Source organism: Polyangium sp. y55x31 (genome assembly GCF_029946505.1).
Classification (GTDB): Bacteria; Myxococcota_A; Polyangia; order Polyangiales; family Polyangiaceae; genus Polyangium.
Genome location: NZ_JARZHG010000057.1, coordinates 1 through 55,336, shown reverse-complemented (window position 1 = coordinate 55,336; position 55,336 = coordinate 1). Strand labels below are relative to the sequence as shown.

Sequence of the window (55,336 nt, the reverse complement as noted above, 5' to 3'; positions counted from 1 at the left end):
GACGAACCGCTTCGCCGGCACGAGCTTGAACGTGAGGCGCGACAGCACGCCGAGCGTGCCGTACGAGCCGTGGATCATGTCGAAGAGCAGCGGCTCCTTGTCGGCCGAGCAGGTGACGATCTCGCCGTCGCCGGAGATGACTTCGTATTCGAGGCAGCCATCGTGGAAGCCTCCGTGACGATAGGAGCTCGACTCGATCGAGCAGCCCGCGACGGCGCCGCCGAGCGTGATGTCTTCGAGCTCGGGGACGACCGCGGGCACGAGGCCGTGTTCGAGCGTGCGCGGGACAAGCTCGGCGAACGTGACGCCGGGCTCGGCGACGCAGATGCGGCGCTCCGGATCGATGGTGAGCACGCGCCGCAGGCGCGAGGCGTCGATCGGCGTGGCGCGCTCCCGGGGATCGCCCGGGACGGGCACGAAATGGGAGACGCCGCCTTTGTCGATACGGACGGGCCCGCCCCGGCTGGCTTGTACACGAATGGTGCTGGCGACGCGCGTGACCTCGCGGTCGTGGGAAGAGAGATCCATTGGTTGCCCCCCGTACCCGGAGGCGTGGCATCCGAGCAAAGAATGGTCAAGCCGGCGAATCGCGAATTCGCGGCGCCGTGCGGGCCGGAACGAGGGAGCGGCCGGGGCGGATACGGCGGAGGTTTGGCGGGGACGATGCGAGGGCCGTTCAGCTCGCCATGAGGAGAGCCTTCAATTGCGAAGGCTGAATGCCGTATTCTTTGCGGCAATAATCGCAGGTGATCTCGAGGACCTTGTTGTCGCGGAGGAGATCCTCGATGTCCGAGCGCGGGAGCGTCGCGAGGCTCGACAGGACGCGGAGCTCGCTGCAATGGCACGCATACCGCAGGTCCGACTCCGCGAGCAGCGTGTACGGCATGCCATAAAGGAGCTCCTCGATCAGCACATTCGGCGTGAGATCTCCTTTGCGGAGCAGGTCGTCGAGCTTCGGGAAGTCTTCGAGCCTCTGCGTCATGATCATGAGCGGCCCGCGCTCGACCTCCGGCAAGAGCTCGACGATGTAGCCGCCAGCCGCCACGACCTCGTCCCCTTCGAGCAACGTGGACACGGCGATCGTGGAGACGATCTGCTCGGAGTGCTGCATGTACGCCATGAGCGCCCCCGAAATCCCGCCGTCCGGCCCGTCGAACGAGACCTCCACGATGCCCTGATGCAGGGCGCCGTTCGGCAGCGTCCGCATCATCTTGAGCAGCGCGCCCTTGCCGCCCACCATGTCGTCGCCCGTCTCGCCGCTGAAGCCCACGAGGCCGCGGTTCGTGCCGTCCGGGTGCGCGTCGGCCACGATGCTGCCCTTGCCGCCCGCGCCCTTCAGGATGCTCTGGACGCGCAGGTTCGGGCTCATCGCCTCGCGGATCAGCGCCGCCCCCGTGACGAGCTCGCCGAAGCGGCTCGCCACCGCGCCCTTCGCTCCTTGCGAGGCGATCGCGCCGCGCACCGTCTCGGTGGTGAGCGCGGAGATGACCCGGAACGCGCCGTCGTTCGTCATGGCGCGGATGACCTTGTCGGACTGCTTCTTCGTGACGTTCTTTTCGCTCATCAAACGGCCACCGCCGTCCCGGACGCGATGAGGCCGTCGCGTTCGAGCAGCGCCTCCAGGGTTGGTTCGCGCCCCATGAAGCGCCGGTAAAGGACCATCGGATCCTCGCTGTCGCCTCGCGCGAGGATCTCGGATCGGAAGGCCTCGCCGACCTCCCGGCTGAACAGCCCCTCGCGCTTGAACCGCGAGAATGCGTCGGCATCGAGCACCTCGGCCCACTTGTACGAGTAATACCCCGCGGCATACCCGACCGGGCTCGAGAAGAGGTGCGAGAACGAGGCGATCATCGCGTGATCGCCGGGCAGCCTCGCGGGCGAGTGGCGCGAGAGGATCTCGCGGCCGTACGTGGTGGGATCGCCGTCGCGCGCCGGATCCCAGTCCACGTGCAGCGCGAGATCGACCTCGGCGAAGCCGAGCTGCCGCATCATCGCGTTCGCCGCGCGGAACGTGCGCGCCGCCCGCATGCGCTCGAGCAGCGGCGCCGGGATCGGCTCGTTCGTCTCGTGGTGCCGCGCGAAGAGGTCGAGCGCCTCTTTCTCCCAGCACCAGTTCTCCATGATCTGCGAGGGCAGCTCGACGAAGTCCCACGCCACGTTCGTCCCGGCCAGCGTGCGCACCTCCACGCAGCTCGACGCGTGGTGCATGAGGTGGCCGAACTCGTGGAAGAGCGTCTCGACCTCGCGGTGGTTGAGGAGCGCGGGACGATCGCCGATCGGCGGCGTCAGGTTGCCCGCGAGGACCTCCACGTGCGAGGCCGGCGCCTGGGCCTCTGCGACGCCCGTCACGAGGCCCTGCATCCACGCGCCGTCGCGCTTCGACTCGCGCGGCCAGAGATCCACGTAAAACACCGAGCTCGCGTGTCCCTTCGGCTCCACGATGCGGTACGTCGAGACGGTCTCGTGCCAGGCCTTCGTCTCGGGCGAAGGCTCGATGCGCACGCCGTAGAGCGCCGAGGCGATCGCGAAGACGCCTTCGAGCGCCCTCTCCGCGGAGAAGTAGGGACGGAGCGACTCCTCGTCGAAGTCGTACCGCGCGCGACGGAGCTTCTCGGCGTAATACGCGACGTCCCAAGGCTCGATCGGCGGCGCGTCGGGTCCTTCGAGCTCCTTGCGGAACGCTTCGAGCTCGGTGTTCTCGCGATCGAAGTACACCTGCGTCTTGTCGCGGAGCGTCTGCACGAACGTGCGCGCGGCGTGACCCGACTTCGCCATGCGATCTTCGAGCACGAGGTCGGCGAAGCTCTCGAAGCCGAGCAGGCGCGCCTTCTCGCGCCGGAGCACGAGGATCCGCTGCACGAGCGGCCGGTTGTCCCAGGGCTCCTCCGTCGCGCGCGTGGCGTACGCGCGGTACATGCGCTCGCGGATCGAGCGATCGTCGAGGTACGTCATCACGGGCAGGTAGCTCGGCGCCTGCATCGTGAAGCGGTACCCCGAAAGACCCTTCGCCTCCGCGCTCGCCTTCGCCGCGAGCACCGCGCCTTCCGGCAGGCCCGCGAGCTTCTCGGGCTCGCCGAGCACGAGCTCGAACGCGTTCGTCGAATCGAGCACGTTCTGCCCGTAACGAAGCGTGAGCTGCGCGAGCTCCACGTCGATCTCCGCGAGCCGCTTCTTCCCCTCGGGATCGAGGTCCGCGCCGCTGCGCTTGAAATCGGCGATCGTCTTGTCGAGCAGCCGCTTGCGTGTCCCCGTGAGCGCCTTCGCCTCGTCCGTCGCGGCGAAGGCCTTGAGCGCGTTCCACACGGGCTCCGAGAGCGCGATGCCGCTGAAGAACTCGCTCACCTCGGGCTGCACCGCGGAGTACGCGGCGCGGAGCTCGGGCGTCGTCGCCACGGATTCCAGGTGTCCGACCACGCCCATCACGAAATCGAGCTGCTCCGTCACCCGTTCGAGCGCGGTGATGGTGTTCTCGTACGTGCGGGGGCCCGGCTCCGCCGCGAGGGCATCGAGTCGCGCCTTCGCGTCGGCGAGGAGCGCTTTGACGGCGGGCTCGACGTGCTCGCCGCGGATGCGATCGAAGGGGATTTCGTAGCCGAGGCCGAGCAGCGGATTTTCGTGAGATTCAGGCATGTTCGGTGCTCTCGCGGCGCGCGCGCCTCCTCTGGGGACTTCTTCGTCCTTGCTACCTACGATCCCCTCTCGGCTCGCGCAACGCTCGGCGCGCGACATCCGGACGAGTTCGCCACGAAACACGCACCTGTGGGCCCGGAGGCGCGAGAGAACGAGCCCTCGGAGGACGAGAAGCGAGACTCCAGCGCTTTCCGTGGTGTCCGGCCCTCGGCCCTTCGGCTCGTTCGCCGGTTTCGAGGGCCTTTTGATTCCGCTACGCTCGCGCCGTGAACGTCGCCCTCTTCCTGATCGGGCTCGGCAAGATTTTCTTCGGCATCCTCGTCGGCGCCCTCGGCGTGTGGCTCGGCTCGCGCGTGCTCGGGCGGCTCTTGCGCCTCGGGGAGATCGACGAGGAGCTCGCGAAGGGCAACGCGGGCGTCGCCATCATCTCGGCCGCGGGCCTGCTCTCGCTCGGGCTCCTCGCGCAGCACGCGGTGTCGGCGACGTTCGCCGCGATGGACCTCATGTACCGCGGCCAGAAGCTCGCGCCCGTGATGCTCGGCAAGTTCGCGTTTTACGGCCTCGCGCACGTCGCGCTCTCGCTCGCGGTGGGCGCGGCCGCGCTCGCGGTGGGCACGTTCCTCTTCGTCCGGCTCACGCGCGGCGTGGACGAGCTTGCCGAGATCCGCAAGGGCAACCTCGCGCCCGCGCTCGTGCTCGGCGCGGTGATGGTGGTGATCGCGCTCGTGGCCGCGCCGGGCCTCGAGACCGCCCTCGACGGCCTGTTGCCGTTGCCCGAGCTCGCGCGCGACGAGGTGATGGCGCCGTCATGAACGGTCGAACGATCCTCGCGCTCGGAGCGACCGCGTGCCTGTTCGTCGCGGGCTGCTGCTGCAACCTCGGCGACCTCGCCGAGCTGCTCTCGCAAAGCGGAGACGAAGAGCCGTCCGAGGACACGCCGGGCGTCGATCTCGGCGTCGCGGTGTATCCCGAAAAGACGCCCGCGTCCGGCGCGACGAAGTATGCGTGGCGGGATCGTCGGCTCGAACCGCCCGTTTATCGCGCCGGTTACGCGCTCGGCGCGGACGAGCAGCGCGACGTCGATGCGGCGCACCGCGAGCTCGCGGTGCGCCTCAAATACCAGGACGCGGGCGACGGCGCGTTCAAGTGGGTGCCGCCGCCGGGCTGCGACGCGAGCATGCAGTGCATCTTCGAGTCGCTCGCGGAGCGCAGCAAACCCGACGTCGATCCGCTCGCCGCGCGTTTCAAGGCGCGCATCCAGGAGGCGAAGCTCGGCACGCTCGACGCCGTCGAGCTCATGGCCTCGTTCGTCCAGACGATCCCTTACGAGATCCCCAAGGATCGCCCGTTCGGCCTCATGCCGCCGGCGCTCGTGGCTTCGGCGAAGAAAGGCGACTGCGATTCGAAGGCGCTCCTTTTGCACATGCTGCTCGACGCGATCGGCGTCGACAGCGTGCTCCTGAACTCGAATGCCCACAGGCACGCGATGCTCGGCGTCGCCGTGCCCGCGCAGGGCGAGAAGATCCGCTACCAGGGCCGCGAGTACGCGTTCGTCGAGACGACCGCGAAGAACGCGCCCGTCGGATGGATCTCGAAGGAGCTCTTGAAGCCGAACGACTGGGTCGTCGTGCCCGTGCGAATCCGTTCCCCGGAGAAGGCGCCGAAGAACGAAGCAAGGGCGGGCAAAGCGGTGGACCCGCCGAAGCCGAAGTCCACGAAGAAGCGTTGATCGGGCTTACGAGCCGAGCGCGTCCGAGAGGGTGTGCACGGCGGCGATCATGCCCTCCGTCGGGTTTTCCCGGTGTGCACGGGCGTGCTCGATCACGAGGTCGACGAGCGTCACGAGGTACGCCGAGGCGTTCGCCTCGTGGAGCGCTTGTTCGAGCGCGCCGAACCTTTTGCGCGTCTCGTCGGTCGCATCGAGCGCCGACAGCGCCGCGAGCATCGCAGCCGCGCGCGCCTCGTCTTTTTCTTTGATCGCGTCCCGCCCGGCGTCGATGAGCACGTGGCCGAATGTCGCGACCCGCGCTTCGGTATGCTCCGGGGAGCTCCCTGCGGCTTGCGCCACGAGCTCCTGCAGCTCCGGGAAAGCGCGCCTTTGGACGAGCGCCAGAAAGAGGGCGTGTCCGTTCGTCTCCCAGTCCGCTTTCGAGCCGAGCCGCTTGCTGATCCACGCGACCACGGGCGAGGCCACGGGCCCCTGATGCAGCGAGGCGAGCGCGGCGCTCATCAGCCGCTCGGCAGAGGCGCCTTGCGCCGCGAGCCAATCGAGCAGCATCGCGCGCTCGTCGCCGTTCGTCCCGGTCTTCACCTTCTCGAACGCGTCTTCGACGGTGAGCCCCGCGAACGGATCGGCGAAGAGCGGATCACCCTCGTCGCCGCCGAGATCGAGCCCGAGCTCATCACCGAGCGAGTCGCCGCCGAAGAAGGCGCCGTCACTTTGTTTCGAGGCCGAAGCATCCGGCGCGGTCGCGTCGTCGAGGTCGAACATCGACGCGAGATCGACGGGTTCGTCCGAGGGCGCGAACAGGGCGACCGCGGGCGCGGGTGCTTTCGTTTCCCTGCGCTCGATACGCGCTTGCAACGCGGGCGGGACCTTTCCGCGGACGAGGTCGGCGAGCGTCTCCCATTCCCGATCCTCGAAGGAGAACCCGGGCGCGTTCAGCACCTCGTGCTCGAACTCGGCGGGTTTGTCCTCGCAGAGCTTCGCGAGCGCGACGAGGATGGGCGTGCGCTCGACGTGCGAGGAGCGCGCGCGCCAGCGAAGGAGATCCGCGGACGTGAGCTCGTGCGCGTGCTCGGCGAGGAAGCCGTGATCGTCCGGCGTGAGCGACGCTTGCCGGAGGACGTGCAAGAAGGCCACGGCGCGGGCGCTTCCGCGATGAGCATGCACGAGGGCATCGATTTCAGCCTTTTTCATGGGAGCCCCCACCTTACCAGGGACCGGCCTTCGCGCGCGACGCTCGTATCGTGCTTCGACGTGTAGGAGCTGCGCTCCGGAATGACCACCCTCGGCACCACGGCGACGCGGGGCGAGACGCATTACACGCTAACGAATGCTGCTGCGTCGCGCGAAGGACCGAAGACGTCCGAGGGGCGCTCCGCCCGGGGCGATAACGCGAACGGGAGTGATGGGCCAAAAGAATTGCATTGGTCGAAATCGAGTTGACGAGACGAGCGGGGCGGGCTTCCATGACATCGATCGCGATTTTTCCCGCTCGGCGATCCGGCCCCGCGGCTCATGGGGAGCCCGGGGCTGTATGTTTTTCAGGGCCGATCATTTTCGTCGCGCGTGGCGACGGAGCGAGAGGCCGGTCCGCGCGCGCATCGGCCCGCGTGGCGAGGAGGTCTCGGCCGTGGACCGCCGAGCGCGTGGCGCCTCCGTCGGCGTGATTCGCGGCCCCCGTGCCACCCTGAGCCGCTCTCCGACACCGCTGCCGTGCTTTCGGCGCGCGCGCCGCGAAAGGGCGGAAAATGCCTTGCGGCATGCCGATTGCTCTGATGCGCCGGCATGAGAACACTACCTGTCCTTTCCCTGCTTCTCTCCCTCTCCGCTCTCGCTTGCAGCTCGTCGGCGCCGCCCGAGCCGCCGGGGGCCAACAATACCGGCGATTGCCACGACCCGAACACCCCCGGCTGCGTCGTGACCTCCGGCGCGCAGCGCATCACGAGCCCGAACGTCCCCAGCGCCGACCTCGACGCGCTCGTCGACGGCAACACGGCGTTCGCCGCCGACATGTACAAGGCGCTCCGCAGCGAGCCCGGAAACCTCTTCTATTCCCCGCACTCGATCTCGAGCGCGCTCGCGATGACCTGGGCCGGCGCCCGCGGACAAACCGAGACGGACATGGCGAAGGCCCTGCACTTCACCCTGCCGCAGGCGCAGCTTCATCCGGCGTTCAACGCGCTCGACCTCGCGCTCGCGAGCCGCGGCAAGGACGCGAAGGGCTCGGACGGCCAGGGCTTCCGGCTCAACGTCGCGAACGCGGTCTGGGGTCAGGTGAAGTATCCCTTCGAGGCGTCGTTCCTCGACGTGCTCGCCCTCAATTACGGCGCCGGCATGAACATCGTCGATTTCGTCGAGGCGCAGGATCAGGCCCTCTCGCTGATCAACGGCTGGGTCGAGAAGAAGACCGAGGGCAAGATCAAGGACATCCTCGCGCCCGACTCCATCGACGCGAGCACGCGGCTCGTCCTGACGAACGCCGTGTACTTCAATGCGGCCTGGCGGACGCCGTTCGAGGAGGAGAACACGCAAAACGCCTCGTTCACGACGGACGACGGCGCCACGGTCACCGTGCCCATGATGCAGGGCTACATCGAGGCGCCGTATGGCAAGGGCGCGGATTACGCGGCCGTGGAGCTGCCGTACGACGGCGACGAGCTCTCGATGGTGCTCGTCCTGCCGGACGATCTCGACGCGTTCGAGAGCAGCCTCGACGCGGCCCGTTTGAGCGAGGTCGTGGGCGCGCTCTCGGAGCACAGCGTCGACACGCGTTTGCCCAAGTTCAAGTTCGAGTCGAAGTTCAGCCTGGTCAAGCCGCTCGACGCCCTCGGCATGGGCATCGCATTCACGGGCGGCGCGGATTTCTCGGGCATCAATGGGACGGGCGGGCTCGCGATCTCGGACGTGATTCACCAGTCGTTCGTCTCGGTGAACGAGGCCGGGACCGAGGCGGCGGCCGCGACCGCGGTGATCGTGGGCGAGACGAGCGCGCCCGAGCCCGCGGCGATCACGTTCGACAAGCCCTTCCTGTTCTTCATCCGCGACATCGCGACGAAGTCCGTGCTCTTCGTCGGCCGCGTGGCCGATCCGAGCTGAGCCGACCACGCTCGGCGGACGGGCGTATCTTGCCGCGCGGAGCCTTCCGCACCAAGATACGCCCATGTTCTTCAAGGTCGACCCTCGCAAGCTGCAGATGCCCACGAAGGAGCAGGCCCTCCCTGGGCGGAGCGCTCGGATGCGCGTGCCCGAGCGCCACTTCGTGAACGGCGCGCGGATCGTGCCCCCGTTCCCCGAGGGCACCGAGCAGGCGATGTTCGGGCTCGGGTGCTTCTGGGGCGCGGAGCGCAAGTTCTGGCAAACGAAGGGCGTCTACTCCACGGCCGTCGGATACGCCGCCGGGATCACGCCGAACCCCACCTACGAAGAGGTCTGCACCGGCCTCACCGGCCACAACGAGGTCGTGCTCGTCGTCTTCGAGCCCGCGAAAGTCTCGTACGAGGCGCTGCTCGCGGTCTTTTGGGAGAACCACGACCCGACCCAGGGCATGCGCCAGGGCAACGACGTCGGCACGCAGTATCGCTCGGGCATTTATTGCTTCGGCCTCCTGCAAAAAATGGCCGCCGAGCGCTCGCGCGTCGCCTACCAGAGGGCGCTCAAGGCCGCGGGGCACGGGGACATCACGACCGAGATCCTCGAAGCGCCCGAGTTCTATTACGCCGAAGAGTATCACCAGCAGTACCTCGCCAAGAACCCCGACGGTTACTGCGGCATCGGCGGCACCGGCGTGAGCTGCCCGATCGGGCTCGTTTCGGCGACTTGAGCACGGCCTCCGCGTTTGCTCTGGCGTGACACGGCCCGCGAAGCGCGGATAGCATCCCATCCATGACGAAGACACGACACGCGGGCCGGATCGGGCGTTTTGCGCTCGTCCTTTCGATCATGGGCCTCCTCGGCGCGACGACCGCGTGCGGGGAGAGCGGCACGGGCGCCACGGGCGGCCTTGGAGGGTCGGGCGCAGGCGGGAGCGGAAGCGGCGCTTCGGGGCAAGGCGGCCAGGGCGGCATGGGCCAGGGCGGCATGGGCGGCGAAGGCGGCGACCTTTTCCCCTCGGGCGTCGGCGGCGCGGGCGGAGGCGCGGGCGGCGGCGGGCCGAACTGCAATCCCATCCTCAAGGCCACCGTGCGCGATTTCCAGGTCGCGCACCCGGATTTCGAGGATTTCCTCGGAGACGATAAGGGCATCGTCACGAACGAGCTGGGCGCGGACGGAAAACCCGTTTATGCGGGCAACCCCACGACGCCGACGACGACGGGCAAGGCGAATTTCGACCAGTGGTACAACGACGTCGAGGGCGTGAACATCGCGATCCCGGTCGAGATCCCGCTCATGGCCATGGGCGGCGGGACCTACACGTACAACAACTCGGCGTTTTTCCCCATTGACGGCCAGGGCTTCGGCAACGAGTTCAACACCCACAATTACCATTTCACCCTCGAGCTGCGGACGCAGTTCATCTACGAGGGCGGCGAGATCTTCACGTTCACGGGCGACGACGACCTCTTCACGTTCATCAACGGCAAGAAGGTCATCGACCTCGGCGGCGTGCACGGGGCGCAGACCGCCACGGTGGACCTCGACGCGCGCGCGGCCGAGCTCGGCATCGAGAAGGGCAAGACGTATCCGCTCGATTTCTTCTTCGCCGAGCGGCACACGAGCGAATCGAACTTCCGGATCGACACGACGATCGGCTGCTTCTCGGAGCCGCCGATCCCCGAATAGTCAGTCGAACGGCCGGACCGTCACCGCGTGATTCAGGGGGCCGTGCCCATGCCCGAGCCCCGGCGCCTGCGCAATCGCGAGCCGCAGGTACCGCCGCGCCCGCGTGATGGCCGCGGTCACGTCGAGCCCCTGCGCGATCCCCGCGGCGATCGCCGAGGCCAGCGTGCATCCCGTCCCGTGCGTCGAGGTGGTCTCGATGCGATCGTCCTCGAAGATCCGCTCTCCCTCCGCCGTCACGAGCACGTCCGTGACCTTCGGCCCTTCGAGGTGCCCGCCCTTCAAGAGCACCGCCTTCGGCCCGAACGCGAGCAGCGCCTCGGCCACGCGCCGCATCGCCGCGACCGAGTCGATCGTTTGACCTGAAAGAACCTCGGCCTCCGGCAGGTTCGGCGTGATCAGCGCCGCGCGCGGCAAAAGCCGGCCGACGAGCGCTTCGCGCGCCTCCGGGAGCAGGAGCGGCGCGCCGCCCTTCGCCACCATCACCGGATCGACGACGAGCGGCACGTCCTTCGCGAGGCGCGCGTGCACGTCGGCGACGACGCCGATGACCTCGGCCGAATGGAGCATGCCGGTCTTGATCGCGTCCGCGCCGATGTCCTCCAGGACGAGGCTCATCTGCTGCGCGAGGAAGTCGGGCGGGACCGGAAAAACCCCGAAGACGCCGCGCGTGTTCTGCGCGGTGAGCGCCGTGATCGCGGTCGCTCCGAAGGCGCCGAGCGCCGTCACGGCCTTCAGATCCGCCTGGATTCCCGCCCCGCCGCCCGAGTCCGAGCCAGCCACGATGAGCACACGCCCTTGCATCGAAGGCCCCGCGTACCAGCGCGGAACCCGACGCGCAAGGTGCTCGGCGTTCACTTCGACATGGCGAGCGTCGCCCGCACCCGGCGCTGTTCGAGCGGCGTGAACGAGCGATCGAGCAGCGCTTGCTCGGCCGCCTTGAACGCGGGCTCGTCCTCGGTCTTCGCCGCGAGCGCGTCGCGCTCCTTGCGGAACGCCTCGATGCGCGCCTTCCACGCCGCGCGCTCTGCGTCGAGCTCGGCCAGCCTGTCGGCCGCCTCCACGCCGAGCGTCTCGACGCGCTTCGTGTACACGTCCTCGTCCGTCGCGCCTTCCGCGCGCATCGCGTCCACCTCGGCGCGCGCGCGGAGCGGCAGCGTCGCGGCTTGCCGCGCCTCGCGTGCTCCTTTCGGCAAGCTCGCTTCGAGCTCGGCGATCTTTTGCTCGCGCTGCTCGGCCGTCAGCGCCTCGTCCTGACGAATCCGACTCGCCTCCGCGGCCACCTCGCCTTCGCGCTCCTCGTCGCCGAAGAGCGCGTCCGCCGTCTCCTCGCCGAAATGCTTGCGCCTGAGCTTTTTCAGCGCGTCGAGCCGCGCCGCCTCCTCGGCCTCCTCGGCCTTCGGCAGCACGAGCCCATCCTTGTCTTTGCGATACGCGAGGTATTGATCGAGCAGCGCCGCGGCCTGAAGAGCCGCCGGGCCGTCGACGCGCTCGCGAATGGCGGCGAGGATCCGCGCGCGGATCGTCTCGTCGCCCTCCTCGCCCTCGGTGGTGAAGTAGTAATCGAAGAGGCGCAGGATCTCCGGCCCGAGGAGGAGGGATCCATCGGGCCCGACACGCAACGCGCCGTCCTCGTCCGTGCCGCGGAGCGAGCGGGCCTTTTCCTGGAATGGGCTCTTCTCGCGGGTATCGACGTTCGTCGCGGCGCCTCGATCCGACTTCGCCGAAGCGTTTCGGTTGGTCGCGCTCTTCGGGCCGCCGCCGCGCGTCTCCGCCGTCGTCTCCGCCGCGCGCGAGGGTTCGTCCCCGCCGCGCCTCCACACGCCGATTCCGACGGCGGCGATGAGCGTGACGAGGGCGAACCCCGTGGCGATGCGGCGGCGGTTCACGCGCATCTTCGCCATCCGATGTTCGTCAGAGGCCGGCGTTCTTCAGGCGGTTCGCGTGGGCGCGGAAGACCGACTTCGGGCTCGTCTGGAACGGCGCCGTGATGCCGAAGAGCTGGTTCACCTCGTCGAGGTGGTTCATCTTGTAATCGTCGCGGATGACGTCGCCGAGGTGCGAGCTGCAGCGCCCGACGAGCCCGTCGTTCGCGTCGTCGTAGATGATGCCCGTGAGGCCCATCGGATAATCGGAGACGTCGAGCACGTTCGTCACCTTCGAGGTGCCGGACCACGAGAAATACTTGATCCCGTTCACCTCGTGCGCGCCCTCGCCGCACCACGCGGCCGGCAGGCCCGCGCCGTAGGTCGCGTTGTACGTCGCGGCGCCGTCGGACGAGAGCGACTCCAGCGCGGCCACGGAGTCCTGCGGGCTCGTCTGGCCGGAGAGCAGGCCGAGGATCGTCCCGAGCGAGTTCGCGAAGAGCGAAAGCACGGCCTCGGAGAAGCCCCCCTCGGTCATGTTGTCGCGGAGGAAATCGGCGAGGTCGGCGCCGTGGTGCGGCGAGCCCACGCTCGTCACGCTGGCGACGAGGTCGGGCCGCACGGTGGCGACGTACCGGATGTCGAGGCCGCCGTGGCTATGGCCGATGAGGTTCACCTTCTTCGAGCCCGTGGCCGCGACGATCTCCTCGACCTGCTGGAGCAGCTCCTCGCCACGCGCCTCGGTGGACGAGAAGGCGGGCACCTGCGTCACGAAGACACGCGCGCCGCCCGACGCGAGCGACGACTCGATGCCGTGGAAATAGTCCAGGACGCCGAACAGCTCGTCGAAGCCCGCCATGCCGTGGCAAAGCACGATGGGGTATTTCGTCTGCGTGTACGTGTCGGTGTAACCATTGGCCGAGGACGTCGACGTCTCCTCGGCCGCCGCGAGCTGGTTCGGCGACTCGCCGCCGCAGCCCATGAAGGAGGCTGACGCGAACATCGCCGCGCCGAACGCCGCCGCCCGACCGAACCGAACCCCCAAGCCAATGTTCCAGCGCATGTTCAGGCCCTCATCCTATCCGAATGGCATCGTTCATGCCAGAGGGTCGAATGACGCGTTGCGCCTGGAACAAGCCATTGAGGCTGCAACAGCCTCGCGTGATGGTGATCTGGATTGGGTCAGGTGCGATCCAGGGTGGATCCTCCGTGCATCAGTCAAAACGATCCAACACGCGTCACTGCAGCTTGAATTTGAACGTGAGAATGTAACGTACGCTGACGGGCCGGCCGCCGTACGTCACCGGGCTGTAGCGCTGCTGCGCGAGCGTCGCGTTCACCGCGGGGTCGAGGAACGGGTGCCCTTTGAGGATGCGGCAATCCCGCAGCCGGCCTTCCGTGGTGATGACGCATTGCGCGATGACGTTCCCTTCGACCCGCTGGCGCATCGCGTCGCTCGGGTAGGGTGGTTGCGCCGGGCCCGCGACGAGGACCGGGCGGCCCATGTCGGAGGTCCAGCTCAGCGTGGTGTTCGTCGGCGGCGGCTCCGGGGGCGGCGGCGTGGTCCCCGTGCCGTTCGGATCGCCGCCGAGCACGCCGTCGGGCTTGCCATTCGAATCCCCGCCATTGCCCGTGCCGTCCGGCGCCGTCGCCCCATCCCCGGCCGCGGCGGCGGGCGGCTCGTCCGTCGGTTCGGGCTCGGTCGGCTCGGGCTTCGGCGGCTCGTTCGTCAGGATCGGCACCTGCGGTCGTTTGGGCCGGGGCGTCTTCGGCGGGGCCGCCTGAGGTTTGGGCGCCGCGGGGCCCGGCGAGCCCAGCAAAGCCGCGGGCTTGGGCGGGACCTGAAACACCACGACCGGCGCGTCCTCGTTCGACGCGGCCTTCTTGCCGGGAATCGCGAACACGATGACCGCCGCCAGCGCGTGCGCGGCAATGGAGAGAATGGCTCCGGTGCCGAGGTGCGGACGAGCGCCCTCGTACCGGCCCATGGCCGATTCGAACACGAATGCCTCCTTTCCAGGACGAACGGGTCTCGTCCGGGAGAAACCTATTTCAGGACCGATTCACTTCGGCAGAACGAGATTGACCTTCGAGACGTACCGCACGGAGATGGGCTGTCCGCCCTGCGTCGCCGGCGAGAATCGCCACGTGCGCGCGGCCGCGAGCAGCTCGCCGTCCATGTGCGGCAAAGACTTGAGGAGCCGACAATCCTTCGTCGCGCCCTCCGCCGTGATCTCGCATTGCAGGAGGGCCGTGCCTTCCACGCGCGCTTCGAGCGCTTCGCGGGTGTACACGGGGTCACGTCCGCCAATGCGCTTCGGCTGGGACATCGTCCCGTACTCGAACGGACGCACGATCGTGCTCGTGGCCTCGGGTTTGGCGGGGAGCACCTCGGGCGAGCCCACGCTCTCCACCATTGCGACCGCGGGAGGCGTGGCCTCGGGCACGCGTGGCGCCTCGGCGGCCGGCGGTTCGGCTTCTGCCGCCACCTTCGGCGGCGCCGGCACGGCATTCGGACCTGGCCGCGGCGCGGGTGCGGGCGCCGCGGCACGAACGGGCTCTTCGTCGTGGCTCTTCGCCTCCGCGCGCGGCGCGGGCGCGGCGATCCCAGGGCCGAGCTGCAGCACGGGGTATTGCTGCGGTTCGTCCGCGGGCCCCTTCGAGGCCTTGGGCTGCTGCATGGGCTGCGCGAGCACGATTCCGAGCACCGCCACCTGCACCGCCGCCACGAGCGCCGCGCCGAGCCGGCCTTTCTGGAAAAACCCGACCGGTTTTCCGGTGGGTCCGAGGACGCTCTGGAAGAGCATGTGCGGCGTCGTCTGCGCCGATTTCCTCACGCCTCCCATTCCCGTCCGCGCCGGCCGAGGCTCGGGCCTCTGGGGTCGGAGCGTCGCCGGGATCCGAGGCACGGCGATGTCTCGCGCGGGTATCTCCTGCGCTTTCGCCGCCTGCGACGGCTCGATTCCGAGCGCGGCGAGCGCCCGCGCCTTGGACGCCGCCGGCGCGCGATCGGCCCGCGCCGCGAGCAGCAGCGAAGTCGCCGCGTCGTCCCCATTCTCTTCGAGCAGCCTGCGCATCTCGCTCACGGCCGCCCCCTTCCTTGCGTTCCGACGGCCCGCGCCGAGATCCTCGCAAAAAGCTCCCGCGCGCGCCGGAGCCTCGACGCCACCGTACCCATCGGCAGATCGAGCGCCCCGCTGATCTCCTGCATCGTGAGCTCTTCGAGCTCGAACAAGACGAGAACCGTCCTGAGATCCTCCGGCATGGCCGCGAGCACCTGGTCGAGCAGGGCCCGCAGGCGTCGTTGCTCCACGATCTCGTCCGGCCGAGGCCCGGCGTCGGCGCGCTCGTCCGCCACCTCGTCCCCCTCGGGGACCTCGCGCCGCCTTCGCTGCGAGCGCTTGGCGTGCGAGGCGACGTGCACGGCCGTACCCATCAAAAAAGCCTTTTCACGCCCCGGCTGAATGACCCCGAGCTTCCCCGAGGCGACGACGAACACCTGCTGCGCGCAATCATCGAGCTCCGCCGCGGGCACCCCGAGCCGCCGGAGCGCCACGTACACGGCGTCGAAATGCGCGTCGACCATCTCCCGGAGCCGCGCCTTCTCCGCGCCGGCGTCGCCGCCCCTGGGCCACGCCTCCTCGACCGCGCGAGGCTCGTCCGTGTCGCAAACCTCGGCGCCCGCGAAGAGGATGTCGAGGTCGGAGACGAGCGTCACGGGCTCACCCTCCCCTTCGAACGAAGCCCTCGGGCCACGCAGGGCGCGGCGAACGAAGGAGGGACGTGGGCAAGAGCGGGGGCCACGTCTCTACCATGCCCGGTCCGGGGCACGTTGATCACGAAAAATGATGGGGGGTGCTCGATCGCCGAACATGTGCGGGAGACGACGGATGGCCGTGAGACGCCCGTCCCCCGCTACTTCTTCGATTCCTGCTCCCCCGGCTTGGGCAAGCTCGCCGGGTCGTAGATCCCATCACTCTCGATCTTCCCCCACCGCTCCTCGAGCGATTTCACCCAGCCCGGATCGTGGATCTCTCCGAGCTTCTTCTTCCACGCGCCTTCGAGGAAGCTCGTGCTGAAGGGATCCCCTCGGTCCTCGGGAATGCCCACCTCCGTCTTGCACACCTGCATCTCGTAGCCCCCGGGGGAGGGCTCCGCCTGCTTCAGGCAGATGTCGTATTTGTTTTTCCAGTTGCTGATCTCCAGCCTCTGGACGAGCAGGGCTTCCGCCTGCTTGAGGAGCGGGTGGACGCGTTTGTATTCGGCGTCGACGAGCGTCTTCGCCTCGCCGGCCTCGGGGCTCGTGGGGAAAAGCTTGGCGATTTTTTTGCCGAGATCGACGCAGGATCCGGTCCCGTCCGGCTTGCACGCGGCCTTCACCTCGTCGAGCAGGAGCGCCGGGCCATTCTTCGTCAGCCACTCCTTCGCCTTGTCCGCGACCGGCGAGCTTTGCCCGGCGAGCTCCTCCATCTTGGCCCGCGCGGCGGCCTTGTCCGCCGACGCATTCGCCTCTTCGAACGCGGCCGCGCTGCTCATCGCCCGCGTCTTTGCGAGCGCCTCGAACGCGCGTTTCGCCGGCGCATCCGCGACCGTCGCGGAGAGCTCCTTCGCCTTCGCGTATTGCCCCTCGGCGACCAGGTTCGTCGCCTCCCGGACCGTGAGGGCCTCGATGCGTTGTTTTGCCACGGGGCAAAACGGCGAGCTCTCGGCGGCCTTGCAGACCTCCGCATACAGCGCCTTGGCCTCCGGGATCTTGCCGGCCGCCTCGGCTTCTCTCGCCTTCGACATCGGCTCCTTGGCCGCGTCGCAGCCCACGAGCGCGAGGGTGAGCGCGGCGATCGCACATGCAATGGAGCGGCTCATTTCGCACCTCCCGCGGCCTTCTTCGGATCCTCGCCCGTCGCCAGGGCCCCCTTCTGGCGTGCCTCGTACGCTGCAATGGCAACGGGATCGCCGAGCGTCACGAGGCGCCTGCGAAAGAGCGAGTCCTCGGTCTGCCGCGCGTCGAACCGCTCGTAGGAGGATTTTCCGTCGGCGTAGATGTCCTCCTCGCAGGCGCGGATGCGCTGGAACTCGGCCTCGATCTCGCTCGCTTTCTCCGCCAAACACAGGTTGAACGAAAGGTCCTTCTTCCCCCGCTGCGCGAAGACCGCGATGAACCTGTCGAGCTCGGCGCGCGCCTTCTCCGTGCGCTTTTGCTCGGCGTCATGGGCGGCCTTGGCCTCGTCGAAGCCGGGCGGCTGCGCGGGCAGCGCCGAAAGCTTCGCGAACGTATCCGCGCAGGACCCCTGATGCTCCGGGCCACACGCGGCTTTCACCTGCGCGACGAGCAGACCCGGTCGCTCCTTCTCGATCCACGCCTTCGCCAGCGCCGCAGCGGGCGTGCTCCCCGCCGCGGGCGTGTTCATCGCCTCGAATGCGCGGGCCTTGTCCGTATCGGCCGCGGCCTGCTCGAAGCGAACGCCCTCGGTCAGATCCTCCTTGCCGAGGCGCGCCTCGATGTCCTTGGTGGTGGGTTCGTCCGCGAACACGAGGGCGCGGACGAGCAGGCGCTCGGCCTTGCCGAATTCATTCTTTTCGACGGCCTTCGTCGCGGCCGTCACGAGCGCGCCCGCGGCCCGGGCGCTCGACTGCTGGCATTCCGGGCTCGTCGGCCCTTCGGCGCAGACGAGCTCGAACTTTTGGGCGGCTTCTTCGAAGTTCGCCTGGGCTTCGAGGTTCTCCGCCTCCTTGAAGGACGGCGGCGGGCCCGAGCATCCGCCGAGGGCGAGCAGCGGCAACACCAGGAGGCATGTACGTACGAGCACGGAGCGAGTAGAGCCGCGCCCGCTTTGCCTGTCAATCTCTCAGGCCGCCTCGCACCGCGGGCACCACGCCGTGGGTCCTTCGTGCGGCGCGTGGTGAACGCGGCGGTGCCGCGAGCTGCGCGCCCAGACGATGAGATTCACGCGCCTGCCGGAGCGCAAGCGGTGCACGCCGTGTCGATGGGCGCCCGCGTGCAGGATCGCGCGACCCGCCGCGGGCTTCCATTGCCAGACCTCCGTATCGTTCGCCGGGTCCTCCCGATGTGCGTCGCAACGAACGCCTCGGAAGTACACCTCGGCCCCCTCGAACGAGAGCCCGAGGCACGCGTTGAGCGTCACCTCGCTATCGTCCACGTGAAACCCGAGGTCGGTATCGCCGTTCTCCGCGTACTCCACGACGAACGAATGCTGGTGATCCACGCTCGATCCACCATGCTCCGGAAACGCCCACGTCGTGAGCGGCGAAAGCCAGGTGTAGAGCAGCTCGTCCATCGCCCCTTCGAGCCCGAGATCCGCGAGCACGACGCCCTGGTTGTTCATGCTGTTCGGCCGGACCGGGCCCACGCCGCGGTGGCGGCACCAGTGCTCGAATGCATGGATCTCGCGGAGAAGGGCCTCCACGTATTCGGACGACAGGAGCGGGAATTCAATCACGCCGGGATGCGGCCGCGTGACGAGCGCTTCGAGGGCCTCACGCGTCCCGGCCTGCACGGCGCGAACGAAGCCGGGATCGAGGCACCGCTCGGTCATGTCGGAGAGCCACGTCTGCCGGAGCGAATACGAGGGGCGCGTCATGGGAAAGGCGAGCGTACCACGACGCGCTCGCGGGGGCTCAGTCGCGGAGCAGGGAAGGCACGGCGGCGAGCAGGTAGGCCGCGGACGTGCCGGCCATGATGGATTGCGCGATCACCGCCGCAGGCCGCTCGACCGGCTCTCCACGGAGCAGCGCCGGCAGCTTTCCGAGGCCACGCGCCGAGCCGGCGAGGCCGAGGCCAGCCACGGCCGTCGCGCCCACGAGCGCCGCCTTCCGGGACGAACCGCTACGGGCGAGCAGGCCGAGCCCCAGCGCAGCCGCACCCGCGCCCGCGGGGATCAGCGCCGTCTTGTGCTCTCTGCCTGTCGCGACGAACCCCCCGATGCCGAGCGCGGTCAAGAGACCGCCGTACCCGATCGTCCAGCCTGTCATGACGTCGAAACCCTCCTTCGGCCGGGACACGCGGCGAGCCGCGCATCCCGCGCAGACCCATTCATGACACGCCGCGTGGCGTCGCGCTCGATATGTCGGGGGCAGGGAGGGAGAAGGGGGAGACCCCCGGAGAGCCGGCTCGGTCCCCGGGGGGTGATGAATCGTCAGGCGCGCTTCTTCGGCGCGGCGGGGGCGGCGCGGCCTTCGATCTCCTTGCGGAGCTTCTTCCACTCGCCCTTCGGCAGCTTGGGGACGGCGTCCGCGATGCGGGCCCGCTCGTCCTCCGCGGGGAAGGCGAGGATGTACAGCGGCGGGATATCGAGCGCGCGGGCGATGCGATCGACGGTCTCGATCGTGATTGCGGCGAAGCCGTGCTCGATGTTCGAGAGGTGGCCCTTCGAGATCGAGCTCGCTTCACCGAGCGCGGGCAGGGACATGTTGCGCTCGAGCCGCAGCTCGCGGATGCGCGCACCGACCTTGGAGGAAAAGGGGCTGGGTTCGGTTCGTCGGGGCATGGGATCACCTCTCGGCAGCGAGGATTCCCCCTTACCACAACATGCGCGGAAGACAAACCACCGAGTTCGTCCGACCCGTAGATTTTGGAGAGGACGTCCGAGAACCAGCCTACACCCAGGGGCGCGCGGGGGTCGTTTGGCCCCCCCGTACATAGGTGTTGATTGTTCCCGGGAAAACTGGCAGAGTCCCGGCCGGGCGAGATCCGGCCCCCGCGGGTTCAGAGTCCGACGTTCAGCACGGGCAAGAACGGCAGCCCGCCCTGCTTCGAGAGGTTCACGAGCCCGAGCTGCACGCCGCGCAGCCGCTCGGCCCGATTGACGAGGCCGACCTGGAGGCCCGTGACCTCGCTCCCCACGTTCACGACGCCGAACGTCGCGCCCTTCAATTCGCTCGACAGGTTCACGGCGCCGAGCTGCGCGCCGTACACCTCGGACGCGCCGCTGAAGAACCCGGCCTGCAAACCATAGAGGTGCTTGCCCGTGACGTTCGCCACGCCGAGCTGCGCGCCGTGGTGGTCCTTGAACGTGAGGTTCAACGCGCCGATCTGCGCGAGCATATACGCATCGCTCACACCATTGAACGCGGCGGCCTGCACGACGCCCCGGAAGTCCTCGCCGACGAAATTGACGATCGCGCCGACCTGCAAGGCGCCGCGAAATCGCTCGAGCGTCGCGTTGAAGAGCACGCCTACCTGCATGACGCCAACGAAGTCCTTCTTGGTGATGCCGGCGAACCCGACCTGCCCGATGCCGTCGAACGCGCCGGCTCCGTTGTAGGTGCCGACTTGCAGCCCGCCCGAAAAACGCTCGGTCACGACGTTGCCGAAGCCGAGCTGCAGGATTCCGCGAAAGTCCTGCTTGACCTCATTCACGACGCCCACCTGGGCGGCGCCGTAAAAATCCTCCGTGTCACGGTTGGACGCGCCGATCTGGACGAGCCCGTGAAAATCCCCGTCGGTGACGCGGTTGACCGCGCCGAACTGGAGAAGGCCGTAGAAATGCGCGTACTCGAGGTCATTGTACGCGCCGATCTGCGCGGCGGTGACGAACGTGCTCCGTGGGCCGTCCCTGCGATCTTCGAGGACCCGGTTGTAAGCCCCGAACTGGAGCCCGCCGACGAACGTTTTTGCGTGATTCCAGGGGCCGAGCTGCCCGAGGCCGTAAAACTCCTCCGCGCTGTTTTTCCCGAGCGTGACCTGAAGACCGCCGTGAAAGCTCTCCTCGATCCGGGATCTCGAAAGCCCGAGCTGCATCACGCCGACGAATCGATCGGCGCGGCTCTCGTACGGGGCGAACTGGAGCAGCCCGTGAAATTCTTTCGAGCTGCTCGTCGCGAGCCCGAGCTGCGTGAGGCCCGCGAACGTGTCGGCCTCGGGGAAGATCCCCGGATGGATCACGTACCAGTTCGAGAGCGTCGGGGGCGGGGGCGGAATCGGTGGCGGCGGCGGGGGCGGCGGTGACGGCGGGGGCGGGGGCGGCGGAAGATCGTCGCCCGCGACTTCGAGCGGAGGACGCGCCGGCGCCTCCGTCTCGGGGCCTGCGATCTCGGCCCCTTCGTCGCCGGCGTTCGCCTGCGCAGGCGCGACGAGCGCCGCCGCGGCGAGGCAGCCTGCGAGGATCGTGAAGCGCAGAGGTCCGGTTTGCATGTCGTGCATCCCTGGAACGTCGGGCGCGTTGCGATCTTACATGCCTGCGCGACCAGGAGGGGGCATGACGTTCTCTGGCCGACCCTCCAAGCCTTGACCTTGCGGCCCCGACGAATCCGGCATACGTCGTGGATATCCGAACGCTTTGCCGGAGGTGCACGCTTGATTTCGTCTCGATCCTTCGTCGCCATTTCAATCACGGTCGTTCCGTTCGTCTTTTTCGCCTGCGCCAAGGGCAGCACCCGTCCCGGCGGCGACGGCGGCGCAGGAGGCGAGGGGGGCGATGGGTGGGGCGGTCCCGCGCAATCCTCGAGCAGCAGCGGCGGTATGGGCGGCAGCGGCGGTATGGGCAGCGTGTCGAGCTCGGGCGCGGGCGCGGGCTCCTCGTCCTCATCGAGCGGAAGCAGCGGATCGAGCTCTTCCTCGGGCAGCGGCGGGAGCGGCGGCGGCGGCAACGGGCCTTTGCCCATCGTGCTCCTGCGTATCGGTGACGGCGTGACGACGCTCTCCTCGGCGGCGTCGCCGGTCTCCCTCGAATGGCGGCTCACGGACGGCTCGGCCACGCCGGGCGCGCCCGGCACGACCGCCATGCCGCAGTCGACCTCGGGCTCGAATTACACGTTCACGTTGTCGGGGACGGCGTCCTCGGAGGGACACCTGTCGCTCTCGGCGAACGGCAAATACGTATTCCTCGCCGGATATGCCGCCGGCGTGGGCACGGCGAACGTGAGCACGCAGTCGGCGGACGTCGTGCCGCGCGTCGTCGGCCGGGTCGACGCGTTCGGCAACGTGAACACCTCGACCTTGGTTTCAGGGGCGTTCAGCGGCAGCAACGTGCGCGGCGCGACGTCCTCGGACGGCACGTCGATCTGGGTCTCGGGCAACAGCACCACGACCGGCGGGATCCAGTTCATCACGCTCGGCGCGGTCTTCCCCACGCAGATCCTCTCGAATCCGCTCAACACGCGCTGCGTGCACGCCGCCGGAGGCCAGCTCTACGCGACGTCCGGCGCAGGCACGTTCGTCAACGTCTTCACGGTCGGCTCGGGCCTGCCCACGTCGAGCGGACAAACCGCGACGTCGCTCCCGGGTCTGCCCACCGCCAGCGCGAGCCCGTACGGGTTTGCCCTGCTTGATCTTTCGGCCGCCATTGCCGGTCCGGACACGCTGTACATCGCGGACGATCGCAGCCCGGCGAGCGGCGGCGGAATTCAGAAATGGACGTTCGACGGCTTCAGTTGGTCGCTCGCAGCGACGTGGAACGACGGCACGGCGGGCGTGCGGGGCCTTGCGGCCAAGCCCTCGGGGGCCGGCGTGCAGATCGTGGCGACGACCTCGGAGAACAACGAAAACCGGGTCCTCGCGGTCTTCGACGATGGCTCGGCGTTCCCCGAGATCGTCATCGCCACGATCGCGCCGCCGAATACCGTCTTCCGCGGCGTCGCGTTCGCCCCGCAATAAAAGAGACGGCTTCTGGGGCGCCGGACCTTGACAAGGGCCCGGACGCCCGGGACCCTTCTGCGCGATGTCTCCCCTCCTCGCGCACGGGCCGTCGGATCTCCTCGAAGGACGCTGGGTCCCGCTCCCCGGCGACGCCATCGCCTCGCGAAACCCGGCGCGACCCGCCGAGATCGTCTGGCAAGGCAGCCCCGACCCCGCGCACGCGGACGAGGCCGTCGCGGCGGCGCGGCGCGCCTTGCCCGCCTGGGCCGCGCTCCCCGCCGAGAAGCGTTTCGCGGCCCTCCGCCGCTTCCGCGACCTCTGCAAAGCCCGCGCGGCCGATATGGCCCGCCTCATCACCGACGAGACGGGAAAGGCGCTCTGGGACGCGCGCGCCGAGGCCGATCTGCTCGCGGCCAAGGTCGACATCACGCTCGACGCCTCCGAGCACGGCGGCCTGCGGCGCGTCTCGGGCTTCGAGATCCCGCTCTCGGCCTCGCGCACGGGCCGCGCCTGGTTCCGGCCGCACGGCGTCATGGTCGTGCTCGGCCCCTTCAATTTCCCCGCGCACCTGCCGAACGGACACATCATCCCCGCGCTCGCGCTGGGCAACACCGTCGTGTTCAAGCCGAGCGACAAGGCTCCGGCGGTCGGACAAACCCTCGCGGCGTGGCTCGCCGAGGCGCTCGCCGAAGAGGGCGCGCCGCTCGGCGTCGTGAACCTCGTGCACGGCGGCGCGAGCGTCGCGTCGCGCCTCGTCGCGAACCCGGACATCGACGGCGTGCTTTTCACGGGCTCGTGGCCCGTGGGCCGGCGCATCCTCGAAGCGAGCCTCGATTGGCCGGGCCGCGTCCTCGCGCTGGAGATGGGCGGCAATGCCCCCTCCGTCGTGCTGCCCGACGCGGATCTGCGGCAAGCGGCCATCGAGGTCGCGCGCTCGGCGTTCGTGTCGACGGGGCAACGCTGCACGTGCACGCGGCGGCTCGTCGTGCACGAGGCCGTGGCCGAGCGGTTCGTCCGGACGATCGTGGAGGTGGCGTCGAGGCTGCGTGTCGGGGATCCGCTCGCGGATCCGCAGCCGTTCATGGGGCCGATCATCTCGGCGGAGGCGCGCGCGGCCGTGCTCGCGGCGCAGGATCGATTCGCCGCCGGCGGCGCCGAGGTCCGGCTTGCGGCGCGCGCCCTCGAATCCGAGGCGGGCGGCCATTTCCTCTCGCCGGGGATCGTCCGCGTGGATGGGTTCACGCTCGCCGGGGACGGGCCGGGCGCGGACGTCGAGGTGTTCGGCCCGCTGCTCCGTTACGTCGTCGTCGATTCGGTGGACGAGGCGATCGCGCAGGCGAATGCCACGCGTTTTGGTCTGGCGGCCTCGATCTTCACGAAGGATCCGGGCGTCATCGACCGATTCCTCGCCGAGGCGCGTGCCGGCTGCGTGAACGTCAACACCGGCACCGCGGGCGCGAGCAGCAAGCTCCCGTTCGGGGGGATTGGTTTGTCCGGGAACCATCGGCCCGCGGGGGCCTTCAGCCTGGACTATTGCGCGTATCCGGTGGCGGGGATGATCGAGAGCGGCGCCGCAGCGCCGCTGCCGGTCGGGATGACATTCGAGGAGAGCTGGCTCGGATAGGGAGCGCGCGTCAGTTCGCGTTCGGATCCGGCCCGGCGCTCGGCGCCTCGGTCTCGGCCGCCGTCGCCTCGGCGGGCGCCTCGGCCTTCTTGGGCAGCTTCTCTTCGAGCGACGCGAGCCGCTCGGCCGCGCGCTCGAGGGCGCGCGCGCTCGTCGTGAGGGCGGTGCGACCGTATCCGAGGCCGAAGCCCGCCCATTTCACGGAAGCATCGACCAGCACGTCGTACATCTCGCGCGCCTTCTGCTCGACGCGGGCCGACGCGGTCTTCACGTCCTTCAGGCTCGGGATCTTCGTCTCGCTCTGGGTTTGCGTCGTCATAAGGGATGCCTCCTGTTCGTCTGGAAAGCCCTCGTCCGGCAGGGCCATGGCGGCGCGCGCGGCCCGTCGAAGGAGCCGAGCGAATCCCACCGCAATGCATCGCCCTGCGAGCTCGGAAGCCCGCCCCGGACGTCGTTCGGATGTGTCCGCTTTTTATGACGCAACGCGTTGCCTGTCAAGACGCGACGCGTTGATTTCCAGGTTCGGCCTGGATCGGCGTGGCTCAGGCGGCTCGGCGGGCGGAGGCGGCGCGCGTCACGGCGGCGACGAGGGAATCGACCGCGTGCGGGCAGCTCCGGAGGTCGATCGCCTCGCGGAGGAGCGGCTCGTGGTCGTGCGCCGCCGTCGTCGTGAGGACGAACGTGGGACGCGAGCCGGCCTTGGTTTTGCGCAGGAACGTGAGGAACGGGACGCTCTCGTCATGCGGAGAGACGTCGTAAACGACGACGCGTGGATCGTGCCGGGCGAAAAACGCGAGCGCCTCCTCGGGCGCTGCGACGAGCGAGCCCAGCGCGGCCGTGACCACGCGGAGGCCCGAAGCCTCGATTTCCTCGGCGAGCGACCTCGCCACGGTTTCGTCTTCGTGAATGATGGCCACGACGTCAGAGTGCTGCATGAACACCCTCCGAGGCAGGGCGCGTGCCTGCTCGTGCCGCGTCGTGCTCGCACGCTCGCCCCGTCCGCCCGGATCGATTAAGCTGGTCGACCTCGCCATGCTTTCCCGTCGCGCCCTCCTCGGTTCGGGTCTCGGTTTCGCGGGATCACTCCTGCTTTCACGGCCCGCGCTCGCGAAGAAGACCGAAAAAGAGCCGATCCCCGCGCTCCCGCTCTCGTTCGCCGTCGCCGAGGAGGACGGCGTTCCCGTGCAAAACGAGACGTGGATCGCCGAGCAGATCACCGAGGCCACGCGGCTTTTCACGCCGATCGGCGTCACGCTGCGCAAGACGAACGCGCGTGCGCTCCCTCCGGCGCTCGCCAGGCTCGAGACGCGCGCCGACAGGGACGCGCTCGCCGCGCACCTCGAAGCAAAGCGGATCAACGTGATGATCGTGGCATCCCTGCGAGACGTGGACGATCCGAAGCTCTTCCGGATGGGCGTGCACTGGCGGCACAGGAAGATGGCCGCGAAGCATTGGGTGATCGTCGCGGCGAGCGCACGACCGAGCACGTTGGCGCACGAGCTCGGCCATTTCTTCGGGCTCGGCCACAGCGACGTGACCGACAACGTGATGAGTTATTCGCGCACCGGGGCGGTTCCCCCGTTCTTCGACGCCAAGCAGGCCGAGCGGATCGAGAGCATGGCGCGGATGTACGTCGGGTCGAAGCTCCTCGAACCCGCGTGAGCCGCGCGCGCGGGCGCGCTTCGATTCCCTCGCCACGGCGGCCGGGATCGTTTACCCTACGGATCGTCCGGCCGATCGCGCCGGGGTTCTTTCATGCAAACGCCTCCCCGTCGCACGACCCCACCGCCGCCGTCCGTCGCGCCCGCCCCCGATCGTCCGAGTGAGCGCGTGCCAGCGGCTCCCCCGATCAGCAGCGGCGTCGGGCGGCCGAGCTGGCCGCCGCCGTCGTCGAGCGAAGGCGTGCCTCGCCTGACGGACACCTGGGGGCCGAGTTCTTCGGATCGCCCTTCGCGCCCCTCGACGCGCCCGCCGACCGGGACCGGAGATCTGCGTTCCTGGTATCTGGATCTTCCATCGCAGCCGGGGGAGGGATCCTTTCGGATCAAAGGGATCGCTTATCGCGGCCTCGCGCACCTCGTGACGTGCCGCGTCGAGGGAGGCCCGACGGCGTTCGCCGCGGCATTGCCGACGCCGGCGTTGCAGAACTTCTTCAGCCAGCCATTTCTCGCGAGCAGCTTTTACGACATGTTCCCGCTCGTGGCGGGCTGCGGCGTCCTCGCCTCGCTCGCGCGCTCCCCGCTCGACTCGTTCGCGCAGCAGCAGGGGCGCGCGCAGGCCTCGTACGACGTGGAGCACGCGTACCGGGCTTTGCTCCAGGGCAAATCGACCGACGACGTGCATTCGCGCCTCCGCCCGCTCGCCGGCCGATATTACGATTTCGGTGAGTGGGACGTCGACCGGGTGAGCTCGACCCGGATTCGCGTCGTCGAGCGGGCGCTGCCCATCTGGATCATGCCGTGGTTCATCCCGATGCAGATCGGCTACTTCTCGGGCCTCATGGCGGCGATGGGCAAGCCGGGCTCGACCGTGACGTTGCAATCGTTCCGCCGCGAGGGCCTCGCGGGGACGATGCCGCTCGTCGTCCTGGAGCTCGAGGTCGTATTGCGCGACTGATCGGGCGTTTCGCCCGGCGATCGGGGCTTCTCGCGGCGGCCGCGCCGTGGTACGCCGGGCCATGCGGTCCTTCCTCGGTGCCTCCTCGATATGCCTCCTCGGCGCGCTCGGCTGCGGCGGGGGCGGCGAGACCCCCAAACCGACGGCGTTCGACGTCACCGGCACGATCGTCGACCTCCACCTGACCGAGGGGGGGGACGTGACGAACGTCCGTGATTCCGGGCAATTCGAGATTGCCGCGATCGTCCCCGGAGAGGACGGCGCGCCGCGGGAGCTCCTCGCGGAGGTGGCCGAGGACGGCACGTTCCGCATTCGTGACCTCCCCGAGGGGCCTTACGATCTGCGTTTCATCGAGCTCTTCGGCACGGGGACGAGGCCGCCGCGGTTCATCATGAATGCCCCGCGCACGATCGACCTCGGCCGCGTTTACGTGGGCCGACCCGACGCCGATCCGATCGCGGCGACGGACACGACGGAGCTCGAGCTCACGTTCGATGGATTGAACCCGTGGGGGGAAGGGTCGAGCATCGAGGTATTCTCGCTCGGCGCGGGCACGATCGGGACACTTCCCTCGGTGAACGGCATGGAGCCCGCCATGGGCGCCACGCAAATCACCGATTTTCGCGTGGCCACCTCGGAGCTCCTCGTGCCGAACCTCGTCGCGGCCGAGGCCGGGGACCAGGCCTATTTCACGCAAATGATCGGCATTGCCGACCCCGCGGCGCCTTATCGCTCGGTGCGCCGGTCCTTTGGGCCGACGTCGTTCACGATGACCGACGGTGCGGCCACGCCCGTCGAGGGCACGTTCGTGGTTGCGCCTCCGAAAAAGCTCGCCGTGTCCTTCGACGACGCGGCTTTCCAGGCCCTCGCCGCGAGTGTGCATCCGGACGCGACGATTGCGGGCAAGGACGTTCGCGTCGGCGTGGAGCCCGGGGGCGCGGATCGAACGTCCGTCTCCCCCACGCCCGATTTGCTCCTGTTCTCCGGCCTCCCTGCGGCGCAGCCTCCGGCCGAGCTCGTGTATGGCAATTCTTTCCCTGCGGCGTGGGCCGAGGTCGCGGCCGTCGAGGTTTCTTATGCCGTGACACACGTCATGCCCACGGGAATCCCGAAGACCACGGCCATCGCCATTGGCCGCACGGGCCCCGCTTCTTCGTTCTCCGGCGTGATTGCGCCGACGCTCGGGCCTCCGCTCGACATTCGCGTGAATGATCAGCCCGCGTATGGCGAGCTCCTCGGCATTGGCAAGACGCCCACGGTGACCTGGAGCGCGCCTTCGCTCGGCAAAGCCGCGGCGTACGTCATCACGCTGCGGCGGCTCGATCCCGGGGGACAACTCACGCGGACCATGGCTTCGTTTTCGACGACAGAGCCCGTGTTGCACATTCCGGACGGCTTGCTCGACGTCGGATACTATTATTACCTCCGCATCGGCGTGCGGGAGGAGTTCGACAGCGCGGCGCCGCTCCGGGTCCAGCAGAGCCGCGTTTATGCCGAGGCGCTCACCGGCGTCCTCTCCCCCTGAGGCGCGCGAGGCCCTGCCATGGATGTCCCTACCTTCCAAGTCTCGTCGATCCAGGTCCTCGGCCTTGGCTGCTTCGGGCTCGTCCTCGGCCGCGGCATCCGAAAAGCTTTGCCCGTCCTCGAACGGCTCAGCATTCCCGCGTCGATCCTCGGCGGCCTCGTGTATGCGATCGTCGGCCTCGTCTTGCGGGATCGCGTCTGCAATTTCAAGTTCGACCTCGCATTGCGCGACATCCTCATGATCGCGTTTTTCACGACCGTGGGGATGACGGCGAGCCTCCGGCTGCTCGCGCTCGGCGGCAAGCGTGTCGCCATTTTCCTCGGCGCTGCGGTCCTCGGCTTGCTCGCGCAGATGGGCTGGGGCGCGGGGGCGGCGAAGGCGATGGGTTTGCCGCCGTTGCTCGGCGTCATTCCGGGCGCCGTATCGCTCACGGGCGGGCCCGCGACCGCGCTCGCGTTCGGCCCCGTCTTCGAGCAGGCGGGCGTCCCGGGCGCGACCGCGATTGGCCTCGCGTCGGCGGTCTTCGGCATCATCGTGAGTGGCCTGCTCGGCGGGTTCGTCGGCAGCTTCTTGATTCGACGTCACGCCTTGCGCTCGGGCGAGAGCGACGCGATGCCGGCGCCCGAGATCGACATCGACGCGGGGCCCTCCGAGAAGCACGGCGATTACCTCGTGCACATCATCGTGCTCGGCGTGGCGATGGCGCTCGGCTCGCTGCTCTCCGCGCAGTTTTCGGCCTGGAAGCTCACGCTCCCCGCGTACATCGGGGCGATGATCGTGGCGGGCGTGGTGCGCAACCTCGACGATCGTCTGCAATTCGCGGGCATCGATCAAAAGAAGATGGAGGACATCGGCGCCATCGCGCTCGAGCTCTTCATCGTGATGGCGCTGCTCACGCTGGAGCTCTGGCAGCTCCGGACGCTCGCGTTTCCCGTGCTCTTCATCCTGGTCGGCCAGGTGGTGCTCACGATCGCGCTCTGCTGGACGGCCATTTACTGGATGATGGGCCGGAGCTACACCTCGGCGGTCATGGCGGGCGGGTATTGCGGGTTCATGCTCGGCACGACGGCGAACTCGCTCGCCTGCATGAACGAGATCGTCCGCAAATCGGGCCCGGCCCCGCAGGCGTTTTTCGCGGTGAGCATCGTGGGAGCCTTCCTCATCGATTTCATCAATGCGCTCCTCGTCACGCAGGCCTTGAACGTGCTCCGCTGAGCGCGTGCCGAGTCCCATGACCACCCAAAGCAGGACCCTTCTCGTCACCGGCGGCGCCGGCTACATCGGCTCGCACGCGGCCCTCGCCCTCGCGGAGCGCGGCTACCGGCCCCTCGTGCTCGACAACCTGAGCAAAGGCCACCGCGGGCCGATCGAGCGCGCCCTCGGCGCGTCCGTGATCCAGGCCGATACCCGCGACCGCGCCGCCCTCGACGCGATCTTTTCGCGCGAGCGGATCGACGCCGTCATGCATTTCGCCGCGTTTGCCGAGGTCGGTGAGTCCGTCGCGGATCCGCTCGCGTATTACGAGAACAACGTCCATGGCACGGTCACCTTGCTCCAGGCGATGCAGGCGGCCGGCGTCTCGACGTTCGTCTTCTCCTCGACGTGCGCGACGTACGGCGTGCCCGAGGTCGTCCCGATTCCCGAGGAGCACCCGCAAAATCCGCTGAATCCGTACGGTCGGTCCAAACTCTTCGTGGAGAAGATCCTCGCGGAGTGCGAGACCGCCTGGGGCCTGCGGTTCGTGAGCTTCCGGTATTTCAATGCCGCCGGCGCGCATCCGAGCGGCCTCCTCGGCGAGGATCACGACCCCGAGACGCACCTGATCCCGCTCGTCCTTTCCGCGGCCCTCGGCAAGCGCCCGTCGATCCGGATCTTCGGCGAGGATTACGACACGCCGGATGGAACGTGCATCCGTGATTACATCCACGTCTCGGATCTGGCGGACGCGCACGTCCTCGGGGTCGATTATCTCCTCGGCGGCGGGGCGAGCACGGTCGTGAACCTGGGCAATGGGCGTGGTTTTTCCGTGAAGGAGGTCATCGCCGCGGCGACGCGCGTCACGGGCCGCGCGATCGCCGTGGAGATGGCCGAGCGCAGGCCTGGGGATTCACCGGTGCTCGTGGGATCGAGCGAGCGCGCGCGCACGCTGCTCGGCTGGTCGCCGCGGTTCCCGGAGCTCGAAACGATCATCGCCCACGCATGGGCGTGGCATCAGAAGACACACGGCTGACGGCGAGAATCGTACGGCAAGGCTCAGCCGGGCTCGGGCCGGAGCCCGAGCCCGCGCGCGATTTCCTGGAACGTCTCCACCGCAGGCGTGGGCGTGCGCCGTTTGTCCGGGTGGTCGAAGTCGACGCGGAAGAGGCCGAAGCGGGGTTCGTAGCCCTCGGCCCATTCGAAGTTGTCGAGCAGCGACCAGTGGAAATACCCCCGCACGTCGACGCCCTCGCGCGCGGCGCGCACGAGCGCCTCGAAATGGGCGCGCAGGAACGAGGGGCGGACCTCGCCGCCCTTGTCCGCGATGCCGTTCTCCGTGACGTACACCGGCAAGCCGAGCGCGCCATAACGCTTGAGGACCTGGTAGAGGCCCTCCGGGTAGATGTCCCAGCCGAGGTCGCTGACGGGCCGATCGGCGGGCACGTATTGCTTCGAGAGCGAAGGATCCCGGAGCTCGGCCCGCACGTGGTCGCGGCCGTAGTAATTGATGCCCATGTAATCGAAGGAGCCGAGCAGGCCGGGGACCGCTTCGTCGATGTGGATGACGCCGGGGATGTCGAGCTCGATGCGACCCGTGAGCGGCGCGGACGCGATGGCCTCGTTGAAGAAACGGTCCGTGAAGCCGGCGATCAGCCGATCGAGCGGAGAGCGCGTCGCCGGCTGGAAGATCCGGACGTGGTGCGCAATGCCAATTTGCGTGGCGCGCCCGTCGCCGTCCGCGTCCGTGGTGTCCGCCTCACGGATCGCCTCGGCCATGCGCGCATGGGCCTTGAGCATACGCGCCTGCACTTGCGCGGCGATGCGTGAATCCGTGAGTCCCGGCGGAAAGACCCCCTTCACGTACGACATCGTCGCGAGGACGTTGGGCTCGTTGATCGTGCACCAGAGATCGACCGCCGACCCGAGCTTTTTCGCGACCTTGCGCGAGAAGGACGCGAGGAGCTCGATCGTCCGATCCTTCATCCATCCGCCTTGCGTCGCGACCCAGCGCGGCAAGGTGAAATGGTGGAGCGTGACCATCGGCTCGATTCCGGCCGCGCGGAGGGCGAGCGCCCAGGCGAGGTATCGATCCGCGGCCTCTTCGTTCCAGGCGCCCTCCGTGGGTTCGAGGCGGCTCCATTCGACGCTGAATCGATACGCATTCGCGCCGAGCCGGCGCATGAGCGCGATGTCCTCTTCGATGCGATTCCACGAATCACACGCGGCGCCCGAGACCGTGCGATCCTTGATGTGGGGCTCGCCCTCGCGAGACGCTCCGCGCTCCCAATCGGTCCAGTCGTTGTCGAGGCCGCCCTCGATCTGGTGCGAGGCCGTGGCGGTGCCGAGCAAAAAGCTCGCAGGCAAGGACGAGCGCAGCGAAGAAAACGCGTCCTCCGCGCCGAGGACACACGGGGGCGGGTGCGGGTCTTTCGTGAGCGCGGCGTGACCGATGCGGGCGATGCGGGCGAGCTTCATGAGGCCGGCAGCTTTATAAGCCGGCGATACGCGGACGGGAAGGTCCTTCACGAGCGGAGCGGAGACTCGGGAGACTGTCAAGAGCAACGGAGACGGGAATGCGATCGATCACGTGTCGAGCTCGCGCGCGCCGGCCCCGCCACGCGTGATGAGGAAGCCGGGCTCGACGCGGAAACGGCGCTGGTAGGCGTCGCGGACCGCGGCCATGACCGCGTCGAGCGCGGATTCGTCGACGAGGGACACGGTCGAGCCGCCGAACCCGCCGCCGGTCATGCGAGCGCCGCGAACGCCCGGCTGGGCGATGGCGAGGTCGACGAGCGCGTCGAGCTCCGGACAGCTCACCTCGTAGTCGTGCTGCAAGGATCGGTGCGACGCGACGAACGAGGCGCCGACGGCCTCGATGTCGCCGCGGCGGAGCGCGTCGGCGGCGAATTGCGTGCGGGCATTCTCGGTGACGACGTGACGCACGCGACGGAGAATGGGCTCGGGCAGGAGCGAGGCGTGCTTCGTGAAAGCCTCTTCCGTGACGTCGCGGAGGGCGCGGATATCGGGCAGGGCGCTCCTGAGGAGCGCGACGCCGCGCTCGCACTCGGCGCGGCGCGTGTTGTATTCGGACGTGGCGAGGGCGTGTTTTTTTCGGGTATCGGTGATGAGGATCGCGACGGGGCCGCCGGGCAAAGGGACGGCCTCGGCCGCGAGCGAGCGGCAATCGACGAGCAAGGCCGAGCCCACGCGGGCGCAAGCGGAGACGAGCTGGTCCATGATACCGCATCGCATGCCCACGAAGGTATGCTCGGCGGCTTGACCGGCGAGGGCGAGGGCCACGCGGTCGATCGTCGCGCCCGCGAGCGAGAGCAGGGCAAACCCGGTCGCCACTTCGAGCGCCGCCGAGGACGAGAGGCCTGCGCCCCGCGGTACGTCACCCGCGACGAGGAGGTCTGCGCCGCGGATCGGCTGGATCGTCGTATCGACCATGTGCGCGACGCCCGCGATGTAATCGATCCACCGGCCCGTGTTTCCCGGTCCGGGCTGGTCGAGATCGATCTCGGCGCTCGCGTCGAGATCCACGGTATGCACGCGAACGCGGCGATCGTCGCGGGGCGCGGCGATGACCGTGGTGCCGAGCTCGAGCGCGACCGGCAGGACGAACCCGTCGTTGTAATCGGTGTGCTCGCCGATGAGGTTGACGCGGCCGGGAGCGAAAAATGCCCGCGGCGCGGGGGTTCTCGGGCCGAAGCGAGCCTGGAACCTGGACCGGAGGTTGAACGTGTCTCTCATGCGCGCGGAGGCCCGATCCTGGGCTCAGGTCTTCGATTTGTGCAGGTTGAAATCGGCGCCCACGACGAGGATCCAGGAGAAGGCGTATTGCCACATCGGGTCGATGAGGTTCGTGCCGAGCTGCGCGATCGCAAAAGGCGACATGCGATCCGAGAGGAACTTCTTCGGCCATCGTCCGAAGGCGACCGCATGCAGCGTGAGCTGTTCGAGGCCCGTGCCGAGGACGCGCTGATACCGACCGCTCAATCCGAGCAGGAGCTCGCCGGGCTTGGGGACCGGGGCCGTGTATGCGACGAGGACCTCGTGCGCGTGGCTGAAATCCTGGAGCTTGCGCAATGTGAATGTAAAATTGTCGTGATAAACGTCGTCCGCGCCCGCGCCCGGGGCGGTGTAGTAGTTCCAGTCGCCGGTGAAGTTGTATTGAAAGGCGATGGGGCCGACCTTGCCTTGCAGGGTGGGCAGGACGCGGAGACGGAGGCCTCCGTGATTGATGGCGGGGCGGAAATGGGCGGGGTTATCCATTCCCTCGCCGTCCTCCTGGTTGACCCAGTCGACGGCTGTCAGGCGGCCGCGCCGGATCTGCCCCGCGCCGAGGCGCTCGCGGCCGAGCGGGGTCATGACGCGCATGCCGCCGTTGAACGGCTCCTTGATGAAATAATCGTAGGCACCCTGGACCTGGAGCCGGAAGAAGGCAATCGGAGTGATGTCGATGAAAGGCCCGAGGGTGTTGTTGACGAAGCCGTAGACGTCACGCACGCCGACGGTGATGTTCGTCGAATCCCACAAAACCCCTTTCTTTTGCACGAGCGGAATTTTGTACCCCAGCGTCGCGCCGATGGCCGAGCGGGTGTAGTGCATACCCCACGGGACGTAGAAGACCCCGAGGTCCAGCGACCGTGGGCGGCGCTCGTCCGGCGGCGCGGGCGCTTCGGCGGGCCTCGTCTCGGCAGGTTTGTCCGGGGTAGGTTTGTCGGGGGCCGGTGTCGCCGTCTCCTCTCGACGCGGCTCGTCGGCGTCGCCGGCGCGCGCGGGCAGGGAGAGCGAGAGCAGGGTGAGCGCCGTGAGGCCGCGGAGGAGGGTTCGCATGACGTCGCGCCGTGCGGCCCCGCGCGAGGTGTTTTCGACTGCGCCGGGCTTGCTCGGGTGAGCATATCGGGAGTCGCGCGGGGTGTATACATCCCCGCCGCGCGTCGCCCGGCGCGCGGAGATCAGGGGTCGGCGCGGCGACAGGTGACGTCGACGATTTCGCGCGGCCAGCCTACCGACGAGCTCGCCTGGATGCGGCGGAACTCGGCGACGGCGCGGACACGCGCGTCGTCCTCGTCGGCGGCCTCGATACGGAACGTGCCGCGGAAGGTGCGCGCCTCCTGGCCGGCGTGTTCGGCGAACGTCGGCTCCTTGTACGATATGACGACTTCGTAGAGAGTGCCGCGCGGGGCTGGCGCGCTCTGGGAAGTGCGCTCGGCCCGTTCGCGCTCCAGCGTATCGGGGAGGACCCGCCGCGTGCTCGGGGCGTCGTCCATCACGTCGTTCGGCGTCGTCACGAGGGCCATCCTAGCAGAGGGGACGCGATCGTCCCAAGAGGGTTTCGCGCGTGGTCCTTGACGCAAGAAGAAGGCGGCGCGAAAAAATCTCGCTGTTTACGCGGACACGAAAGGCCGCGATCGAGATGAACCGTCGCTCTCCCTGGAAACACGCGGCGCTCGCCGCGTCCCTCGCCTCGCTCGGGATCGCCGGAAGTAGTTGCAGCTCCAAAGATCGTGGCGGAGAAAACGTCGGCGCCGCACCAAGCGCATCGGCGCACCCGGCTGCGTCCGCGGCATCCCTCGCGCCGAGCGGACCCCCACGTTGCGCGGCTCGTTCGCCGCGGCGCTTCGAGCGCGCAGCGGCGGGCGGAGCGAGCTCGGCGGTGACGCTCGTGCGCGCGGGGGAGAAGACGCTCGCGATCGTCGCGGATCACGACGAGCGAGCGCTGCACGTGATCGACACGGCTTCGATGCGACAGGTGTCGGTGACGCCGCTCGAAGGCCGGCCGGGGCACGTGCTCGCGCTCGAAGGAGGCCTCGTCGCCGTGGGCCTGCGCGACACGTCGCGCGTGCTCTTGCTCGAGCCGGCTGACGAGGCGCTCGCAAAACCCTTCGAGGAGCGATGCGCAGCGGACGTGGCGGCCGAGCCGTGGGCGTTCGCGGAGGAGGGCGGATCGCTCGTCGTGACGAGCGGGTTCGGCGGGGCGCTCACGGTGCTCGCGACGGCCGATCTCACGGTCTCACGCGTCGTGCCGCTGCCGCGCGAGCCACGCGCGGTGATCGTGGCGAACGCGGGCGGGACGGCGTTCGTGACGCACGCGGTGGGCGGCGTCGTGTCGGCTGTCGATCTCAAAGACGCGGCGAAGGAGCCGGAAACGATCTCGCTGCACGCAGGGCGGCGCGTGGGCGCGGATGGAACGTTCGACGACAAAACACCTCGCGCGGCCTCGCAAGGGTATGCGCTCGCGCGTGTGGTCGGGACGCGCAGCGACGGGACGCGTGATGCGCTGAGGATCTTCGCGCCGCACACGAGCGTAGATCCAGGCGCGCCGGCCGTGGGTATGACGGTCGGATACGGCGGATCCGGCCAGGGGCCGCGGACGATGGCGCAACTCGTGAGCGTGGTCGATCCGGGCACGAAGCGATCGATCACGAACCACGTGGCGGGCGTGTTCAACGCGGCGTTCGGACAGGATTGCATCCTGCCGCGGAGCGCTGCGGCGGACGAGAATGGGCTGTTCGTCGCGTGTCTCGACATCGACGCGGTGATCGAGATGGATCCGTGGGTCGGAGATCCGAGCATCGCGGAGCGGCGGCGCGTGGCGCTACCCGCGGGGCCGAGCTCGCTCGTGCTCTCCGACGAGGGAAAACGGGTCTTCGTCTGGTCGGAGATGGATCGGGCGCTCTCGCGTATCGAGCGTGAATCGTTCGCCGTGACGAGCGTGCCGCTCTGGCGTCGATCGGACGTGACGCGGGACCCGAAGATCGAGCAAGGCCGGCGGCTGTTTCATACGACGCGTGATGCGCGGCTCGGCATGGGCCGCGGCTGCGCGAGTTGTCATCCGGAAGGGCGCGAGGACGGGCTCGCGTGGACGAGCCCCGACGGTCTGCGGCAAACGCCCATGCTCGCGGGGCGCGTCGCAAGCACGGGGCCTTATGGATGGTTCGGGGAACACAGGGCGGTGCGCGACCACCTGAACGAGACGTTCACGCGGCTCGGCGGAACCGGCCTCTCTCCGCATTCGGAAGAGGAGTACGAGGCGCTGATCGCGTACGTCTCGTCGCTGCCGCCGCCGCCGCAGACGAAGCCGAAAGAGCCGGACCTTTCGGAGCGCGGCAAGCAGGTCTACGTGGCCTACGGCTGCAATGGCTGCCACAAAGACGGGGGCACGGACGGGAAGTCGCACGACGTGGGCAGCGGGCAAAAAGGCGAGCGTCGCAGCGATTTCGACACGCCGTCGCTGCTCGGCGTGCGCGGGACGGCGCCGTATTACCACGACGGGCGGTATTCGACGCTCGACGAGATGCTCTCGGCGAAGGATCAACGCATGTTCCCCGGCACGCTGAGCGGCGCGGACAAGAAGGCGCTGCTCGCCTACCTGGAGACGTTGTGATGGAGCGCTCGGGAATGAGAAACGTAGCTTCGTTCGTGCTCGGCGCGGCGCTCCTCTCGACGCAGGGCGGGCCCGCGCGCGCAGCCGACGAGCCCGCGCCGCCGCCTGGCTGGGAGGCGCCTCCGCCGCTCGCCACGAAGCCTGCAAAGGCCCCGAAGGCGGCCGCGTGTTGCCAGTACGATCCGATCTGTTGCTCCCGACAAACCTCGATCGATCAGGCGCGGATTCGCCGCGTCGTGCGGATGATCGAGGTGCGGATCGCCGACCTGCCGAAGGAGGAGGTGCAGGAGGCGCCGAAGGATGGTCCAGGGATCACGGGCGTGCGGCCGCTCCACATCGTGGACGGCAATGGTAGGGCCTTTCCGTTTGTCGACGGGCCCGTGGGCGAGATTCGCTTGATGCCGCCGGGGCAATGCGGCGAGTTCAAGATGGGCAAGGACGACTGGCCCTCGCCGTTCTACGCCGAGCCGGAGTTCCAGGGCATGGGCAGTGGGCGGGTGCTCTCGCGCTTCAAGGACAAACCGGCCGACAAGGGGCGAAGCCTGCTCGCGGGGCCGCTCTCGTATCTGTCCTTCGATCGCGAAGGCGGCGACGGGATCGTCGTGGAGCGTGTGGAAGGAATCCTCCAAGGGACGCCCGATCTCCGCGTGACGCGCAGGGCGCGTGTCGTGGCCGTGCCGATCCTGCCGGGGCGCGTCAATGCATACCAGGACAAACAGGGGGATGAGGCGAGGATCGTGTTCGTCTTGCCCGAGGTGCTCCTCGGGTTCGAGGCGAAGGAGACGAAAGTCGCAGGCGGGTTTTTGCGCGTGCGCGGCGAGACCACGGAGACGTTCACCACGTACGCGATCCCCTGGGGACCGGGGCGGAGCGGGGTCGGGACGTTCGTGATCATGAGCCGCTGGCTGCGGCGGTGGTTTCCCCCGAAAAAACAGGAAAAGCTGCCGCCGTCGCAGCCGGGCGGCGTCGCCGTGAGCCAGACGTCGGTCGAGCCGGAGCCCCGCGTACAAGTCTTTTTGTACGAGCCGGAGCCCGATATTTTCGAATAGCTTCGACGAGCTTCGGATCGGTCATCACCTGCCAGATCTGCTCCCTGCAGGCTTCGAAGACGCGTCCCGTGCGGACCTCGCGGCCGCTCGGGTGCCGAGCCGATTGAGCCGCGCTCCTCGGGACCGTTGCGCAGTTCGCGCAAGCGAGCCTCACAGTTCGGGCAAGCTTGCACGAACCGGCCGCGCGTCGCCCCGCTCCCCGTCCTGCGTCGTCGCGTAAATCGCGTCCTGGCACGCCCTCTGCAATCGGGCGCGCGCGTGACGAGCAGCGCTTCGACCGGTCGCACATCGGCGCCCGGAGTGGCGTCGTTCCTTGTCCATTCGAGGAGAATCAATGAGCTTCACCAAATGGTCCTCGCGTGCCGGCCTGCGCTGGACGTCCTGTATCCTCGTTTTGTCGTCGCTCGCAGCCGGATGCTCGACCGCGCCCGAGCCGCCGGGCACCGGCCCCGGAAACGCCGAGGTCGATGTCCAGCGTTACGAATTGAAGGGTGATTACGACTGGAGTCGAGGTCGCCTCGCCGCGACGATCGACATCACCCTCTCACCCTTGCCCAAGGGGACGAAGACGGTCACGCTCGACAGCGCCGTGGCCGAGGTGAAAGCGGTGCGGCTCGCGGGCGGCGGCGCCCTGCCTTTCTCGGAGAATGCGAGCGCGGAGCAGCTCGAGGTGGACGTCTCCACGGTGCCCGGTCTCGGAACCGGCGCGGACATCACCCTGGAGATTGATTACGAGGCCGCGCCGAGCGATTCTTTGGTTGCCGTGATCGAGGACCGCAAGGGGGATCCCTTGAACGTGCGCGCGGTCTTCACGATGTCGGAGCCGGTCGGCGCGAGGCGATGGATGCCTTGTCACGACACACCGTCGGATCGAGCGCTCTTCTCCGTTTCCATGCGCATGGACGGGGCCGAGAAGATGATCGCCAACGGCGACCTCGTCTCCGACGCGCCGGAGGGGGACGGGACACACCGAATGAAGTACGAGACCACGTACACACTGCCCACCTACCTGATGGCGTTCGCGATCAGCGATTTCGAGGTGGAGAGCACGATGAAGGGCGACCTGCCCGTCTCCATCTGGCACCGTCGCGGGCTGCAAGGGCATTACGAGGCGGTACTCGGGGAAATGGTGGGCATGCTCGACCATTTCGAGGCGTTGCTCGGTCCCTATCCATTCGAGAAATATGCGGTGGTGCACCTGCCGAACCTGCCAGCCACCGGCATCGAGAACGCCGGCATCTCGTTCCATTACGAAGGCGCGGGCACGGAGCCCCTCGCCGCGGAGCTCTCGCTGACGGCGCACGAGATCGCCCATCAGTGGGTCGGCGATCTCGTGACGCTCGAGAGCTGGGACGACCTCTGGATCAAGGAGGGAATGGCGACGCTCCTCGAACCGGAGGGGCTTCGCGCGCACACGGACAAGGACGGCCCCTTCACGCTGAACGGCAACGAGTTTTTCGCGATGGAGGGCGAAGCCATCCGCGACACGTCGCTGACGATCGCAGAAAAGTACAACACGGGGCCCTACACCCGCGCGGCATGGCTCTTGACGCAAATGCGCAGCCTGGTGGGCGAGGAGGCGTTCTGGAAGACGTGGCGAAACATCCTCGACGAGCATCGCTTCGGGGTCATCGGGACGGATGATGTCCTCGGGGCCTTCGCAGAGGCGCTCGGTCCGGAGGCCGCGGCGCGGGTGGCACACGCGGTCGATGCCAAGGGGCTCCCTACGCTGACGATTGCACCTTTGCCCTCGGGAGGGGCCACCGTGACGGTGCACGACCCCGACGGGGCGCTGCTCGTCCCGCTCGATATCGGCTGGGTCGCAGAGGACGGCTCGATACGGACGGAGACGCTCCCGGTCGGGGAGCCTTTCGACATGGCACCGCAGACGAGCGGCGAGTTCCTCGTGCTGGATCCGAAAGACCACCACCTCACCTGGGATTCGTTCCTGGTGGACGAGGAATCCATGAATGCCTACTACACGAACGTCCTGCCGCTGCTCATGCCCACGAGCTCGGCCGCGGAGGCCCGGTTTCTCGAAATCGGCTCGGCAGCCCAGGACGAGGTGCTCTTCACGTCGTCAACGTTGCCGGGCGCCACGCCGGAGGGGTTCGGGGCATTCGTCGCGGGGCTCGACTCGGAGTGGACCCAGGCCAATGCCTTGAGCATCGCTTGCTCGGTGGCCAGCGACCCAGGGCTCGATCCGGCGACGGCGGCGGCCTGGACGACCGCGTTGAACCAGGCGCTCCCGGTCCCGCCGCCACCGTTCGTGCTCGATTTGATCCAGGTTTACGGTTATGGCGCGTGCAGCATGTTCGATCCGGTGACCGCTTTCGCGGACGACTGGACGAGCCTGCAGACAGGGCTCTCGTCCGGTGAAGTCGACTATCTCCGGCTGAGCTTCCTTTCCGCATTCGACCTCCCTGCGCCGCTCGCGATGTCGACGTGGGGAAGCGTGGCAAAACAAGCGGGCATGGCCCGGGCGCGCTGGCTCGCGACCATGGAGCTCAGGTCGTACCTGAGCGGGCTCGACCCCGCGGACATTCCCGCGTGGCGGGCATTTTTCGTCGAGATGCTCAGCACGACCGAGGACACCGATGTGCTCCAGCAGGCCATCCGCGCGGTCGTCACCACGATGGCAGCCACGGCGGCCGAAAATGCGGACGCGCTGGCGGGCCTCGACGTGGTGCTCCATTCGCCGTGGACGCGCGTGGCGCATCTGCGAGCCGTGTGCGCGGCGGTCAAGCTGACCGCGGATGATGCGATGGCCTGGGCTGCGTTCGCCGAGGGGTTGCAGGATGCCCCGCTCGATCCGGACGCCGCTGCACGGCTCGCGGACCCCTCCCTCTGCCCATGATGCTGGAAGGGCGCGAGCGTCGCTCGATTACTGGAGGGCGGGGGTGTTCTCGGCGAAGTATTCGTGGCTGTCGGCGTTGTTCAGCGCCTTCGCCGGGTCCGAGATTGCGAGCGATTTCGCGCCGGACTGGCCGTACACCCAGTCGTCCGTGCCGGCGATGACGTCGAAGTGCGAGAGCTCGTGGATGATCGTCCCGCCCTTCGAGTCCGTGCCGGACAGCGGCGCGCTCCAGAAGACGCTGCAGAGATACACGTTGTACGGCTGGTTCGGATACACGTACGCGTAGTACTTCTTCTTGCAGCCGCAATCGAAGTTCAGCGGCTTCGAGTCGATCGCGTCCTTGATGGCCACGTAATGGCTCTTCGCCGTGTTCCAGCCGTTCGTCGAGAACGCGCCGAACCACGTGGTGTATCGCGGCGTCGCCGAGGGCGATCCGCCGAGGTAGACGACCGCGCCGTCGGCCATCGTGCTCGCCGCGCCGAGCGCCTGCGTGACCGTGGTTTGCTGGTCCGCGGTGCACTTGCTGAACCCGAGGCTGCCGAAGTTCTGCGGGCCCGGGGCGCTGATGAACTGGGGCGACGGCGCGTTCGCGCGGCCCTCGATCCACAGGCTCACCTCGTTCGAATCGAGCGAGACCGCCTGCTTCGTCACGGACGTCAGCATGTCGGCCGCATACTGGACCGTATACGTGCCCGTCTGCGTCAGATCGTAGAAGCCCGAGAGCGTGGCCGAGCGCGTCACGCTCTTGCCCGGGCCGAGCACGACATAATCCTCGTCCGACATCACCGGGCGCTTGTAATGCGGGCCGATGAACTCCACCGGCTGCCCGCCGCGTGTCACGAGGAAGAGATCCTCCTCGAGGTCCTCGTCGGGCGCATACCACGCAGGCAGGCGGATCGAGCGTTTCGTGGTGTTCGTGAGCTTCACCGTGACCGTCACGCTCTCGGTCGGGCTCACGGATGCCTTGTCGACGGAAAGCTCGACCGCGATGTCACCCGCGACAGGATCCATTCCGTCTTCGACCACGACTTCACTGCCGGCCCCGTCCTCCTCATCCTGGACGACGCATGCGCCGAGCAGCATCGCGCTCGCTGCACCGAAAGCCAGCCACTTGAAAGGAAGCGTCTTGCTCATCGTTGGACCCCTGGACAGAAGGAACGACCGGCGGTGACAGCCCGACAAGGCCGACTCCTCACTGTCCATCGACCCTATCATTTCCGTTTTCGAAATGAAATAGAAAATCGCCGGAGGCCGGAAAATGAGGCGTGGGGATGCCGACGGGTGGTCACTCGAGTGACCGAATTGGAGGGGCTTCCGCGATTGCGAGGGTCAGCTTTGCTTTCCGATTTCGATGAGGGCGCGTCGCTCCGCGAGCCACGCGCGGGCCTCGGCTTCCGTCGCAAAATAACGAGTGGGCACCGCGTCGATTCGACGGATGAAGCTACCGGCGCGCACGACGAGGTCGGCGAGGACGCGGATCGCGAAGTGCGCCCCGAAGATGGCCACGCCGAGCACGGGGACGTCGTGCACCTTCTCCGCCCCCGCCTTGCGCGCGCCCGCGCTGACGGACCCGATGCGCGAGAGATCCACGAGCTTCAGCAAATAGGGACGACCCGCGATGAAGGACTTCTCCAGCGACGTCAGCTCGCGCATCTCCGCCTCGCTGATGTCCCCGGCGAACCTCCACACAGCCGTATCTGGCGGCTCGAAAAATACCGTATGCTTCTCCCTCATCGGGTGTCTCGCGACACGTTCGAGCGTAGATCGTGCCGAAGCAGATTGGTGAAACCAAGCAAAAACGGCGCGCGACGGGGGCTCGTCCGGGCAAGCCGTATTACCTCGAAGCGGCGCGTCAGCGAGAAGACGGATGTGCCTTGCCTGCGCTCGGCACCGCTGGGCACGAGCGCGATCAGACACGCATGAATGATTTAGAAGGAAAAACCCGGATCGGGATCGCTCAATATCGGCGTCCGGGCGCGGCGGTATCATGCGCGGCGGGGCGGCGGGGCGGGGTCGGCATCTCGTCGGAATCGGACGTGGGCGCCATTTCGAGCGTCGACGGATGCACGAGGACGGGCGCACGAGAAAGGAGCGCGTACGCACCGAGCAAACACGTCACGGTCACCACGACGACGGTGAGCAGGTGTGGCTTCGCCTGCAAGAGTGCATGCGGCAAGGGAACCTCCTCGAAAAAAAAGGATCGCGCTCGGGAGCTCCCGCGTCCACGGAAAAGAGCCACGGATCGGACATTGGTTGTCCCAGGCTTGACAGGGCGTCGGTCCTGTGCCTGTTGGTAGGGGGCTGGAGAGATGAGCACGATGGTGGACAAGCTCGATGTCGTCCGAGCGCTTCGCGAGATCGGGGCCCTGCTCCGATGCAAAGGGGAAAGCTCGTTCAAGGTGCAGGCCTACGAGAATGGTGCTTCCGCGGTCGAGGCGCTCTCCGAGGACCTCGGCCGGCTGGTCGAGGAGGCGCGCCTGACGCAGGTGCCCGGCATTGGCGCGTCGCTCGCTTCCGTCATCACCGAGATCGTCCGCACGGGGCAATCGGAGCTGCTCACGAGGCTCCGCGCGGAGCTGCCGCCCGGCGTGCTCGAGCTGTGCGAGATCCCAGGGCTCAGCCCGAAGAAAATCCAGGTGCTCCACGACGCGCTGGGAATCACGAGCGTGGAGGAGCTGCGGCAGGCGTGCCTCGCAGGGCGCGTCCGCTCGGTGAAGGGATTCGGTCCGAAGACGCAGCAGAGCCTGCTCGAAGCCATCGCGCAGCGCGAGACCCGCGAGGCGCGGGTGCTGCTCGTCGACGCGCTCGCCGTGGCGGAGCCGCTGCTCGACCATCTGCGCGCGTTTCCCGCGGTGCATCGGGCGGATGTTGCCGGCGAGGTGCGTCGTTTTTGCGAGACGGTCTCCGAGGTGCAGGTCGTCGTATCGAGCGAAGAGGCCCATGCGGTGCTCGATCATGCCGAGCGATTTCCGCGGGTGACGCGGGTGCGGAGCCGGGACGCGCAGCGGGTCGACCTGTTTCTCGCGGGAGACGTGCGCGCGTCGGTGCACGTGGCGCCGCCTGCCCATCATGCAGCAGCGCTCTTGACGCTGACCGGCGCGCCGGCGCACCTCGCCGAGCTCGGTAAAACGGCGGCGGAGCGCGGCCTCGATGGGGTGCGCGCGCTCGTCAGCATCGAGAGCGAGGAGCAGATCTACCGGGCGCTCGGCCTGCATCCCGTACCGCCCGAGCTACGCGAGGGAAACGGAGAAATCGAGGCGGCGCGGCACGACGATTTCTCCGACCTCGTCACGCAGGACGACATCCAGGGCATGGTCCATTGCCACACGGTCTTTTCGGACGGTAATGACACCATCGAGGACATGGCGCGCGCAGCCGAGGCGATGGGGATGAAATACCTCACGATCACGGATCATTCGCCGACCGCGCATTACGCGAGGGGCGTGGAGCTCGATCGCCTCAAGTCGCAGTGGGACGAGATCGCGCGCGTGCAGGAGCGGGTGAAGATCAAGCTCTTGCGTGGAACGGAGTCGGACATCCTCGCGACGGGCGCGCTCGATTATCCCGACGCCATCCTGGAGCAGCTCGACGTGGTGATCGCGAGCGTCCATTCGCGCATGAAGATGGACGAGGCGGCCATGACGCAAAGGCTCGTGGACGCGATGCGGCAGCCGATCTTCAAGATATGGGGCCACCCGCTCGGCCGTCTGCTCTTGCGGCGTGAGCCCTTCGCTTGCCGGGTCGAGGAGGTGCTCGACGTGATTGCCTCGTCGCGGGCCGCGATCGAGGTCAACGGCGACCCGTACCGGCTCGACATGGAGCCGCGGTGGCTGAAGGAGGCGCGAAAGCGGGGGATCCGCTTCGTCATCTCGACGGACGCGCATTCGACGAAGGGTCTTTCGTCCCTGCGTTTCGGCGTGGGTGTGGCACGGCGAGGCGGGCTCCGCAAACGCGAGGTGCTCAATGCGCTCGGCCCCGAGGGTTTCGCGGCGGCGGTCAGGCCCGTCCATTGAGGTGGGCGCCGAAGTTACTGGTGCTCCGGGTACGATCCTCGCACGCCCGTATCGGCATGACCCCGAAAGCGAAGAACGACAGCCACCCCGCCGGCCCGGTCCGCCCGCGGACGCTCCCGGGACGCGCCCCTGCCTCGAACGCCTGCCCGCTGTTTTTCCGCGTCCTCGTCTACGAGGCGCGATCGGGCGAAAAAAGCTTCACCGATTGCGGCCACGAGCTCGGCCGGCAGATCTTCTCCATCGTGGGAAACGAGCTCGGAGAAGACGTGCTCGGTGAGCTCGTCGTGCTCATCATGAAGCGCGATACCCTGGCGATCCTGCAATGGCTGAAGGCCCGCGTGCCCCGCATGATGGACATGATCCCGGCGCGCGAATACCGCGCGTTCATGAAGGGATTCATGCAGGCGGTCGTCGAGTAGCCGTCACTTCAGTTCGAGCACGAGCTCGAACTCACCGGCGTCGTCCATCCACGCGTCGACGACGACGTAATAGGTCGAGCCTGCCTGGACGTCGTCGATCTGATTGACGTCGTCGTCCTCGATCATCGATCCGAACGAGCAATCGAGCACGTCTCCTCCGCCGCCGGGGCACTCCGTCCACGTGTGCAGCCAGTGGTGCGCGTACTGGGCATGGAGCGTCGCGACGAGCGTGCCCGGCGACGAGGGCCGGACGGGAAAGACGAGCTCCTTGCCGATTCTCTCGCCTGGCATGCACTCGCTGAACATCGGGCTCGCCGTCGTCAGGTCCGTCCCTCGGCTCGTGTCGTCGAGGATCGATAAGGACTCGCCATGCGTGATCTCGGTGAGCGATGTGCATGCTTCCCCTGCGTCGTCGCCCGGCGGGGCAGGGGGCGTGTAATCGTCGATCGCGCAAGCCGAGAGCAAAAGGCCGAGCACGAGGCAAGTCCCGAGACGAACGAGGCGGGAAAGGGTCGGCATGGCTCGCGAGCATTCCACCGCGGCGCGCCCGATACAAGAGGGAAGTCGGGCGCTCAAAAGAAGCTCTTCAACGTGCGCTCCACGCGTGTCGGTTCGAAGAGGTACGTGAGCACGGCACCGTAGACCGCACCGGAAAAATGGGCGTCGTGGTTGATATCGTCGCCGGCCGTATGGGAGTGCCAGGCGCTGTAGGCGAGGTAAGCCACGGCGAACACGATGCCCGGCACCGGAATCGGCAGGAACATGAGCTGGAGCTTGAGCTTGGGGACCAGGAGGACGGCGCTGAACATGACGGCGGCCACGGCGCCGGAGGCCCCGAGCGAGCTGTAATTCGGTTTTCGCATGTAGCGCAAGGTCGTGGGGATGAACCCTACGATCACCGCGGTCACGTACAGCACGAGGTACCGCGTCACGCCGAGCACGCGAATGGTTTGTTCCGTGAAAAAGTAGAGCGAGAACATGTTGAACGCGAGATGCGAGAAATCCGCGTGCACCCATCCCGCGGTGAGCAGGCGATGGATGTGCCCGTTCTTGCGCACCTGGTAGGGAACCAGGATCAGCGCGCGCCGCACCGGCTCGGACATCCACCCGAGTAGGCTCACGATCGCCACGGAAGCAATCAGCAAGACGGGAACGGGCGAGGCGAGGAGACGCGCCGGGAGATCGTTCATGGCGGGAGGATATCACGCGCGGAGCGCAGTGCGGGCAAGCTTCCCGTTGTTGAAAGTCACTTGCATTTTCATGTTTCTTCCGGTAGAAGCTCGCCATGGTGTCAGAGAAACCACGTGATCTAGGCCGTTTCACTGGAGGAGCGTTCGTGATGCTCGGGGCCCTCGCCGCCGCTGTACCCGCCTGCGCGGGCACCGATAGCCACGATCAGGCGCGGAAAACGACGGAGGTCGTGGACGAGGGTGGGAGCGGCGACGCGACCACGAATCCCGGTACCGGCGGCGCGGGAGGGGAGGGCGGCAGCGGCGTGACCACGAGCAGCAGCTCGACGGGATCGGGCTCGTTTCCGCCGCCCGATGATGATGACGACGATGACGACGATGACGACGATGATGACGATGATGACGATGATGATGACGACGATGATGATGACGACGATGAGGACGAGGACGACGACGACGACGATGATGACGACGATGATGACGAGGAAGAGGACGACGAGGACGACGACGATTGATGGTTTCCAGTCATCGTGAGATTGCGCTTCTCTGCGCTCTCCTTGCGTCGGTCGTTCACCTTCCCTTCTCGTTCGCGGACGCTCCGAAAGCCCCGGCTGCAGCGAAGCGTCGGGCTACGTCGAGCCTCGATGCTCGTGCCAGCGCCGAGACGTCCGTGTATCTCGACGATACCCATGTCGAGGTCGTGACCCCGACGATTGCAGGTACGATCGAAAGCCCAACGGCAGGTTGGTCCCTGAGCGGCCGTTATCTCGTGGACGTCGTGACTGCCGCGTCCGCCGATATCGTGGCCACCGCGTCGCCTCCCTGGACGGAGGTCCGCCACGCCGGATCCCTCGAAGGGGACTACAAAAAAGGGAACTACGGCGTGGGCGCGCATGCGTCGATCTCGCGCGAGCCGGATTATAGGTCGATATCGGCGGGGCTCCACGGGACGCTCGACCTCGACGAGAAGAATTTTGGGCTGCTGCTCGGGTATGCGTACCGGCACGATACGGCGGGGCGCGCGGGGACTCCGTTCGACGTGTTCGGATGGACGCTCCAGCGGCACGATCTGAATACTGGGCTCACGATCGTCATCAATCGTTCGACGATCGGCGCCCTTCAGCTCGACGCGATGTTCGAGCGGGGGAACCAGGCCAAACCCTATCGGTACGTTCCCCTTTTCGCAGCCGAGGCCGCGGAGCAGGTCCCTGCGGGCGCGAGCGTGGAGCTCGTGAGCGCGCTTCGCCTGCACGCGCGTCCCCTGGAGGCGCTGCCTCTCGCGCGAGATCGATTCGCGCTCACCGGACGCCTCGCGCATCGCCGCGGGGGCGCCACGCTGCGTCTCGAGGAGAGGCTCTACACGGATACGTGGGGAATGGCCGCGAGCACGACGGACGTGCGTTATTCGATCGACATCGGACGGTTTGTCACGGTATGGCCTCGTTTGCGTTTCCATGCGCAGACCGGCACGGATTTCTGGCAACGCGCGACCGTGGTGTCCGTCGCGGAGGACGGCGCGGGCACGATTCCCGTGGTCCGGACCGGGGATCGCGAACTCGGGCCGCTCTGGACGCTGACCGGCGGGGGCGGCGTGTCCGTGAAGCTCGGCGCGAGGTTCACTGCGACCTTTCAGGTGGACGGCGTCTTCACGCATTACCTCGACGCGCTCTACCTCACGCGGCGCAATGCGTTGTTCTCGGCGCTCGCCTTGCAAGCGGCGTTCGATTGAAGCCGCCGGATCAGAAGGCGTACGAAAACGAGAGCTCGGGCGAGAGGAGCGTGCCGGTCGAGGGAAAGGGCTTCGTGAACTTCAAGGCGGCCGAGAGGGCGAGCGAGGGAGAGAACGCGTAGGTCGCCGCGACCCCGAGGCCGACGAAGCCCGTACCGGATTTTCGATAGGCGCTGAGCGTCTGCGAAGGAGGATTGTCGAGCTGGCTCGCAGGCGGCGGCTTCGTCGTGTCCTCTTCCACGACGACCCGGTATTCGGTGTCGAATTGCGCGATCCCGCCGAAGACGAAGAGGGAGCCCCGGAAGCCCGGCCTGGCAAAGGGCCGGGCGCCGAACGTGTATCCCGCGCGGACCTCGCCGTGAAAGGGCAAGAAGGCCGGCGCCTCGGCGCCGCTCGGCCGTGGCCCGCCGCCGCGGAGCACCCAGCCGAGCCGCAGTCCGAGCGTGATGTTGTCGAAAACCACGCGGTCGTAGCCGACGAGGACCCGCGTCGTCGAGAGCTGAACGCCGGGGCGCACCTCGCCGCCGCGCATGGCGAGCGGCGTGCCGTGGTATTGCGTGCCCGAATCTCGGAAGCAGGCGTAATCGCCGTGAAGCTGGCTCGAGGGCGAGCAGACGTCGGTGTCCGCGTGGAGCCCCAGATCCTGGACGAGCGACAAGGAGAGGGCGTTGTCGTGCGAGGTGGCTTTTTTCGGGGGCGCGTCGGCGGCCCGTGTTTCTTTCGGAAAGATCAGCAATGCGACGACGAGCAGCGACGCTCTCCGCCACGAGCGTGTATCAATTGCAGCCGCAACCGCCCTCGGCGCTCGCCGCTCCGCCGCTCGCGCCTTCGTGCACGGCTTGCATGTGGGATTCGCCGGGGCCGGAGACGGGGCCGACCGACATCGTCGGATGCGCGAGGTGCCCGCGTTCGTAAGGCGCGACGTGCGTGCAGGCCGCGAGCGCGTGGAGGAGCCCGAGCAGGCATGCGAGCCGCGTGATTCGCAGGACCATGAAAACCTCGTGTCGAAAAAGGGTTGGTTCGAGGGCTCGACCTTCATCAGGGTGTCCAGGAAAGGTGCCTTCCGATGAATGCCGGTTCGTCCGGCAAGGTCGTTTCCTGGGCATCGGCGCTCTTCACGAAATCGACCGCCGTCCAGGGCCCAGGCGCCTCGCCCGAGTCCGACGAGTTCCATTCCGTGAACTCGACGTGTACGCGATAGGCGCCGTCCGGGACCACGAGGCCCGCCGTGTCCGTGCCATTCCAGGTGCTCACGTGCTCGACGTGGGATTTTCGCGTGGCTCCCGTCACCGCATCCACGACATTCGTTCCGGATGCGGCGCCCCAGCGCACGAGGTGCTCCACGCGCTTCGCGGCCCACACTTCGAGCGTCTTCACGAATGTGTCCTGCGCGTCCGTGATCCACACCGCGCCGATGTTTTTTGGTGCATACTCGCCGTCGAGGGAGACGGTGGTGAATCGATATTCGAGGGCGCCGCCCGGAGATGCCATGCCGCCGGTCCCTCCCGCGCCGCCCGCGCCCGTGCCCGTGCTACTCGCAGCGTCGGACGCCGCGCTGCCGCCGCCGCCGTCTTCGCCATAAGGCACCCAGAATGCGGGATCGCTCTGGGTCGCGGGCCCGCAGGCGAGCAACATCGGCGGGAAGAGGCATGCCGCCCACGCGAGGGCGAGACGTTTCGCAATTCTCGTTGACCTGACCATCGACGCCGGGTACCCTGTTGATGTTGACTTCTACTTTCATCTTCAGCTTAGAGAGGTCGCACCCTGGAGACAAGAGGAAAGTTGTTCGTGTTCACGCTGGCGCAGAATTCCGCATCACGAAGGTCGGGCCGTCGCTGGTCCTCCGCAGCGCGATTCGCGGGCGCGTGCCTTTGCGTTGCGAGCATGGGCTGCACGAACCCGCTCCAGGAGGACGCCATTGCCGCGCTCGGCCCCGAGTCCCCAGCCATTCCCCTCGGCCCTTTGCACCGCGCCGGGCAGCCCTGCCTCGTATGTCACGACGGCGCCGAGGCCACCGAGCTCACCGTCGCAGGGACGATCTACGAGCGCGTCGATTCGACGAAGCCAGTCCCCGACGTGCTCGTGCACCTCGTCGACGCGCGGGGGACGGCCTACGTGACGGCCACGAATTGCGCCGGGAATTTTTTCGTGCGGCCGGGCGATTTCAGCCCCGAATATCCGATGCGGGTGGCCATCGAGCGTGAAGGGTTCCGTCAGGAAATGGAGTCGCCGGTGAACGGCGAGGGCTCGTGTGCAGTCTGCCATGCGACGAAGCCCGGTCCACGCTCGGCCGGCCGCGTCTTTCTGCTCTCCGTCGCCGCGACCTTGGAGGATCGTTGTCCGTGAGGCGAATGCTCCTTTCGTTGTTCCCGATCGCGCTCGCCGCGCTCTTCGTCGCTTGTACCCCCGACGCCGAGCCGGCCGACGGATTGCTCGTCCCGAGCCGGGTCACCTATCCGAGCGTCGGCGGCGCGCTGGAGCACCGCTGCGCGACGCTCGATTGTCATGGAAAACCCGAGCGAAACCTGCGGCTCTACGGGAGCTCCGGGATGCGCCTCGCCGCGGGCGACGTGCCGGGGCATGGCGAGACGACCGAGGCCGAATACGACGCGAGTTATCGATCCGTGATTGGTCTCGAGCCCGAGGTGATCAGCCTGGTCTGCGAGGAGGGCGGCCGCGCGCCGGAGCGGCTCTCGCTGGTTCGGAAAGCGCGCGGCGAAGAGGCGCACAAGGGCGGCGCGCGTATCGTCCCGGGTGATGATGCGGATCGATGTCTGACGAGCTGGTTATCGGCCGCGACGGACGAGGCCGCGTGTGCGCGCGCGGCGGAGGATCAGGGGTCGGAGTGAGCGCCGAGCAATCGGCGGAGCTCGGGCACGACGGAGCGGGCCTCGTCGAGGTCACGCACGAAGCGGGTGGGGCTCGGGTGTGCGGGGCGAAGCGCGTGTACCGCGCGAAATAGGAGATCGGCGATGGTCCGTAACGTCGCATTCGCCCCGATCACGACGATGGCGCGCCGGGGCCCGATGTCGCGGGTCTGGGCGAACATGCGGCGAGCCTCCATCGACATCCATTCGAGTTGCGAGACGTCGCAGAGCACGATGGCATGCGGCCATGTTCCGCCGGCCGCGAGTTGCGCCGCGAGGAGGGGCGCTGCCTCCGCCACGTCGAGGGTGCCCCGCATCGTGACGTGCAGAATGTCCGGTCGCTCGATCCATACGTCCGGATGACTCGTCGGCGTGCGCAGGTTGGGAGGCTCCAATTCGTCGGGACTCCGCGGAAAACGGCCGTCGCAGGATACCGCGAAGAGCGCTGTCGCCTCAACCTGATTTTCCCCAGCGTTCGATCGCGGCTTTCAGCCACGCCGGCGCGCCGACCATGGGCGGCTGCGGCTCGGTGCGCGTCATTTCGTCTGCGCGACCAAGCTGCTCGGCGAGGGGCGGCACATCCCACGCGGCGCGCTCCGCGTCCGTGGTCGTCGGGTCGACGTCCCAGAGTCGATGACGCACGCCATCGGGGACGAATTGCGTCCCGTGTTTCTGCGGCCGACCCTCGTACATGCACCATCGGTCGTAGGCGGCGGCCGCGAGCCAGCGCGCCCGCGGATATCCACGCCCGGCCGCTTCACGCGCGAGCTGATACATGTTGGAGAACAAAGTATCGCCGCCGAGCGCGGGGGTGATCCTGGGATGCACGGCCCGCGCGGCCGTGCGCGCGCTCAGGCGCGGCGCTTGCGAGGAGGGCTCTTGCGGGTCGAGCGGGGCGCCGCGAGTTGATGGGCCTCTTCGATGATCGCCGTGATCGCCCCCCAGTCGGGTTCGCGATCGAGCCGCGCGCCGATCCACCCCTGCCGGCCCACGTAAGGCGGGACGAAGAATCGGGAGGGATCGGACTCGACCACCATTTGCTGCGCGTCCGGCGTCGCTTTGCACCAGATCGCGAGGCGGCCGTCGCCGTGGTGGTTGTCCATGAACATGACGAATGTCTTGTCGCGCACGGCAAAGCAGGGGCGCGCGTGCTTCGTCACCTCGGCGGTGCCGGGTAAGGCAAGACAGATCGTGCGGATTCGCTCGAATGCAAGCTCGCTCGTCATCGGTCGTCCTGGTTCAGTTCGTCCTGCAATAACGTAGGTGGCATGGTAGGCTCCGCAAGCCGAGGCCTAAAACGCATAACGCAGGTGGCGGACGAGCTTCCGATAGGAAGGCAGCCGCCCCATGAGCCCGTGTATTGCGCCGGAGAACCAGCTTTTCGAGAGGCGGTCCACGAGATCGGGCATCGTCAGAAAATCGATGCTCTCGACGAGCCGTAGCTTCGGCACCTGTTTTTCGAGGTCGTGTGGATCGTCGATCCCCCAGACGAGCTCGACCCTGGCGCCACGCACCGTCGCCAGGCGAGAGACCATGCGTACCATCGCGGAGCTGTAGCCGTCGAATACGACCTGTCCGCTCGGAAACTGCTCGGTCACCCGCCGCAGCATCGCCGCCGCGTCTTTCTCGTGCAGGTACATGAAGAGGCCCTCGGCGACGACGAGGACCGGCGTGTCTCCCGGGATCGCGTCGAGCCAGGCGAGATCGGTCACCGACGCGCCGATCCGGCGATACCCTTCGCGCTCCGGATAGAGTTTTTCGCGCAGGGCGATGACGTCCGGAAAGTCGACGTCGTACCAGCGGACCTCCGGGCCCGGATCGATTCGATACACACGCGTGTCGAGACCGCAGCCGAGGTGGAGGACGGTCGAGGCGGGTTTTTCAGCGAGGAATGACCGTGTCCACTGGTCGAAATGCCGGGCACGCAGGGGCAAGGTGATCGAGCCGCCGCTCGGGAGCTTCAGCGCCTCGAAGTCGTAGTCGATCCGCGCAACGGCGTCCGCCGCGAATCGGTCGCCGAGGATCGGGTTCGGGGCCGTGGCGTCCAGCGCTTTGCCGTACAGCGTTGCGAGGTACGTCTCCTTGTCCTTCGTCAGGCGAACCTTTTTCGTGTCCATGTCGCCTCGGGCCCCTGCACGCAATCGCGGCCCGGGAGTACATCAAGACCGGTCGCCGGGGTCAAGCGACCCGCTCCGCTCATCGAGAGCCTGTCACCTGCTCGGCAAGCTCTTCCGCGAAATGTCTTGCATGGCGGATGTGTGTCCGTTATAAAGGATGCCGCCTCGGGAGAGGTGCGTCGAAAGGAGTCCAGCATGTCTTTCGTGGTCGCAGGCGTGACGGGCAACGTCGGTTCGGTCGTCGCGGCGGAGCTCCTCGCCAAAGGGCAAAAGGTCAAGGTCCTCGTGCGCGACGCGGCGAAGGGCGCCGAATGGTCCAAAAAGGGCGCCGAGGTCGTGGTCGCCGGGCTCGGCGACAAGGACGCGCTCGCCGCCGCGCTCGCGGGTGCGCAAGGCTTTTTCGTGCTCCTGCCCCCGAACGTCGCGGCGCCGGATTTTTATGCGTACCAGCGCGAGACATCGGATAGCATCGTGGCCGCGGTAAAGGCGAGCGGCGTCCCGCACGTCGTCCTCCTTTCCTCCGTGGGCGCGGATCTGCCGGACGGCACGGGGCCCATCAAAGGACTTCATCACCTGGAGAACGCGCTCCGCGCGACCGGCGTCACGCTCACCGCCATTCGCGCCGGGTACTTCCAGGAGAACGTCGCGAACTCGCTCGCGCCGGCGAAAAATGCGGGGATCTTTCCGAATTTCACGGGGGCTCCTGATTACCCCTTCCCGCACATCGCCACCAAGGACATCGGCACGCTCGCCGCCGTGTCGCTCCTCGAAGGCGGCCAGAAGAGCGAGATCATCGACCTGCACGGCCCCGCGTATTCGGTGCGGCAGGTCGCCGAAAAGCTCGGGGCCGCGCTCGGCAAGGCGCTGCAGGTCGTCGACATTCCGCCGGAAGCGCATGTGAGCACGCTCGTGCAAGCAGGATTGCGGCAGGATCACGCCGAGATTTTCGCCGAGATGTACCGCGGCTTCCAGAGCGGCGCCATTGCCCCGAGGGGCGATCGCCTCGTCGAGGGAAAGACGCCCATCGACGAGGTGATCCAGGCGCTCGTCCGTTCATGAAGGGACGGTCGGCGTAGCCGATTCCGCGGGCGCGTGTGCGCGGAGGAATTGCCCCACACGCGCCCGGACCCTGTCGCGATCGGTAAAAATACTCACGTGCTCGCCTTTCTCGATGGCGAGGAGCTCCGCGCCGGGGACGCGGGCCGTGAGAATCTCCGCTTGCGCGAATGGCGCCGCCTTGTCGTTCGTCCCGTGCACGACGAGGAGCGGCGCCTTGATACGCTCCAGGGCAAACCCTTGGTCGTGACGCGTGATGGCGACGTCGTTCTCCGAGCCCGGAAGCCGGAGGTTCATTCGATCGAACGTGCTGAGCTGCAATTCGCGCAGGAGCGCGCCCGCCTCGGGATCGCGGAGCGTGCGTGCGCGCACCTCGGGATCCGGAATCGAGCGGCGCGCCGACCGCTCCGGGTCCTGCTCGGCTTTTCGCCGCATGACGGAGATGAGCGGGCCGCAACGCGCGGTGAGCCGCAGGATGTACCAGGCGAGCGGGAGCCGCGTCTCGACGCGGGTGCAGACGGACGAAATGATGACGAGGCCCCAGCAGCGATCCGGATGGCCGAGGGCGAACTGGAGCGCGGACGGTCCGCCGCCCGAGATGGCCATCACCGCGGCCTTCTCAATGCCGAGCGCGTCGAGGAGATCGCGATAAAGATCAGCCTGCTCCGTGGGTGTTTTGCCCAAAGAGAGCGGGGTCCCGAGGTAGCCGGGGCGGGAGGGCGCGACATAACGGAAGCCCGGAACGCCCGCGGTGCGCGCGAGGAGAAGCGCCTGATCGTAACCACCCATGGCGCCGTGGAGCGAAAGCACGGCCGGTCCGCTCCCGAGGAAGGCGCATTCGACGTCGCCGCGCCGCGTCTTCACCACCTCCGGGCGTGCATCGCCCGCCGTCGTCGCCGCTTCCTTCGACGGCTCTCGTTCCTCCGCAGCTCGCATAGGCTCCTCCTTCTTGAATGCTCGCCCCTCTTAGCAGCCCGTGGACCTATCCCGAAGGACGATCGACAGGGACGGGAGGGGATGGTAGGTTTGTCCGCGTCATGTCGATGGGTCGAAGACGGGAGAAGCAGGCGCCGCTTTGGGTGGCGGCGCCTTC

Annotated in this window: 57 protein-coding genes (1 of these 57 cut by a window edge); 22 read left to right on the top strand and 35 right to left on the bottom strand. The window is 67.9% G+C overall.

The window, feature by feature from the left end; translation table 11 throughout:
• The 3 genes from QHF84_RS47350 to QHF84_RS47340 all read right to left on the bottom strand — a co-directional run.
• Positions 1-528, bottom strand: partial view of an FAD-binding oxidoreductase gene (locus tag QHF84_RS47350; protein ID WP_281320249.1) — the 5' end (the start) only. Its footprint begins 807 nt before the window's first position; the window shows 528 of its 1,335 coding nt (coding positions 1-528); its start codon is at positions 526-528; the stop codon falls past the left edge of the window.
• 148 nt (positions 529-676) lie between these two features.
• Positions 677-1,564 (bottom strand): Hsp33 family molecular chaperone HslO, encoded by an 888-nt coding sequence (locus tag QHF84_RS47345; protein ID WP_281320248.1) that lies wholly within the window; start codon positions 1,562-1,564, stop codon positions 677-679.
• The gene (locus tag QHF84_RS47340) at positions 1,564-3,630 is read right to left on the bottom strand and encodes a M3 family metallopeptidase (RefSeq protein ID WP_281320247.1); all 2,067 of its coding nucleotides are present in this window, start codon (positions 3,628-3,630) and stop codon (positions 1,564-1,566) included. The genes QHF84_RS47345 and QHF84_RS47340 overlap by 1 nt, the downstream gene beginning before the upstream one ends.
• Positions 3,631-3,896: 266 nt before the next feature.
• Here QHF84_RS47340 and QHF84_RS47335 point away from each other — a divergent pair, with 266 nt between their 5' ends.
• A complete protein-coding gene (locus tag QHF84_RS47335) occupies positions 3,897-4,442 on the top strand; it encodes a DUF350 domain-containing protein (protein ID WP_281320246.1) in 546 nt (181 codons plus the stop codon).
• Positions 4,439-5,359, top strand: a complete 921-nt coding sequence (locus tag QHF84_RS47330) for a hypothetical protein (protein ID WP_281320245.1) — start codon at positions 4,439-4,441, stop codon at positions 5,357-5,359. Before QHF84_RS47335 ends, QHF84_RS47330 begins: the two co-directional genes overlap by 4 nt.
• 6 nt (positions 5,360-5,365) lie before the next feature.
• Here the strand turns inward: QHF84_RS47330 and QHF84_RS47325 are convergent, their stop codons facing one another.
• The gene (locus QHF84_RS47325) at positions 5,366-6,550 is read right to left on the bottom strand and encodes a hypothetical protein (protein WP_281320244.1); all 1,185 of its coding nucleotides are present in this window, start codon (positions 6,548-6,550) and stop codon (positions 5,366-5,368) included.
• Between the two features lie 591 nt (positions 6,551-7,141).
• Here QHF84_RS47325 and QHF84_RS47320 point away from each other — a divergent pair.
• The 3 genes from QHF84_RS47320 to QHF84_RS47310 all read left to right on the top strand — a co-directional run bounded on the left by QHF84_RS47320 (position 7,142) and on the right by QHF84_RS47310 (position 10,135).
• Positions 7,142-8,452, top strand: a complete 1,311-nt coding sequence (locus tag QHF84_RS47320) for a serpin family protein (RefSeq protein WP_281320243.1) — start codon at positions 7,142-7,144, stop codon at positions 8,450-8,452.
• 64 nt (positions 8,453-8,516) lie between these two features.
• A complete protein-coding gene (msrA, locus tag QHF84_RS47315; RefSeq protein ID WP_281320242.1) occupies positions 8,517-9,176 on the top strand; it encodes a peptide-methionine (S)-S-oxide reductase MsrA in 660 nt (219 codons plus the stop codon).
• Between the two features lie 62 nt (positions 9,177-9,238).
• On the top strand, positions 9,239-10,135 hold the full coding sequence (locus tag QHF84_RS47310; RefSeq protein ID WP_281320241.1) for a fibro-slime domain-containing protein: 897 nt from the start codon (positions 9,239-9,241) through the stop codon (positions 10,133-10,135).
• On the opposite strand, the gene thiD is transcribed toward QHF84_RS47310, so the two are convergent.
• The 12 genes from thiD to QHF84_RS47250 form a co-directional block, all read right to left on the bottom strand.
• Entirely contained in the window at positions 10,136-10,936 is an 801-nt protein-coding gene (gene thiD, locus QHF84_RS47305) for a bifunctional hydroxymethylpyrimidine kinase/phosphomethylpyrimidine kinase (RefSeq protein ID WP_281320240.1), read from the bottom strand. It lies immediately after the preceding gene.
• Between the two features lie 50 nt (positions 10,937-10,986).
• The gene (locus tag QHF84_RS47300; RefSeq protein WP_281320239.1) at positions 10,987-12,036 is read right to left on the bottom strand and encodes a lipase secretion chaperone; all 1,050 of its coding nucleotides are present in this window, start codon (positions 12,034-12,036) and stop codon (positions 10,987-10,989) included.
• Between the two features lie 10 nt (positions 12,037-12,046).
• Entirely contained in the window at positions 12,047-13,060 is a 1,014-nt protein-coding gene (locus QHF84_RS47295) for a triacylglycerol lipase (RefSeq protein ID WP_281320238.1), read from the bottom strand.
• A 175-nt stretch (positions 13,061-13,235) separates the two neighbouring features.
• A complete protein-coding gene (locus QHF84_RS47290; protein WP_281320237.1) occupies positions 13,236-14,000 on the bottom strand; it encodes an energy transducer TonB in 765 nt (254 codons plus the stop codon).
• A gap of 60 nt (positions 14,001-14,060) precedes the next feature.
• Positions 14,061-15,074, bottom strand: coding sequence for an energy transducer TonB (locus QHF84_RS47285; protein ID WP_281320252.1), 1,014 nt, complete (start codon positions 15,072-15,074; stop codon positions 14,061-14,063).
• Positions 15,075-15,079: 5 nt separating this feature from the next.
• Positions 15,080-15,715 carry a sigma-70 family RNA polymerase sigma factor gene (locus QHF84_RS47280; protein WP_281320236.1) on the bottom strand — a complete coding sequence of 212 codons (636 nt, stop codon included), beginning with the start codon at positions 15,713-15,715 and terminating at the stop codon, positions 15,080-15,082.
• A 197-nt stretch (positions 15,716-15,912) separates the two neighbouring features.
• Positions 15,913-16,860, bottom strand: coding sequence for a hypothetical protein (locus QHF84_RS47275; RefSeq protein WP_281320235.1), 948 nt, complete (start codon positions 16,858-16,860; stop codon positions 15,913-15,915).
• Entirely contained in the window at positions 16,857-17,804 is a 948-nt protein-coding gene (locus QHF84_RS47270; RefSeq protein ID WP_281320234.1) for a hypothetical protein, read from the bottom strand. Before QHF84_RS47270 ends, QHF84_RS47275 begins: the two co-directional genes overlap by 4 nt.
• Positions 17,805-17,843: 39 nt before the next feature.
• Positions 17,844-18,596 (bottom strand): hypothetical protein, encoded by a 753-nt coding sequence (locus QHF84_RS47265; RefSeq protein WP_281320233.1) that lies wholly within the window; start codon positions 18,594-18,596, stop codon positions 17,844-17,846.
• 37 nt (positions 18,597-18,633) lie between these two features.
• The gene (locus QHF84_RS47260; protein WP_281320232.1) at positions 18,634-18,987 is read right to left on the bottom strand and encodes a hypothetical protein; all 354 of its coding nucleotides are present in this window, start codon (positions 18,985-18,987) and stop codon (positions 18,634-18,636) included.
• Between the two features lie 164 nt (positions 18,988-19,151).
• On the bottom strand, positions 19,152-19,502 hold the full coding sequence (locus QHF84_RS47255; RefSeq protein WP_281320231.1) for a helix-turn-helix transcriptional regulator: 351 nt from the start codon (positions 19,500-19,502) through the stop codon (positions 19,152-19,154).
• A gap of 218 nt (positions 19,503-19,720) precedes the next feature.
• Positions 19,721-21,148, bottom strand: a complete 1,428-nt coding sequence (locus QHF84_RS47250) for a hypothetical protein (RefSeq protein WP_281320230.1) — start codon at positions 21,146-21,148, stop codon at positions 19,721-19,723.
• Between the two features lie 162 nt (positions 21,149-21,310).
• On the opposite strand from QHF84_RS47250, the gene QHF84_RS47245 reads away from it, so the two are divergent.
• Positions 21,311-22,609, top strand: coding sequence for a hypothetical protein (locus QHF84_RS47245; RefSeq protein ID WP_281320229.1), 1,299 nt, complete (start codon positions 21,311-21,313; stop codon positions 22,607-22,609).
• A 64-nt stretch (positions 22,610-22,673) separates the two neighbouring features.
• Positions 22,674-24,215 carry an aldehyde dehydrogenase family protein gene (locus QHF84_RS47240; protein WP_281320228.1) on the top strand — a complete coding sequence of 514 codons (1,542 nt, stop codon included), beginning with the start codon at positions 22,674-22,676 and terminating at the stop codon, positions 24,213-24,215.
• Between the two features lie 10 nt (positions 24,216-24,225).
• Here QHF84_RS47240 and QHF84_RS47235 read toward each other — a convergent pair whose 3' ends face one another.
• Together QHF84_RS47235 and QHF84_RS47230 are read right to left on the bottom strand one after the other, a co-directional pair.
• The gene (locus QHF84_RS47235) at positions 24,226-24,534 is read right to left on the bottom strand and encodes a hypothetical protein (RefSeq protein ID WP_281320227.1); all 309 of its coding nucleotides are present in this window, start codon (positions 24,532-24,534) and stop codon (positions 24,226-24,228) included.
• 223 nt (positions 24,535-24,757) lie between these two features.
• Positions 24,758-25,150, bottom strand: a complete 393-nt coding sequence (locus QHF84_RS47230) for a hypothetical protein (RefSeq protein WP_281320226.1) — start codon at positions 25,148-25,150, stop codon at positions 24,758-24,760.
• 97 nt (positions 25,151-25,247) lie between these two features.
• On the opposite strand from QHF84_RS47230, the gene QHF84_RS47225 reads away from it, so the two are divergent.
• The 5 genes from QHF84_RS47225 (at position 25,248) to galE (ending at position 30,586) form a co-directional block, all read left to right on the top strand.
• A complete protein-coding gene (locus tag QHF84_RS47225) occupies positions 25,248-25,877 on the top strand; it encodes a hypothetical protein (RefSeq protein ID WP_281320225.1) in 630 nt (209 codons plus the stop codon).
• Between the two features lie 93 nt (positions 25,878-25,970).
• Entirely contained in the window at positions 25,971-26,831 is an 861-nt protein-coding gene (locus QHF84_RS47220; protein WP_281320224.1) for a hypothetical protein, read from the top strand.
• Between the two features lie 61 nt (positions 26,832-26,892).
• The gene (locus QHF84_RS47215) at positions 26,893-28,356 is read left to right on the top strand and encodes a hypothetical protein (protein WP_281320223.1); all 1,464 of its coding nucleotides are present in this window, start codon (positions 26,893-26,895) and stop codon (positions 28,354-28,356) included.
• Positions 28,357-28,374: 18 nt separating this feature from the next.
• Complete coding sequence (locus tag QHF84_RS47210; RefSeq protein ID WP_281320222.1) at positions 28,375-29,571, top strand: sodium/glutamate symporter; 1,197 nt, start codon at positions 28,375-28,377, stop codon at positions 29,569-29,571.
• A gap of 16 nt (positions 29,572-29,587) precedes the next feature.
• Positions 29,588-30,586 carry a UDP-glucose 4-epimerase GalE gene (galE, locus tag QHF84_RS47205; RefSeq protein ID WP_281320221.1) on the top strand — a complete coding sequence of 333 codons (999 nt, stop codon included), beginning with the start codon at positions 29,588-29,590 and terminating at the stop codon, positions 30,584-30,586.
• 23 nt (positions 30,587-30,609) lie between these two features.
• On the opposite strand, the gene QHF84_RS47200 is transcribed toward galE, so the two are convergent.
• From QHF84_RS47200 to QHF84_RS47185, 4 genes are all read right to left on the bottom strand, one after another.
• Positions 30,610-32,028 carry a family 1 glycosylhydrolase gene (locus QHF84_RS47200; RefSeq protein WP_281320220.1) on the bottom strand — a complete coding sequence of 473 codons (1,419 nt, stop codon included), beginning with the start codon at positions 32,026-32,028 and terminating at the stop codon, positions 30,610-30,612.
• Positions 32,029-32,136: 108 nt separating this feature from the next.
• The gene (gene galK, locus QHF84_RS47195) at positions 32,137-33,306 is read right to left on the bottom strand and encodes a galactokinase (RefSeq protein ID WP_281320219.1); all 1,170 of its coding nucleotides are present in this window, start codon (positions 33,304-33,306) and stop codon (positions 32,137-32,139) included.
• 24 nt (positions 33,307-33,330) lie between these two features.
• The gene (locus QHF84_RS47190) at positions 33,331-34,392 is read right to left on the bottom strand and encodes a hypothetical protein (protein WP_281320218.1); all 1,062 of its coding nucleotides are present in this window, start codon (positions 34,390-34,392) and stop codon (positions 33,331-33,333) included.
• 122 nt (positions 34,393-34,514) lie between these two features.
• Positions 34,515-34,850, bottom strand: coding sequence for a hypothetical protein (locus tag QHF84_RS47185; RefSeq protein WP_281320217.1), 336 nt, complete (start codon positions 34,848-34,850; stop codon positions 34,515-34,517).
• A 125-nt stretch (positions 34,851-34,975) separates the two neighbouring features.
• On the opposite strand from QHF84_RS47185, the gene QHF84_RS47180 reads away from it, so the two are divergent.
• From QHF84_RS47180 to QHF84_RS47170, 3 genes are all read left to right on the top strand, one after another.
• Positions 34,976-36,946, top strand: coding sequence for a c-type cytochrome (locus QHF84_RS47180; protein WP_281320216.1), 1,971 nt, complete (start codon positions 34,976-34,978; stop codon positions 36,944-36,946).
• 14 nt (positions 36,947-36,960) lie between these two features.
• Positions 36,961-37,995: a hypothetical protein gene (locus tag QHF84_RS47175; RefSeq protein ID WP_281320215.1), complete on the top strand. Its 1,035-nt coding sequence runs from the start codon at positions 36,961-36,963 to the stop codon at positions 37,993-37,995.
• A 334-nt stretch (positions 37,996-38,329) separates the two neighbouring features.
• Positions 38,330-40,852, top strand: a complete 2,523-nt coding sequence (locus tag QHF84_RS47170) for a M1 family aminopeptidase (protein ID WP_281320214.1) — start codon at positions 38,330-38,332, stop codon at positions 40,850-40,852.
• Positions 40,853-40,879: 27 nt separating this feature from the next.
• Here the strand turns inward: QHF84_RS47170 and QHF84_RS47165 are convergent, their stop codons facing one another.
• The 3 genes from QHF84_RS47165 to QHF84_RS47155 form a co-directional block, all read right to left on the bottom strand.
• Positions 40,880-41,986: a M35 family metallo-endopeptidase gene (locus tag QHF84_RS47165; protein ID WP_281320213.1), complete on the bottom strand. Its 1,107-nt coding sequence runs from the start codon at positions 41,984-41,986 to the stop codon at positions 40,880-40,882.
• 195 nt (positions 41,987-42,181) lie between these two features.
• Complete coding sequence (locus tag QHF84_RS47160) at positions 42,182-42,586, bottom strand: STAS/SEC14 domain-containing protein (protein WP_281320212.1); 405 nt, start codon at positions 42,584-42,586, stop codon at positions 42,182-42,184.
• A gap of 223 nt (positions 42,587-42,809) precedes the next feature.
• Positions 42,810-43,028, bottom strand: a complete 219-nt coding sequence (locus QHF84_RS47155) for a hypothetical protein (RefSeq protein ID WP_281320211.1) — start codon at positions 43,026-43,028, stop codon at positions 42,810-42,812.
• 133 nt (positions 43,029-43,161) lie between these two features.
• Between QHF84_RS47155 and QHF84_RS47150 the strand changes: the two genes are divergently transcribed.
• Positions 43,162-44,865: a PHP domain-containing protein gene (locus tag QHF84_RS47150; RefSeq protein WP_281320210.1), complete on the top strand. Its 1,704-nt coding sequence runs from the start codon at positions 43,162-43,164 to the stop codon at positions 44,863-44,865.
• Positions 44,866-44,921: 56 nt separating this feature from the next.
• Positions 44,922-45,284 (top strand): hypothetical protein, encoded by a 363-nt coding sequence (locus tag QHF84_RS47145; protein WP_281320209.1) that lies wholly within the window; start codon positions 44,922-44,924, stop codon positions 45,282-45,284.
• A gap of 3 nt (positions 45,285-45,287) precedes the next feature.
• On the opposite strand, the gene QHF84_RS47140 is transcribed toward QHF84_RS47145, so the two are convergent.
• On the bottom strand, positions 45,288-45,803 hold the full coding sequence (locus tag QHF84_RS47140) for a hypothetical protein (protein WP_281320208.1): 516 nt from the start codon (positions 45,801-45,803) through the stop codon (positions 45,288-45,290).
• Between the two features lie 53 nt (positions 45,804-45,856).
• Positions 45,857-46,474 (bottom strand): rhomboid family intramembrane serine protease, encoded by a 618-nt coding sequence (locus QHF84_RS47135; RefSeq protein ID WP_281320207.1) that lies wholly within the window; start codon positions 46,472-46,474, stop codon positions 45,857-45,859.
• A gap of 230 nt (positions 46,475-46,704) precedes the next feature.
• Between QHF84_RS47135 and QHF84_RS47130 the strand changes: the two genes are divergently transcribed.
• Together QHF84_RS47130 and QHF84_RS47125 are read left to right on the top strand one after the other, a co-directional pair.
• Positions 46,705-46,989 (top strand): hypothetical protein, encoded by a 285-nt coding sequence (locus QHF84_RS47130; protein ID WP_281320206.1) that lies wholly within the window; start codon positions 46,705-46,707, stop codon positions 46,987-46,989.
• 263 nt (positions 46,990-47,252) lie between these two features.
• Entirely contained in the window at positions 47,253-48,203 is a 951-nt protein-coding gene (locus QHF84_RS47125; protein WP_348652941.1) for a DUF3570 domain-containing protein, read from the top strand.
• A gap of 10 nt (positions 48,204-48,213) precedes the next feature.
• Here the strand turns inward: QHF84_RS47125 and QHF84_RS47120 are convergent, their stop codons facing one another.
• Genes QHF84_RS47120 through QHF84_RS47110 form a run of 3 tightly spaced genes read right to left on the bottom strand, consistent with a single transcriptional unit; the run spans position 48,214 to position 49,838 of the window.
• Complete coding sequence (locus QHF84_RS47120) at positions 48,214-48,939, bottom strand: hypothetical protein (protein ID WP_281320204.1); 726 nt, start codon at positions 48,937-48,939, stop codon at positions 48,214-48,216.
• A gap of 40 nt (positions 48,940-48,979) precedes the next feature.
• Positions 48,980-49,195: a DUF4266 domain-containing protein gene (locus QHF84_RS47115; RefSeq protein WP_281320203.1), complete on the bottom strand. Its 216-nt coding sequence runs from the start codon at positions 49,193-49,195 to the stop codon at positions 48,980-48,982.
• A 46-nt stretch (positions 49,196-49,241) separates the two neighbouring features.
• Entirely contained in the window at positions 49,242-49,838 is a 597-nt protein-coding gene (locus tag QHF84_RS47110; RefSeq protein WP_281320202.1) for a DUF2271 domain-containing protein, read from the bottom strand.
• A 249-nt stretch (positions 49,839-50,087) separates the two neighbouring features.
• Between QHF84_RS47110 and QHF84_RS47105 the strand changes: the two genes are divergently transcribed.
• Both QHF84_RS47105 and QHF84_RS47100 read left to right on the top strand, forming a co-directional pair.
• A complete protein-coding gene (locus tag QHF84_RS47105) occupies positions 50,088-50,549 on the top strand; it encodes a hypothetical protein (protein WP_281320201.1) in 462 nt (153 codons plus the stop codon).
• Entirely contained in the window at positions 50,546-51,052 is a 507-nt protein-coding gene (locus QHF84_RS47100) for a hypothetical protein (RefSeq protein ID WP_281320200.1), read from the top strand. Before QHF84_RS47105 ends, QHF84_RS47100 begins: the two co-directional genes overlap by 4 nt.
• Here the strand turns inward: QHF84_RS47100 and QHF84_RS47095 are convergent.
• The 4 genes from QHF84_RS47095 to QHF84_RS47080 form a co-directional block, all read right to left on the bottom strand.
• Entirely contained in the window at positions 51,037-51,465 is a 429-nt protein-coding gene (locus QHF84_RS47095; RefSeq protein ID WP_281320199.1) for a hypothetical protein, read from the bottom strand. The two genes, QHF84_RS47100 and QHF84_RS47095, sit on opposite strands and share 16 nt — an antisense overlap.
• A gap of 58 nt (positions 51,466-51,523) precedes the next feature.
• Positions 51,524-51,898 carry a hypothetical protein gene (locus QHF84_RS47090; protein ID WP_281320198.1) on the bottom strand — a complete coding sequence of 125 codons (375 nt, stop codon included), beginning with the start codon at positions 51,896-51,898 and terminating at the stop codon, positions 51,524-51,526.
• 23 nt (positions 51,899-51,921) lie between these two features.
• The gene (locus QHF84_RS47085) at positions 51,922-52,296 is read right to left on the bottom strand and encodes an MmcQ/YjbR family DNA-binding protein (protein WP_281320197.1); all 375 of its coding nucleotides are present in this window, start codon (positions 52,294-52,296) and stop codon (positions 51,922-51,924) included.
• Between the two features lie 66 nt (positions 52,297-52,362).
• On the bottom strand, positions 52,363-53,187 hold the full coding sequence (locus tag QHF84_RS47080) for a class I SAM-dependent methyltransferase (protein ID WP_281320196.1): 825 nt from the start codon (positions 53,185-53,187) through the stop codon (positions 52,363-52,365).
• A 195-nt stretch (positions 53,188-53,382) separates the two neighbouring features.
• Here QHF84_RS47080 and QHF84_RS47075 point away from each other — a divergent pair, with 195 nt between their 5' ends.
• The gene (locus tag QHF84_RS47075; RefSeq protein ID WP_281320195.1) at positions 53,383-54,246 is read left to right on the top strand and encodes an NmrA family NAD(P)-binding protein; all 864 of its coding nucleotides are present in this window, start codon (positions 53,383-53,385) and stop codon (positions 54,244-54,246) included.
• Here QHF84_RS47075 and QHF84_RS47070 read toward each other — a convergent pair.
• The gene (locus QHF84_RS47070) at positions 54,241-55,179 is read right to left on the bottom strand and encodes an alpha/beta hydrolase (RefSeq protein WP_281320194.1); all 939 of its coding nucleotides are present in this window, start codon (positions 55,177-55,179) and stop codon (positions 54,241-54,243) included. The genes QHF84_RS47075 and QHF84_RS47070 overlap by 6 nt on opposite strands.
• Between the last annotated feature and the right edge of the window lie 157 nt (positions 55,180-55,336).

Coding starts and splice junctions, on each gene's coding strand:
- QHF84_RS47345 (WP_281320248.1), bottom strand. CDS start 1,564: ATGAGCGAAAAGAACGTCACGAAGAAGCAGTCCGACAAGGTCATCCGC.
- QHF84_RS47340 (WP_281320247.1), bottom strand. CDS start 3,630: ATGCCTGAATCTCACGAAAATCCGCTGCTCGGCCTCGGCTACGAAATC.
- QHF84_RS47330 (WP_281320245.1), top strand. CDS start 4,439: ATGAACGGTCGAACGATCCTCGCGCTCGGAGCGACCGCGTGCCTGTTC.
- QHF84_RS47325 (WP_281320244.1), bottom strand. CDS start 6,550: ATGAAAAAGGCTGAAATCGATGCCCTCGTGCATGCTCATCGCGGAAGC.
- QHF84_RS47320 (WP_281320243.1), top strand. CDS start 7,142: ATGAGAACACTACCTGTCCTTTCCCTGCTTCTCTCCCTCTCCGCTCTC.
- msrA (WP_281320242.1), top strand. CDS start 8,517: ATGTTCTTCAAGGTCGACCCTCGCAAGCTGCAGATGCCCACGAAGGAG.
- QHF84_RS47310 (WP_281320241.1), top strand. CDS start 9,239: ATGACGAAGACACGACACGCGGGCCGGATCGGGCGTTTTGCGCTCGTC.
- thiD (WP_281320240.1), bottom strand. CDS start 10,936: ATGCAAGGGCGTGTGCTCATCGTGGCTGGCTCGGACTCGGGCGGCGGG.
- QHF84_RS47300 (WP_281320239.1), bottom strand. CDS start 12,036: ATGGCGAAGATGCGCGTGAACCGCCGCCGCATCGCCACGGGGTTCGCC.
- QHF84_RS47295 (WP_281320238.1), bottom strand. CDS start 13,060: ATGCGCTGGAACATTGGCTTGGGGGTTCGGTTCGGTCGGGCGGCGGCG.
- QHF84_RS47285 (WP_281320252.1), bottom strand. CDS start 15,074: ATGCGCAGGCTGCTCGAAGAGAATGGGGACGACGCGGCGACTTCGCTG.
- QHF84_RS47275 (WP_281320235.1), bottom strand. CDS start 16,860: ATGAGCCGCTCCATTGCATGTGCGATCGCCGCGCTCACCCTCGCGCTC.
- QHF84_RS47265 (WP_281320233.1), bottom strand. CDS start 18,596: ATGACGCGCCCCTCGTATTCGCTCCGGCAGACGTGGCTCTCCGACATG.
- QHF84_RS47260 (WP_281320232.1), bottom strand. CDS start 18,987: ATGACAGGCTGGACGATCGGGTACGGCGGTCTCTTGACCGCGCTCGGC.
- QHF84_RS47255 (WP_281320231.1), bottom strand. CDS start 19,502: ATGCCCCGACGAACCGAACCCAGCCCCTTTTCCTCCAAGGTCGGTGCG.
- QHF84_RS47250 (WP_281320230.1), bottom strand. CDS start 21,148: ATGCAAACCGGACCTCTGCGCTTCACGATCCTCGCAGGCTGCCTCGCC.
- QHF84_RS47240 (WP_281320228.1), top strand. CDS start 22,674: ATGTCTCCCCTCCTCGCGCACGGGCCGTCGGATCTCCTCGAAGGACGC.
- QHF84_RS47235 (WP_281320227.1), bottom strand. CDS start 24,534: ATGACGACGCAAACCCAGAGCGAGACGAAGATCCCGAGCCTGAAGGAC.
- QHF84_RS47230 (WP_281320226.1), bottom strand. CDS start 25,150: ATGCAGCACTCTGACGTCGTGGCCATCATTCACGAAGACGAAACCGTG.
- QHF84_RS47225 (WP_281320225.1), top strand. CDS start 25,248: ATGCTTTCCCGTCGCGCCCTCCTCGGTTCGGGTCTCGGTTTCGCGGGA.
- QHF84_RS47220 (WP_281320224.1), top strand. CDS start 25,971: ATGCAAACGCCTCCCCGTCGCACGACCCCACCGCCGCCGTCCGTCGCG.
- QHF84_RS47215 (WP_281320223.1), top strand. CDS start 26,893: ATGCGGTCCTTCCTCGGTGCCTCCTCGATATGCCTCCTCGGCGCGCTC.
- QHF84_RS47210 (WP_281320222.1), top strand. CDS start 28,375: ATGGATGTCCCTACCTTCCAAGTCTCGTCGATCCAGGTCCTCGGCCTT.
- galE (WP_281320221.1), top strand. CDS start 29,588: ATGACCACCCAAAGCAGGACCCTTCTCGTCACCGGCGGCGCCGGCTAC.
- QHF84_RS47200 (WP_281320220.1), bottom strand. CDS start 32,028: ATGAAGCTCGCCCGCATCGCCCGCATCGGTCACGCCGCGCTCACGAAA.
- galK (WP_281320219.1), bottom strand. CDS start 33,306: ATGAGAGACACGTTCAACCTCCGGTCCAGGTTCCAGGCTCGCTTCGGC.
- QHF84_RS47190 (WP_281320218.1), bottom strand. CDS start 34,392: ATGCGAACCCTCCTCCGCGGCCTCACGGCGCTCACCCTGCTCTCGCTC.
- QHF84_RS47180 (WP_281320216.1), top strand. CDS start 34,976: ATGAACCGTCGCTCTCCCTGGAAACACGCGGCGCTCGCCGCGTCCCTC.
- QHF84_RS47175 (WP_281320215.1), top strand. CDS start 36,961: ATGAGAAACGTAGCTTCGTTCGTGCTCGGCGCGGCGCTCCTCTCGACG.
- QHF84_RS47170 (WP_281320214.1), top strand. CDS start 38,330: ATGAGCTTCACCAAATGGTCCTCGCGTGCCGGCCTGCGCTGGACGTCC.
- QHF84_RS47165 (WP_281320213.1), bottom strand. CDS start 41,986: ATGAGCAAGACGCTTCCTTTCAAGTGGCTGGCTTTCGGTGCAGCGAGC.
- QHF84_RS47160 (WP_281320212.1), bottom strand. CDS start 42,586: ATGAGGGAGAAGCATACGGTATTTTTCGAGCCGCCAGATACGGCTGTG.
- QHF84_RS47150 (WP_281320210.1), top strand. CDS start 43,162: ATGAGCACGATGGTGGACAAGCTCGATGTCGTCCGAGCGCTTCGCGAG.
- QHF84_RS47145 (WP_281320209.1), top strand. CDS start 44,922: ATGACCCCGAAAGCGAAGAACGACAGCCACCCCGCCGGCCCGGTCCGC.
- QHF84_RS47140 (WP_281320208.1), bottom strand. CDS start 45,803: ATGCCGACCCTTTCCCGCCTCGTTCGTCTCGGGACTTGCCTCGTGCTC.
- QHF84_RS47135 (WP_281320207.1), bottom strand. CDS start 46,474: ATGAACGATCTCCCGGCGCGTCTCCTCGCCTCGCCCGTTCCCGTCTTG.
- QHF84_RS47115 (WP_281320203.1), bottom strand. CDS start 49,195: ATGGTCCTGCGAATCACGCGGCTCGCATGCCTGCTCGGGCTCCTCCAC.
- QHF84_RS47110 (WP_281320202.1), bottom strand. CDS start 49,838: ATGTTGCTCGCCTGCGGGCCCGCGACCCAGAGCGATCCCGCATTCTGG.
- QHF84_RS47105 (WP_281320201.1), top strand. CDS start 50,088: ATGGGCTGCACGAACCCGCTCCAGGAGGACGCCATTGCCGCGCTCGGC.
- QHF84_RS47085 (WP_281320197.1), bottom strand. CDS start 52,296: ATGACGAGCGAGCTTGCATTCGAGCGAATCCGCACGATCTGTCTTGCC.
- QHF84_RS47080 (WP_281320196.1), bottom strand. CDS start 53,187: ATGGACACGAAAAAGGTTCGCCTGACGAAGGACAAGGAGACGTACCTC.
- QHF84_RS47075 (WP_281320195.1), top strand. CDS start 53,383: ATGTCTTTCGTGGTCGCAGGCGTGACGGGCAACGTCGGTTCGGTCGTC.
- QHF84_RS47070 (WP_281320194.1), bottom strand. CDS start 55,179: ATGCGAGCTGCGGAGGAACGAGAGCCGTCGAAGGAAGCGGCGACGACG.